Annotated in this window: 53 protein-coding genes (1 of these 53 only partly in view); 19 read left to right on the plus strand and 34 right to left on the minus strand. The window is 71.3% G+C overall.

The features are described from left to right. Nucleotides 1–673: 673 nt before the first annotated feature. Nucleotides 674–1,699, plus strand: coding sequence for a tryptophan--tRNA ligase (trpS, locus tag ACZ5DS_RS24580; RefSeq protein WP_468242197.1), 1,026 nt, complete (start codon nucleotides 674–676; stop codon nucleotides 1,697–1,699). Nucleotides 1,700–1,746: 47 nt separating this feature from the next. On the opposite strand, the gene proC is transcribed toward trpS, so the two are convergent. The 6 genes from proC to ACZ5DS_RS24610 all read right to left on the minus strand — a co-directional run bounded on the left by proC (nucleotide 1,747) and on the right by ACZ5DS_RS24610 (nucleotide 6,270). Then, complete coding sequence (gene proC, locus ACZ5DS_RS24585) at nucleotides 1,747–2,559, minus strand: pyrroline-5-carboxylate reductase (protein WP_468242199.1); 813 nt, start codon at nucleotides 2,557–2,559, stop codon at nucleotides 1,747–1,749. A gap of 78 nt (nucleotides 2,560–2,637) precedes the next feature. After that, on the minus strand, nucleotides 2,638–3,411 hold the full coding sequence (locus ACZ5DS_RS24590; protein WP_468242201.1) for an ABC transporter permease: 774 nt from the start codon (nucleotides 3,409–3,411) through the stop codon (nucleotides 2,638–2,640). Next, a complete protein-coding gene (locus ACZ5DS_RS24595) occupies nucleotides 3,408–4,205 on the minus strand; it encodes an ABC transporter ATP-binding protein (protein ID WP_468242203.1) in 798 nt (265 codons plus the stop codon). Before ACZ5DS_RS24595 ends, ACZ5DS_RS24590 begins: the two co-directional genes overlap by 4 nt. A gap of 114 nt (nucleotides 4,206–4,319) precedes the next feature. Then, nucleotides 4,320–5,117, minus strand: a complete 798-nt coding sequence (locus ACZ5DS_RS24600; RefSeq protein ID WP_468242205.1) for a class I SAM-dependent methyltransferase — start codon at nucleotides 5,115–5,117, stop codon at nucleotides 4,320–4,322. Between the two features lie 246 nt (nucleotides 5,118–5,363). Beyond that, nucleotides 5,364–5,885: an EamA/RhaT family transporter gene (locus ACZ5DS_RS24605; RefSeq protein WP_468242207.1), complete on the minus strand. Its 522-nt coding sequence runs from the start codon at nucleotides 5,883–5,885 to the stop codon at nucleotides 5,364–5,366. A 43-nt stretch (nucleotides 5,886–5,928) separates the two neighbouring features. Further along, nucleotides 5,929–6,270, minus strand: coding sequence for an SH3 domain-containing protein (locus tag ACZ5DS_RS24610; protein ID WP_468242209.1), 342 nt, complete (start codon nucleotides 6,268–6,270; stop codon nucleotides 5,929–5,931). 180 nt (nucleotides 6,271–6,450) lie between these two features. Here ACZ5DS_RS24610 and ACZ5DS_RS24615 point away from each other — a divergent pair, with 180 nt between their 5' ends. Continuing rightward, nucleotides 6,451–8,577, plus strand: coding sequence for a serine/threonine-protein kinase (locus ACZ5DS_RS24615; RefSeq protein WP_468242212.1), 2,127 nt, complete (start codon nucleotides 6,451–6,453; stop codon nucleotides 8,575–8,577). A 53-nt stretch (nucleotides 8,578–8,630) separates the two neighbouring features. Here ACZ5DS_RS24615 and ilvD read toward each other — a convergent pair whose 3' ends face one another. The 4 genes from ilvD to ACZ5DS_RS24635 form a co-directional block, all read right to left on the minus strand. Continuing rightward, nucleotides 8,631–10,484 carry a dihydroxy-acid dehydratase gene (gene ilvD, locus ACZ5DS_RS24620; RefSeq protein ID WP_468242214.1) on the minus strand — a complete coding sequence of 618 codons (1,854 nt, stop codon included), beginning with the start codon at nucleotides 10,482–10,484 and terminating at the stop codon, nucleotides 8,631–8,633. 137 nt (nucleotides 10,485–10,621) lie between these two features. Further along, on the minus strand, nucleotides 10,622–11,227 hold the full coding sequence (locus ACZ5DS_RS24625) for a TetR/AcrR family transcriptional regulator (RefSeq protein ID WP_468242216.1): 606 nt from the start codon (nucleotides 11,225–11,227) through the stop codon (nucleotides 10,622–10,624). Next, entirely contained in the window at nucleotides 11,224–12,045 is an 822-nt protein-coding gene (locus ACZ5DS_RS24630; RefSeq protein ID WP_468242219.1) for a sugar phosphate isomerase/epimerase family protein, read from the minus strand. Before ACZ5DS_RS24630 ends, ACZ5DS_RS24625 begins: the two co-directional genes overlap by 4 nt. Nucleotides 12,046–12,185: 140 nt before the next feature. Beyond that, on the minus strand, nucleotides 12,186–13,118 hold the full coding sequence (locus ACZ5DS_RS24635; RefSeq protein ID WP_468242221.1) for a Ppx/GppA family phosphatase: 933 nt from the start codon (nucleotides 13,116–13,118) through the stop codon (nucleotides 12,186–12,188). 71 nt (nucleotides 13,119–13,189) lie between these two features. On the opposite strand from ACZ5DS_RS24635, the gene ACZ5DS_RS24640 reads away from it, so the two are divergent. Then, nucleotides 13,190–14,038, plus strand: coding sequence for a DUF3109 family protein (locus ACZ5DS_RS24640; protein ID WP_468242223.1), 849 nt, complete (start codon nucleotides 13,190–13,192; stop codon nucleotides 14,036–14,038). A 66-nt stretch (nucleotides 14,039–14,104) separates the two neighbouring features. Here ACZ5DS_RS24640 and ACZ5DS_RS24645 read toward each other — a convergent pair whose 3' ends face one another. Continuing rightward, nucleotides 14,105–15,784 (minus strand): BACON domain-containing protein, encoded by a 1,680-nt coding sequence (locus tag ACZ5DS_RS24645; protein WP_468242226.1) that lies wholly within the window; start codon nucleotides 15,782–15,784, stop codon nucleotides 14,105–14,107. A 200-nt stretch (nucleotides 15,785–15,984) separates the two neighbouring features. Between ACZ5DS_RS24645 and radA the strand changes: the two genes are divergently transcribed. Both radA and disA read left to right on the plus strand, forming a co-directional pair. Then, complete coding sequence (gene radA / locus ACZ5DS_RS24650; protein WP_468242228.1) at nucleotides 15,985–17,394, plus strand: DNA repair protein RadA; 1,410 nt, start codon at nucleotides 15,985–15,987, stop codon at nucleotides 17,392–17,394. An 81-nt stretch (nucleotides 17,395–17,475) separates the two neighbouring features. Continuing rightward, nucleotides 17,476–18,600: a DNA integrity scanning diadenylate cyclase DisA gene (gene disA, locus ACZ5DS_RS24655; RefSeq protein ID WP_468242231.1), complete on the plus strand. Its 1,125-nt coding sequence runs from the start codon at nucleotides 17,476–17,478 to the stop codon at nucleotides 18,598–18,600. A gap of 151 nt (nucleotides 18,601–18,751) precedes the next feature. Here the strand turns inward: disA and ACZ5DS_RS24660 are convergent, their stop codons facing one another. Continuing rightward, nucleotides 18,752–19,558 (minus strand): hypothetical protein, encoded by an 807-nt coding sequence (locus ACZ5DS_RS24660; protein ID WP_468242233.1) that lies wholly within the window; start codon nucleotides 19,556–19,558, stop codon nucleotides 18,752–18,754. Between the two features lie 191 nt (nucleotides 19,559–19,749). On the opposite strand from ACZ5DS_RS24660, the gene ACZ5DS_RS24665 reads away from it, so the two are divergent. The 5 genes from ACZ5DS_RS24665 (at nucleotide 19,750) to cseC (ending at nucleotide 24,192) form a co-directional block, all read left to right on the plus strand. Then, nucleotides 19,750–20,625, plus strand: a complete 876-nt coding sequence (locus tag ACZ5DS_RS24665; protein WP_468242235.1) for an HhH-GPD family protein — start codon at nucleotides 19,750–19,752, stop codon at nucleotides 20,623–20,625. A 273-nt stretch (nucleotides 20,626–20,898) separates the two neighbouring features. Then, nucleotides 20,899–21,438: a SigE family RNA polymerase sigma factor gene (locus ACZ5DS_RS24670; protein ID WP_067006350.1), complete on the plus strand. Its 540-nt coding sequence runs from the start codon at nucleotides 20,899–20,901 to the stop codon at nucleotides 21,436–21,438. Then, entirely contained in the window at nucleotides 21,426–22,076 is a 651-nt protein-coding gene (locus tag ACZ5DS_RS24675; protein ID WP_468242239.1) for a hypothetical protein, read from the plus strand. The genes ACZ5DS_RS24670 and ACZ5DS_RS24675 overlap by 13 nt, the downstream gene beginning before the upstream one ends. Nucleotides 22,077–22,117: 41 nt before the next feature. After that, nucleotides 22,118–22,822 carry a two-component system response regulator CseB gene (gene cseB, locus ACZ5DS_RS24680; protein WP_468242241.1) on the plus strand — a complete coding sequence of 235 codons (705 nt, stop codon included), beginning with the start codon at nucleotides 22,118–22,120 and terminating at the stop codon, nucleotides 22,820–22,822. Nucleotides 22,823–22,833: 11 nt separating this feature from the next. Then, on the plus strand, nucleotides 22,834–24,192 hold the full coding sequence (gene cseC, locus ACZ5DS_RS24685; RefSeq protein WP_468242244.1) for a two-component system sensor histidine kinase CseC: 1,359 nt from the start codon (nucleotides 22,834–22,836) through the stop codon (nucleotides 24,190–24,192). Nucleotides 24,193–24,211: 19 nt separating this feature from the next. Here the strand turns inward: cseC and ACZ5DS_RS24690 are convergent, their stop codons facing one another. The 4 genes from ACZ5DS_RS24690 to ACZ5DS_RS24705 all read right to left on the minus strand — a co-directional run bounded on the left by ACZ5DS_RS24690 (nucleotide 24,212) and on the right by ACZ5DS_RS24705 (nucleotide 27,679). Continuing rightward, nucleotides 24,212–25,060, minus strand: coding sequence for a class I SAM-dependent methyltransferase (locus ACZ5DS_RS24690; protein WP_468242246.1), 849 nt, complete (start codon nucleotides 25,058–25,060; stop codon nucleotides 24,212–24,214). 23 nt (nucleotides 25,061–25,083) lie between these two features. Beyond that, nucleotides 25,084–25,518: a VOC family protein gene (locus ACZ5DS_RS24695; RefSeq protein WP_468242248.1), complete on the minus strand. Its 435-nt coding sequence runs from the start codon at nucleotides 25,516–25,518 to the stop codon at nucleotides 25,084–25,086. After that, entirely contained in the window at nucleotides 25,515–25,982 is a 468-nt protein-coding gene (locus tag ACZ5DS_RS24700) for a helix-turn-helix transcriptional regulator (protein ID WP_468242977.1), read from the minus strand. The genes ACZ5DS_RS24695 and ACZ5DS_RS24700 overlap by 4 nt, the downstream gene beginning before the upstream one ends. A 104-nt stretch (nucleotides 25,983–26,086) precedes the next feature. Beyond that, a complete protein-coding gene (locus tag ACZ5DS_RS24705; protein WP_468242251.1) occupies nucleotides 26,087–27,679 on the minus strand; it encodes an MDR family MFS transporter in 1,593 nt (530 codons plus the stop codon). Nucleotides 27,680–27,805: 126 nt separating this feature from the next. On the opposite strand from ACZ5DS_RS24705, the gene ACZ5DS_RS24710 reads away from it, so the two are divergent. After that, nucleotides 27,806–28,405 carry a TetR/AcrR family transcriptional regulator gene (locus tag ACZ5DS_RS24710; RefSeq protein WP_468242253.1) on the plus strand — a complete coding sequence of 200 codons (600 nt, stop codon included), beginning with the start codon at nucleotides 27,806–27,808 and terminating at the stop codon, nucleotides 28,403–28,405. Between the two features lies 1 nt (nucleotide 28,406). On the opposite strand, the gene ACZ5DS_RS24715 is transcribed toward ACZ5DS_RS24710, so the two are convergent. Next, nucleotides 28,407–28,958, minus strand: a complete 552-nt coding sequence (locus tag ACZ5DS_RS24715) for a M23 family metallopeptidase (protein ID WP_468242256.1) — start codon at nucleotides 28,956–28,958, stop codon at nucleotides 28,407–28,409. A 455-nt stretch (nucleotides 28,959–29,413) separates the two neighbouring features. Here ACZ5DS_RS24715 and ACZ5DS_RS24720 point away from each other — a divergent pair, with 455 nt between their 5' ends. Continuing rightward, nucleotides 29,414–30,040, plus strand: a complete 627-nt coding sequence (locus ACZ5DS_RS24720) for an HAD family acid phosphatase (RefSeq protein ID WP_468242258.1) — start codon at nucleotides 29,414–29,416, stop codon at nucleotides 30,038–30,040. Nucleotides 30,041–30,143: 103 nt separating this feature from the next. Here the strand turns inward: ACZ5DS_RS24720 and ACZ5DS_RS24725 are convergent, their stop codons facing one another. Continuing rightward, nucleotides 30,144–32,669: an ATP-dependent Clp protease ATP-binding subunit gene (locus ACZ5DS_RS24725; protein ID WP_468242261.1), complete on the minus strand. Its 2,526-nt coding sequence runs from the start codon at nucleotides 32,667–32,669 to the stop codon at nucleotides 30,144–30,146. A gap of 429 nt (nucleotides 32,670–33,098) precedes the next feature. Here ACZ5DS_RS24725 and ACZ5DS_RS24730 point away from each other — a divergent pair, with 429 nt between their 5' ends. After that, on the plus strand, nucleotides 33,099–33,773 hold the full coding sequence (locus tag ACZ5DS_RS24730; protein WP_468242263.1) for an SCO3374 family protein: 675 nt from the start codon (nucleotides 33,099–33,101) through the stop codon (nucleotides 33,771–33,773). Here the strand turns inward: ACZ5DS_RS24730 and ACZ5DS_RS24735 are convergent. The 10 genes from ACZ5DS_RS24735 to ACZ5DS_RS24780 all read right to left on the minus strand — a co-directional run bounded on the left by ACZ5DS_RS24735 (nucleotide 33,752) and on the right by ACZ5DS_RS24780 (nucleotide 41,983). Further along, nucleotides 33,752–34,087: a histone-like nucleoid-structuring protein Lsr2 gene (locus ACZ5DS_RS24735; protein ID WP_468242265.1), complete on the minus strand. Its 336-nt coding sequence runs from the start codon at nucleotides 34,085–34,087 to the stop codon at nucleotides 33,752–33,754. The genes ACZ5DS_RS24730 and ACZ5DS_RS24735 overlap by 22 nt on opposite strands. Nucleotides 34,088–34,289: 202 nt before the next feature. Next, nucleotides 34,290–34,823, minus strand: a complete 534-nt coding sequence (locus ACZ5DS_RS24740; protein ID WP_468242268.1) for an amino-acid N-acetyltransferase — start codon at nucleotides 34,821–34,823, stop codon at nucleotides 34,290–34,292. A 9-nt stretch (nucleotides 34,824–34,832) separates the two neighbouring features. Further along, nucleotides 34,833–35,228, minus strand: coding sequence for a BlaI/MecI/CopY family transcriptional regulator (locus tag ACZ5DS_RS24745; protein ID WP_468242270.1), 396 nt, complete (start codon nucleotides 35,226–35,228; stop codon nucleotides 34,833–34,835). Nucleotides 35,229–35,415: 187 nt separating this feature from the next. Further along, nucleotides 35,416–35,595, minus strand: a complete 180-nt coding sequence (locus ACZ5DS_RS24750) for a hypothetical protein (RefSeq protein WP_468242273.1) — start codon at nucleotides 35,593–35,595, stop codon at nucleotides 35,416–35,418. Nucleotides 35,596–35,653: 58 nt separating this feature from the next. Next, on the minus strand, nucleotides 35,654–36,325 hold the full coding sequence (locus ACZ5DS_RS24755) for a hypothetical protein (RefSeq protein ID WP_468242980.1): 672 nt from the start codon (nucleotides 36,323–36,325) through the stop codon (nucleotides 35,654–35,656). Between the two features lie 193 nt (nucleotides 36,326–36,518). Next, nucleotides 36,519–37,316 carry a type III pantothenate kinase gene (locus tag ACZ5DS_RS24760; RefSeq protein ID WP_468242275.1) on the minus strand — a complete coding sequence of 266 codons (798 nt, stop codon included), beginning with the start codon at nucleotides 37,314–37,316 and terminating at the stop codon, nucleotides 36,519–36,521. Nucleotides 37,317–37,321: 5 nt separating this feature from the next. After that, a complete protein-coding gene (nadC, locus tag ACZ5DS_RS24765; RefSeq protein WP_468242277.1) occupies nucleotides 37,322–38,299 on the minus strand; it encodes a carboxylating nicotinate-nucleotide diphosphorylase in 978 nt (325 codons plus the stop codon). Next, complete coding sequence (locus ACZ5DS_RS24770) at nucleotides 38,296–40,032, minus strand: L-aspartate oxidase (protein WP_468242279.1); 1,737 nt, start codon at nucleotides 40,030–40,032, stop codon at nucleotides 38,296–38,298. The genes nadC and ACZ5DS_RS24770 overlap by 4 nt, the downstream gene beginning before the upstream one ends. Then, complete coding sequence (panC, locus tag ACZ5DS_RS24775) at nucleotides 40,029–41,030, minus strand: pantoate--beta-alanine ligase (RefSeq protein ID WP_468242281.1); 1,002 nt, start codon at nucleotides 41,028–41,030, stop codon at nucleotides 40,029–40,031. The genes ACZ5DS_RS24770 and panC overlap by 4 nt, the downstream gene beginning before the upstream one ends. Further along, entirely contained in the window at nucleotides 41,030–41,983 is a 954-nt protein-coding gene (locus ACZ5DS_RS24780; RefSeq protein ID WP_468242284.1) for a Rossmann-like and DUF2520 domain-containing protein, read from the minus strand. Before ACZ5DS_RS24780 ends, panC begins: the two co-directional genes overlap by 1 nt. Nucleotides 41,984–42,158: 175 nt before the next feature. Here ACZ5DS_RS24780 and ACZ5DS_RS24785 point away from each other — a divergent pair, with 175 nt between their 5' ends. Beyond that, nucleotides 42,159–43,331 (plus strand): threonine aldolase family protein, encoded by a 1,173-nt coding sequence (locus ACZ5DS_RS24785; RefSeq protein ID WP_468242286.1) that lies wholly within the window; start codon nucleotides 42,159–42,161, stop codon nucleotides 43,329–43,331. A 5-nt stretch (nucleotides 43,332–43,336) separates the two neighbouring features. On the opposite strand, the gene ACZ5DS_RS24790 is transcribed toward ACZ5DS_RS24785, so the two are convergent. After that, nucleotides 43,337–43,543 carry a hypothetical protein gene (locus ACZ5DS_RS24790; RefSeq protein WP_468242288.1) on the minus strand — a complete coding sequence of 69 codons (207 nt, stop codon included), beginning with the start codon at nucleotides 43,541–43,543 and terminating at the stop codon, nucleotides 43,337–43,339. 162 nt (nucleotides 43,544–43,705) lie between these two features. On the opposite strand from ACZ5DS_RS24790, the gene ACZ5DS_RS24795 reads away from it, so the two are divergent. Further along, entirely contained in the window at nucleotides 43,706–44,812 is a 1,107-nt protein-coding gene (locus ACZ5DS_RS24795; protein ID WP_468242291.1) for a DUF5937 family protein, read from the plus strand. Nucleotides 44,813–44,815: 3 nt separating this feature from the next. Here the strand turns inward: ACZ5DS_RS24795 and ACZ5DS_RS24800 are convergent, their stop codons facing one another. Both ACZ5DS_RS24800 and ACZ5DS_RS24805 read right to left on the minus strand, forming a co-directional pair. Then, nucleotides 44,816–45,487 (minus strand): response regulator transcription factor, encoded by a 672-nt coding sequence (locus tag ACZ5DS_RS24800; RefSeq protein WP_468242293.1) that lies wholly within the window; start codon nucleotides 45,485–45,487, stop codon nucleotides 44,816–44,818. Between the two features lie 88 nt (nucleotides 45,488–45,575). After that, nucleotides 45,576–46,781 carry a sensor histidine kinase gene (locus tag ACZ5DS_RS24805; RefSeq protein ID WP_468242295.1) on the minus strand — a complete coding sequence of 402 codons (1,206 nt, stop codon included), beginning with the start codon at nucleotides 46,779–46,781 and terminating at the stop codon, nucleotides 45,576–45,578. Between the two features lie 118 nt (nucleotides 46,782–46,899). On the opposite strand from ACZ5DS_RS24805, the gene ACZ5DS_RS24810 reads away from it, so the two are divergent. Then, nucleotides 46,900–48,006, plus strand: coding sequence for an SAM-dependent methyltransferase (locus ACZ5DS_RS24810; RefSeq protein WP_468242297.1), 1,107 nt, complete (start codon nucleotides 46,900–46,902; stop codon nucleotides 48,004–48,006). Between the two features lie 39 nt (nucleotides 48,007–48,045). On the opposite strand, the gene ACZ5DS_RS24815 is transcribed toward ACZ5DS_RS24810, so the two are convergent. After that, the gene (locus ACZ5DS_RS24815) at nucleotides 48,046–49,194 is read right to left on the minus strand and encodes an NADH-quinone oxidoreductase subunit D (RefSeq protein ID WP_468242299.1); all 1,149 of its coding nucleotides are present in this window, start codon (nucleotides 49,192–49,194) and stop codon (nucleotides 48,046–48,048) included. Between the two features lie 31 nt (nucleotides 49,195–49,225). Here ACZ5DS_RS24815 and ACZ5DS_RS24820 point away from each other — a divergent pair, with 31 nt between their 5' ends. Further along, nucleotides 49,226–49,729 carry a PH domain-containing protein gene (locus tag ACZ5DS_RS24820; RefSeq protein WP_468242301.1) on the plus strand — a complete coding sequence of 168 codons (504 nt, stop codon included), beginning with the start codon at nucleotides 49,226–49,228 and terminating at the stop codon, nucleotides 49,727–49,729. Next, a complete protein-coding gene (locus ACZ5DS_RS24825; protein WP_468242303.1) occupies nucleotides 49,726–51,051 on the plus strand; it encodes a PH domain-containing protein in 1,326 nt (441 codons plus the stop codon). The genes ACZ5DS_RS24820 and ACZ5DS_RS24825 overlap by 4 nt, the downstream gene beginning before the upstream one ends. A gap of 56 nt (nucleotides 51,052–51,107) precedes the next feature. On the opposite strand, the gene ACZ5DS_RS24830 is transcribed toward ACZ5DS_RS24825, so the two are convergent. Both ACZ5DS_RS24830 and ACZ5DS_RS24835 read right to left on the minus strand, forming a co-directional pair. Then, nucleotides 51,108–52,316: a hypothetical protein gene (locus ACZ5DS_RS24830; protein WP_468242306.1), complete on the minus strand. Its 1,209-nt coding sequence runs from the start codon at nucleotides 52,314–52,316 to the stop codon at nucleotides 51,108–51,110. Nucleotides 52,317–52,413: 97 nt separating this feature from the next. Further along, nucleotides 52,414–53,541, minus strand: coding sequence for an alpha/beta hydrolase (locus tag ACZ5DS_RS24835; RefSeq protein ID WP_468242308.1), 1,128 nt, complete (start codon nucleotides 53,539–53,541; stop codon nucleotides 52,414–52,416). Between the two features lie 225 nt (nucleotides 53,542–53,766). On the opposite strand from ACZ5DS_RS24835, the gene ACZ5DS_RS24840 reads away from it, so the two are divergent. Next, on the plus strand, nucleotides 53,767–55,317 hold the 5' portion of the coding sequence (locus ACZ5DS_RS24840) for a phosphatidylglycerol lysyltransferase domain-containing protein (RefSeq protein WP_468242310.1). Its footprint extends 264 nt past the window's final position; only the first 1,551 of its 1,815 coding nucleotides appear in the window; the start codon lies at nucleotides 53,767–53,769; its stop codon lies beyond the right edge, outside the window.

Raw genomic sequence — 55,317 nt, forward strand, 5'->3', positions numbered from 1 at the left:
GTTGATTTTTGGCACGCTGTTGAGTTCTCAAGGAACGGTCGCTTCCTTTGTACTCACCCTCTCGGGCTTTCCTCCGGGCTTCCCTTCGGTGTTTCCGACTCTATCAGATCTTTTCTCGATCCGATTTCCTCGGTGCTTTCCAGGTTTCCGCTCTCGCGGTTTCCTTTCCGGCGGTTCCGACTCTATCAGATCCTTTCGGGCCTGACTCCCAGTCAGCGGGTTTGTCTTCCCGGCCGCTGGGCCGTTTCGACGAGTGAGACTTTAGCGGATTCCTGGCCCCCGAGCTAATCGGGGACTGCGTCCTTTCGAACGCGGATTCCTCATTTCGTAAATACGCATGCCAAAGCACACGGCGCCGTAGCGTCGGAGAGTGGCTGGTACTTGCGGAATGGCTGTCCGGGGACCGACCGGAGTCGGCGCTCACGTCGGACAACTCGGAGAACACTACGTATCGGTCCGGGGTGTGTCAACTCTCCTCCCCGGGGTCCCTCGTGTGCGTACTCTGGGGACGTGACTACGCGTACGTGTACCCAGCAGTGGTGGGCCGCCTGACGGCGGCCGTACACACGTATGCACTCAACGGCCGCCGCCTCGGCGGCCGTTCTCGTATCTCCTCCAGAACTCCGGGGGCCGGCCGACCGGGACGGCGGCCCGACCAGGAGGTGGAGTAGAGATGACGCGGGTCTTCAGCGGGATCAAGCCGACCGGGCACCTGACCCTCGGGAACTACCTGGGCGCCATGCGGCGCTGGGCCGAGGTGGACCAGCACCGGTCGCACGCGCTGTTCTGCATCGTCGATCTGCATGCGCTGACCGTGGACCACGATCCGGCGCGGGTGCGCAGGCTCAGCCGGCAGGCGACGACGCTGCTGCTGGCGTCGGGGCTCGACCCAGAGCTGTGCACGGTCTTCCTGCAGAGCCATGTCGACGAGCACACGCGGCTGTCGTACCTGCTGGAGTGCGTGGCGACCGACGGGGAGATGCGGCGGATGATCCAGTACAAGGAGAAGTCCGCGCGGGAGCGCGAGCGCGGCGGGAGCGTGCGGCTGTCGCTGCTGACGTATCCGGTGCTGATGGCGGCGGACATCCTCGCGTACGGGGCGGACGAGGTGCCGGTCGGGGACGACCAGACGCAGCACGTCGAGCTGACGCGGGATCTGGCGGTGCGGTTCAACCAGCGGTACGGGCACACGTTCGTGGTGCCGAAGGCCACCCGTCCGGAGGTCGCAGCTCGGGTGATGAACCTCCAGGACCCGACGGCGAAGATGGGGAAGTCGGACGACTCGGGACCGGGGATCGTCTATCTGCTGGACGAGCCGGACGTGGTGCGCAAGAAGGTCATGCGGGCCGTGACCGACAGCGGGCGGGACGTGGAGTACGACCGGGAGGGGCGGCCGGGGGTCGCGAATCTGCTGGAGATTCTCGCAGCGTGCACGGGCGGGAACCCTGAGTCACTGGCGAGCGTTTACGACTCGTACGGCACTTTGAAGAAGGACACCGCGGAGGCCGTGGTGGAGGTGCTCAGGCCTGTGCGGGCCAGGCACAGGGAGTTGTGCGCGGATCCTGTGTATGTGGAGGGGGTGCTGCGGGATGGTGCGGAGAAGGCCCGGGCGATGGCCCGGCCGACCGTCGATACCGCTTATCGGGCGATCGGGTTGCTGCCGCCGGTGTCGGAGCCTGCGTTGAGCGCCGCTCGCTAGCCCGCGGGGCGGCGGGGTGACCCGCCGCCTTCGGGGCGCCGTGGGCTTCAGTCCTTGTTCCCGGAGGCGAGTTCGCGGCTGCGGTCTCGGGCGGCCTCGAGGGCGGCGATGAGGGCGGCGCGTACGCCGTGGTTCTCCAGTTCGCGGATGGCGTTGATCGTCGTGCCGGCCGGGGAGGTGACGTTCTCGCGGAGCTTGACGGGGTGCTCGCCGCTGTCGCGGAGCATCACGGCGGCGCCGATGGCGGACTGGACGATGAGGTCGTGGGCCTTGTCGCGGGGCAGGCCGAGCAGGATGCCGGCATCGGTCATGGCCTCGACCAGGTAGAAGAAGTACGCCGGGCCGGAGCCGGACAGGGCGGTGCAGGCGTCCTGCTGGCTCTCGGGGACTCGGAGGGTCTTGCCGACGGCGCCGAAGATCTCCTCGGCGTGCGCGACATGTGCCTCGGTGGCGTGGCTGCCGGCGGAGATGACGGACATGGCCTCGTCGACGAGGGCGGGGGTGTTCGTCATGACGCGGACGACCGGGGTGCCTGCGGCGAGGCGCTCCTCGAAGAAGGAGGTGGGGATGCCGGCGGCTCCGCTGATGACCAGGCGGTCGGCGGGGACGTGCGGGGCGAGTTCGTCCAGGAGGGTGCCCATGTCCTGGGGCTTGACCGTGAGGATCAGGGTGTCGGCGGTCTTGGCGGCCTCGGGGTTGGTGACCGAAGCGACTCCGTAGCGGGATCGGAGTTCTTCGGCGCGTTCGGGGCGGCGGGCGGTGACCAGGAGGTCCGCCGGGGCCCAGCCGGCGCGGATCATTCCGCTGAGCAGGGCTTCGCCGATCTTGCCGGTGCCGAGGACTGCGACTTTCTGGCTCATGCGGTTCAGTTTCGCACCGGGGAAGAGGGGCGCGGGTGGGTTGTCCGGTGGGCGGACTCCCTGTGCCGCCGGGGGAGCTCATGCCGTCCGGCGCCGTAGCGTCGCTGCCCCCAGACCCAGCACCAGTACCGCGCACCCCGCCACGATCAGGACGTCGCGGATGAAGGTTGCGGTCATGTCCGTGTGATGGAGGACTTCGTTCATGCCGTCGACGGCGTACGACATCGGCAGGACGTCGGAGATGGCCTTGAGGACGGGGTGCATGTCGGAGCGGGGAGTGAAGAGGCCGCAGAGGAGGAGCTGGGGAAAGATCACCGCGGGCATGAACTGGACCGCCTGGAATTCCGAGGCCGCGAAGGCCGAGACGAAGAGACCGAGGGCCGTGCCGAGGAGGGCGTCGAGGAGGGCGACGAGGAGGAGCAGCCAGGGTGAGCCGGTGACGTCCAGGCCGAGGAGCCAGACGGCGAGTCCGGTGGCGAGGGCCGACTGGAGGATGGCGAGGGCGCCGAAGGCGAGGGCGTAGCCGGCGATGAGGTCGGCCTTGCCGAGGGGCATGGCGAGGAGGCGTTCGAGGGTGCCCGAGGTGCGTTCGCGCAGGGTGGCGATGGAGGTGACCAGGAACATCGTGATCAGCGGGAAGATGCCGAGCAGGGAGGCGCCGATGTTGTCGAAGGTGCGCGGGCTGGCGTCGAAGACGTAGCGCAGCAGGATCAGCATCAGGCAGGGGATGAGGATCAGCAGCGCGATGGTCCGCGGGTCGTGGCGGAGCTGGCGCAGGACGCGGGCCGCGGTGGCGGTGGTGCGGGCGGCGTTCAACACGCTGGTGGGGGCGGTGGGCGTGGTCGTGCTCATCGGGTTGTCTCCTTGCTGAGGTCCGCGGCGGCGGCTTCGTCCACGAGGCGGAGGAAGGCGGCCTCGACGGTGTCGGTGCCGGTGCGGGTGCGCAGGGCGTCCGAGGTGTCGTCGGCGAGGATCCGGCCGTCGCGCATGAGGAGGAGGCGGTGGCAGCGCTCGGCCTCGTCCATGACGTGGGAGGAGACGAGGAGGGTGGCGCCTCGTCCGGCGGCGAGCTCGTGGAAGAGGGTCCACAGGTCGCGGCGCAGGACGGGGTCGAGGCCGACCGTCGGTTCGTCGAGGACGAGGAGTTCGGGGGTGCCGAGAAGGGCGACGGCGAGGGAGACGCGGCTGCGCTGGCCGCCGGAGAGGTTGCCCGCGAGTGCGTCGGCGTGGCTGGTGAGGTCGACGTCGGTGAGGACGCGTTCGACGTCCTGGCGGCGTTCGGGGGTGGCACGGCCGGGGTCGAGGATCGCGGCGAAGTAGTCGAGGTTCTGGCGGACGGTCAGGTCGTCGTAGACGGAGGGGGCCTGGGTGACGTAACCGATGCGGCTGCGCAGGGTGGGGTGGCCGGCGGGGCGGCCGAGGACGTCGAGGGTGCCGGTGACCTTGGCCTGGGTGCCGACGATGGAGCGCATGAGGGTGGACTTGCCGCACCCGGAGGGGCCGAGCAGGCCGGTGATCTGGCCGCGGGGGACGGTGAAGCCGAGGTGGTGGAGGACGGTGCGGGGGCCGCGGACGACGGTGAGGTCCTCGGCGTGGACGGCGTCCGGTGGCGTGGGGTGGAGGGGGTCGGGCGCATAATTCATCATGCGATGAATAATCGGCTCGCGCAGCGGCGCCGTCAAGTGGCTGCGGTCGCTGCGCCGTACACGAAAACGGCGGCCCGGAAGGAACCGGGCCGCCGCTGTCGGAAGGATCGGGGGTCAGGAGTTGGTCGCCACGAGCAGGAGCACGTCGTAGGTCTCCTCGACGATGCCGTCCGGGAAGACCTCGAGCAGATGGGCGCGCTCTTCCTCCAGGAACGCGGTCCTGCGCGCCTCGGGGGTGACGAGGAAGGCCGAGTGGCTGCCGATGTTGGCGAGGTGGGTGTCGACGGGGACACGGCGGCTCCAGCGGACCTCGCGACGGGTGAAGCGGAGGCGGCCGCTGGGGTCGGCCAGATCCGTGCGGTCCGCGGCCTTGCGCTTCTCGGCGGGGATGTCCACACCGAAGAACCGGCCGGTGCGGTCGGCCGCCTCGGCGATCCACTCGACGTCGATGGCCTCGGTGTTCCACCACAGCGCCAGCGCCCCGCCCGGCCGCAGCACGCGCAGCGCCTCCGGCACCGAGTGGGCCGGGTCGGTCCAGTGCCAGGCCTGGGCGTAGGTGAGGAAGTCGGCGTGGGCGTCGGCGACGGGGAGGGCGTTGCCGTTGCCCCGCACGAGCGGGATGTGGGGCAGGGCGCGGCGGAACTCGTCGGCCATGCCCGCACCGGGCTCGACGGCGAGGACGTCGGCGCCGCGGGCGTGCAGCAGAGCGGTCGCGATACCGGTGCCGGCACCGACGTCCACGACCCGGGTGCCGGACAGCGACCGGCCGGCCAGCTCCTCCACCGCGTCGAAGAGGGCGGGCGGATAGGAGGGGCGGTTCGCGGCGTACTGCGCCGCCGCCGCGTTGAAGGAGTGGGCGCGCAGGGCGTGCGGCGGCGTGGACGGCTCCGAGGGGGCTGGGATCGCGGTCATGCCGCCATGGTGCGTGGAGGGGGGCGCGTGGGGACAGCGGGTAGGGGGGCGGGCGGCGGTTTTCGGGCAGCGGCCCTTGCGCCGGTCCTCTCATCGCGCCTCACGCAGGTCCCCTGGCCGGGGCTTGCCCTGGTTCCCTGCCCGCGGCTTGCCCTGGTTCCCTGCCCGCGGCTCGCTCCGGCCCCCTGCCCGCGGCTTGCTCCGGTCCCCTGCCGTGGTTTGCTCCGGCCCCTTGAGCTGCGTCGCTTACCGGCGCCGCTTCTTCTTCGACGGGTTGCCGGTGCGGCGCGTGGAGCGGCGGTCGTACTCCTCGCGGGCCTTGTCGTACTCCTCGCGGTGCAGTTTCTCGCCCGGAGCCTCGGTCAGGGAGCGGAAGAAGTAGGCGAGCAGGGAGCCGACGAAGCCGATGGCGAGCAGGCCGCGCAGGGAGGCCTGGCGCTGGGGGTCCTGGCGCTTGCCGAAGCCCTCCCAGGTGTTGCGGAAGGCGAGCGCGCTGCAGATCGCGAACATGGCGACGATCAGCACGGACACGAAGGCGCCGGTGTCGGCGATCCGGATGCCCTCGTAGGCGAAGTTCAGGACCAGGCAGGAGACGGCGGCCGTGGCGAGGGAGCCGACGGCCACGCCGGCGCGGCGGGCCCCGTAACCGTTGTCGTGGTTCACCCAGGACGTGCCGAAGAAACGCAGGGGTTCCGGACGGGGACCGCCCTGGGCCGCGCCGCCTGTGGAGCCCGCCGGGGTGTCCGGGGTGCCGGTTTCGTCGCTCACGGGACGATTATGGCTCCGGACGGGGGCGGGCTCCCGGGCGGGGTCAGCTGCAGCGCCCGGCGACGTAGCCGTCGGTGCCCGTCTGCACGTAGGCGTCCGACACGTACTCGCCGTTGCTGATGTTGTCCCAGATGTTCGAGGTGCCGTACGGGCCTGTGATGGTGGTGCCCGGTGACTGGCAGTAGATGTGGACCTTGGCTCCCTCGGGCAGGACGCGGACGAGGTTGTAGTTGGTGCCGGGCCCACTGCGGACGTTCAGGCGTACGCCCGGGGCGACCGAGTAGTACCGCAGTCCCTCCGTCGCGACCGCGGCCGTCGCAGCCGCTGCACCGCTGTTGTCGTCTGCTCCGACGTTGTCGTCTGTTCTGACGCGCTCGACAGACATCGAGTGCCTCCCCCCGTTGTCCCCATGACTGTCATGGGGCACGTTGATGCCCCTGAGACGAATTGCGAAACACCTGTGCGCAACTCGTATGCAGACGCTAGCAAGCCGCCTCTGTCTCGTACGAGTCATCGACTAGGCTCCGTGCGTCGCGCGCGCGGACGAACAGCACGGGGGTGGTCCATGACGCCACAGCGCAACACCGGAGCGGGCGCGGAAGCGGAACTTCCCGAGTACGCCGGTCAGTACCACCTGGAGTCCTGTCTGGGGTCCGGTGGCATGGGCGTGGTGCATCTGGCCCGCAGCACCTCGGGGCTGAAGCTCGCGGTGAAGGTCGTACATGCCGAGTTCGCAAGGGACCCCGAGTTCAGAGGCCGTTTCCGGCAGGAGGTGGCCGCGGCCCGGCGGGTGAGCGGTGCCTTCACCGCGCCGGTCGTGGACGCCGACCCGGAGGCCGAACGGCCCTGGATGGCCACGCTGTTCATTCCCGGTCCGACGCTCTCGGAGCATGTGAAGCGGAACGGGCCGATGCCGGCGGCGCAGTTGCGTCGGCTCATGGCCGGGCTCGCCGAGGCGCTGCGCGACATCCATCGGGTGGGGGTCGTGCACCGGGACCTCAAGCCGAGCAATGTGCTGCTCGCCGAGGACGGGCCGAAGGTGATCGACTTCGGCATCTCCCGTCCGAAGGACAGTGAACTGCGCACCGAGACCGGGAAGCTGATCGGAACGCCGCCTTTCATGGCGCCCGAGCAGTTCCGGCGCCCGCGGGAGGTGGGACCGGCGGCGGACATCTTCGCCCTCGGGTCGGTGTTGGTGCACGCGGCGACCGGGCGGGGGCCGTTCGACTCCGACAGCCCGTATGTCGTCGCGTATCAGGTGGTGCACGACGAGCCGGATCTGACCGGGGTGCCGGAGAGCCTCGCGCCGCTGGTGCTGCGGTGTCTCGCCAAGGAGCCCGAGGACCGGCCCACTCCCGACGAGCTGATGCGGGAGCTGCGGTCGCAGGCGGCCTCGTACGATACGCAGGCGTTCATACCGGCGCAGCGGACGGGTGAAGTCGACCGGGGGCAGCAGGCCGGTGCCGAGCGGGCCGTGGAGCGGGCCGTAGAGCAATCCGTGGAGCAGACCGGACCACGTCGGCGCCACAAGAAGCGGATGGCGGCTGTGGGCGCCGCAGTGCTCGGGCTTGCCGTGCTCGGCGCCCTGACCTCGGTACGGCTGTTCGACACCCCCCGGCACACGTCGCAGCACGGGAGCCCACGGACGGTGTCGACGGCCGCCGCGACCTGGGCGACCGAACCGGTCGGGCCGGGCAAGGACATGCCGCAATGCTCCTACGGAGCTGGGGAGTTGCTCTGCGCGCGACCCGGGGTGGTGTTCGCCGTGTCCCCCGCCGACGGCGCCCTGTTGTGGCGGCACTCCGTCGTCGAGCAGACCTTGAGTGAACCGCCCCTGGTCTCTGCCGGTCTCGTGCAGCCCTATACGAGCGGCGGGTCACGTCTGGCGGCTCTCGCCCCCGCCTCGGGCAAGGTGGTCTGGGAGCGACGCCTCTCTCCGGGCACGACGATTCATTACACGGGCGGCATGGCCCTGCTCACGCACGCCGACGGGACGGTCACCGGTGTGGACGCGGCGACCGGTGACACCAAGTGGCAGCGCCGGTTCCCCGGTCAGGGCACGCCGGCCTTTCTGTCGTTCCAGGGAGACTCCCAGGCCTACGCAGCCCGTACGTCCGTCGACGGCTCGAGCACGCGGGTGACCGCGGTGGATCCGGGCACGGGCCGTGTGCGATGGGACGTCCGGCTCGCCGGAGCACTGAGGTTGTTCGGTGCCCAGGGCGGCTCCGTGTTCTTCCTGTCCGTTGACAGCGTCTACGGACACACCGAGGAGATCGTTCGCTATACCCCCGCCTCGAAGGAGACGCACCGAGTGAGGCTGCCCGTCGCGCTCGACGACGCTCAGGCAACCGTGCGGGGGCACTTCGCCTATCTCCTGGCCACCGGTGGTTCCCTGCTGGCTGTCGATCTGGACGCGCAGAAGCAGCTGTGGCGCCTGGAGACCTCCGTGATCCGTGGGTCGGCACCTGTCACCGACGGCAAGAGGGTGTACTTCAGCTCGGGCGACGGGCGGCTTCTCGCCGCCGATGCGGCCGAGGGGAGGCTCGTGGGGCAGACCGAAGCCCGCCTCGGCAACCGCTCGGGGGTCGCGGGGGCACCGCCCGCGCCGGTCGTCGTCGGCGATCGAATCTTCGCCACAGCCCCCGACGGCACCGTCTTCGCCCTCGACGCCCGCAAGCCCTCAGCCTGGTGACATGCGAAAGGGGCCGCCCCACCGAGGGGCGGCCCCTGCCGTGAGCCGGCGGGTCAGCCCAGCTTGGTCACGTCCCGCACCGCGCCCTTGTCCGCGCTGGTCGCCATCGCCGCGTAGGCGCGCAGGGCGGCCGAGACCTTGCGGTCGCGGTTCTTCGGGGCGTACACGCCGGCCAGGGCCTCCTCGCGCCGGGCCAGCTCCGCCTCGTCGACGAGCAGCTCGATCGTGCGGTTCGGGATGTCGATGCGGATCCGGTCGCCGTCCTGGACCAGGGCGATCGTGCCGCCGGAGGCCGCCTCGGGGGACGCGTGGCCGATGGAGAGGCCGGAGGTGCCGCCGGAGAAGCGGCCGTCGGTGATCAGGGCGCAGCTCTTGCCGAGGCCGCGGCCCTTCAGGTACGAGGTCGGGTAGAGCATCTCCTGCATGCCGGGGCCGCCCTTGGGGCCCTCGTAGCGGATGACGACGACGTCGCCGTCCTTGACCTCATGGGTGAGGATCCGCTGGACGGCCTCCTCCTGGGACTCGCAGACGACGGCCGGGCCCTCGAAGGTCCAGATGGACTCGTCGACGCCGGCCGTCTTCACCACGCAGCCGTCGACGGCCAGGTTGCCCTTGAGGACGGCGAGGCCGCCGTCCTTGGAGTACGCGTGCTCGGTGCTGCGGATGCAGCCGCCCTCGGCGTCCTCGTCCAGGGCCTCCCAGCGCTCGGACTGGGAGAAGGCCTCGGCGGAGCGGACGCAGCCGGGGGCCGCGTGCCACAGCTCCACGGCCTCGGGGGACGGGGAGCCGCCGCGGACGTCCCAGGTCTTCAGCCAGTCGGAGAGGGAGGGGCTGTGGACCGCGTGCACGTCCTCGTTGAGGAGGCCGGCGCGGTGCAGTTCGCCGAGGAGGGCGGGGATGCCGCCGGCGCGGTGGACGTCCTCCATGTAGTACGTGCGGTTCTTCGCGACGTTGGGCGCGACCTTGGCCAGGCACGGGACGCGGCGGGAGACGGCGTCGATCTGCTCCAGGCCGAACGGGACGCCCGCCTCCTGGGCGGCGGCCAGCAGGTGCAGGATCGTGTTCGTGGAGCCGCCCATCGCGATGTCGAGCGCCATGGCGTTCTCGAAGGCCGCGAAGGTGGCGATGTTGAGCGGGAGGACGGACTCGTCGTCCCGCTCGTAGTAGCGGCGGGTGATGTCCATGACCGTGCGGGCCGCGTCGACGTAGAGCTGCCTGCGCGCGGTGTGGGTGGCGAGGACCGAGCCGTTGCCGGGGAGGGAGAGGCCGATGGCCTCGGTCAGGCAGTTCATCGAGTTGGCGGTGAACATGCCGGAACAGCTGCCGCAGGTCGGGCAGGCGTTCTCCTCGATCCGGAGGATGTCCTCGTCGGAGATCTTGTCGTTGACGGCGTCGGAGATCGCGTCGACGAGGTCGAGGGTGCGGACCGTGCCGTCGACCAGGGTGGCGCGGCCGGCCTCCATGGGGCCGCCGGAGACGAAGACCGTGGGGATGTTCAGGCGCAGGGCCGCCAGCAGCATGCCCGGGGTGATCTTGTCGCAGTTGGAGATGCAGACCAGGGCGTCGGCGCAGTGGGCCTCGACCATGTACTCCACCGAGTCCGCGATCAGGTCGCGGGAGGGGAGGCTGTACAGCATGCCGCCGTGGCCCATCGCGATGCCGTCGTCCACGGCGATCGTGTTGAACTCGCGCGGGATGCCGCCCGCCTCCTTGATCGCCTCGCTGACGATCCGGCCGACCGGCTGCAGGTGGGTGTGGCCCGGCACGAACTCCGTGAAGGAGTTCGCGACCGCGATGATCGGCTTCCGGCCGATGTCCGCACCGGGTACACCGGAGGCGCGCATCAGGGCGCGGGCGCCCGCCATGTTGCGGCCGTGGGTGACTGTGCGGGACCTCAGCTCGGGCATCGTCGCTCGCTCCTTCGAAGACCATCCGCCAGGGATTTCTGACAGAGAGTTCTGACTTCCTACGAGCGTACGCCGCCCCTCCAAGGGCTGGACAAGGTTGTCCGGAATGCGGGACACGTGTTTCACCGGGGCAGCTGTCAAGGCTGCGTCAGATGCCCCTGCACCACCGGCGCCACCCGCGCGACGATCTGCTCCAGATCCGCCGAGGCCAGCGGCTCCAGCTTGATCACGTAGCGCATCATCGCGGTGCCCACCAGCTGGGCGGCCGCCAGCTCGGCGCGCAGCTCCGGGTCCGGCAGGTCCACCTGGGCGGCGACGCGGCGCAGCAGCTGGGTGGCGACGAGCCGGCGGAAGACGGCGGCGGCGGTCTCGTTGTTCACGGCGGACCGGAGGATCGCGAGGAGGGGCGCCCGGGTCGTGGGGTTCTCCCAGACGCCGAGGACGAAGCGGGTCAGCCGCTCCCCCACCCCCTCCAGCGGGCCCTCGGCCACCGCGTTCGGGGCGCCGAGCGCGGGTGCGAAGGCGACCTCGACGGCGGCCTCGAAGACCTGCTCCTTGGTGCCGAAGTAGTGGTGGACGAGCGCGGAGTCGACCCCGGCGGCCTTGGCGATGCCGCGCACGGACGTCTTCTCGTACCCGCGTTCGGAGAACTCCTCGCGGGCCGCGCTGAGGATGCGGTCGCGGGTGTCGGCGGACTCGGCGCGCGGCGGCCGGCCCCTTCGGCGCGAGGTGGTCCCGGTCATCGCCGCGGCACCTCCACTGCGGAGGCCAGATGCTGGCGGGTGAAGGCCAGGGCCTCGGCGAGGTCGGCCTCGCGCTCGGCGCCGGACATCGCCCGGCGGGTGTTGACCTCGATGACGACATGGCCGTCGAAGCCGGTGCGCGCGAGGCGCTCCAGCAGCTCGGCGCAGGGCTGGGTGCCGCGGCCGGGGACCAGGTGCTCGTCCTTGGCCGAGCCGCGGCCGTCGGCGAGGTGGACGTGGGCGAGGCGGTCGCCCATGCGGTCGATCATGTGCAGCGCGTCCGTGCGGGCCGTGGCGGTGTGGCTCAGATCGACCGTGAAGTGCCGGTAGTCGTCCTTGGTGACGTCCCAGTCGGGCGCGTAGGCCAGCATCTCGCGGTCGCGGTAGCGCCACGGGTACATGTTCTCTACCGCGAACCGTACGTCCGTCTCGTGCGCCATCCGCCAGATCCCGGAGACGAAGTCGCGGGCGTACTGCCGCTGCCAGCGGAAGGGCGGGTGGACGACGACGGTGTCGGCGCCCAGCTTCTCGGCGGCCGCCCGGGCCCGCTGGAGCTTGGTCCAGGGGTCGGTGGACCAGACCCGCTGGGTGATCAGCAGACAGGGGGCGTGGACGGCCAGGATCGGGATGCCGTGGTAGTCGGACAGGCGGCGCAGGGCCTCGATGTCCTGGCTGACCGGGTCGGTCCACACCATGACCTCGACGCCGTCGTACCCGAGGCGCGCGGCGATCTCGAACGCCGTCGCCGTCGACTCCGGGTAGACGGAGGCGGTGGACAGCGCCACGCTCACGTCCGTTGGTTCAGCCACGTCCGTCACCTTAAGGGGTGGAGTGGCGAGGGGGTGGGGTGCCTGTTCGCCGTTGTGAGGTTCGCCATTCGCGGGTGCGGGTTCGCTTGGGTTGATCGCGCCCGCGCGGCGGAGCCGCATGGCGATACGGCCCCGCGCCCCTCAGGTGATCAGGCTGAATTCATGTGATCGAGGCGCCGCAGGATCACGCCCTCCCTCAGGGCCCACGGGCAGACCTCCAGGCTTTCCACGCCGAACAGGTCCATCGCGCCCTCGGCCACCAGGGCGCCCGCCAGGAGCTGGCCGGCCCTGCCCTCCGAGACTCCGGGGAGTTCGGAGCGCTGTTCCGCGGTCATGCCGGACAGGCGGGGGACCCAGGCCTCCAGGGACTCGCGCTTGAGGTCGCGCTGGACGTAGAGGCCCTCGGTGCTGCGGGCGGCGCCAGCGATGCGGGCCAGCTGTTTGAAGGTCTTGGAGGTGGCGACGACGTGGTCCGGGGCGCCGAAGCGGCTGAATTCGCCGACGGTCCGGGCGATCTGCGCGCGGACGTGGCGGCGCAGGGCGCGGACGGCCTCGGGGCTGGGCGGGTCGCCGGGCAGCCAGGCGGCGGTGAGGCGGCCGGCGCCGAGCGGCAGGGAGACGGCGGCGTCCGGCTCCTCGTCGATGCCGTAGGCGATCTCCAGGGAGCCGCCGCCGATGTCCAGGACCAGCAGTTTTCCGGCGGACCAGCCGAACCAGCGGCGGACGGCCAGGAAGGTGAGCCGGGCCTCCTCCTCGCCGGTGAGGACCTGGAGCCGTACGCCGGTCTCCCCCTCCACGCGCGCGAGGACGTCGTCGGCGTTGGTGGCCTCGCGGACCGCGGAGGTCGCGAACGGCAGCACGTCCTCCACGCCCTTGTCCTCGGCGGCCTGGAGCGCCTCGTGCACGACGGCGATCAGTTTCCGGACACCGTCGTCACCGATGGCACCGCTGTCGTCGAGCAGCTGGGCGAGCCGAAGTTCGGCCTTGTGCGAATGCGCGGGCAGCGGGCGCGCGCCGGGGTGAGCGTCCACCACCAGCAGATGCACCGTGTTCGAACCCACGTCCAGGACACCGAGTCTCATGTACGGAACGCTACTGCCAGAACCCCCGTCCTCGTTCCCCCGATCGGCCTCGGGCCACTTACTCTGGACGCGTGCCAAAGACGAAGAAGGCGAAACCCGACAAAGCTGCCAAGGCAGAAAAGGGTGCAAAATCCGCCAAGAGCCCCCGGAAGGCCCCGAAGCCGAGCGACGAGAAGGGGCTCGACTTCGCGCGCGCATGGGTGGAGTTTCCTGATCCGGCGGACGACGAGCAGGTCTTCCGCTGCGATCTGACCTGGCTGACCTCGCGCTGGAACTGCATCTTCGGCAGCGGCTGCCAGGGCATCCAGGCGGGCCGCGCCGACGACGGGTGCTGCACGCTGGGCGCCCACTTCTCCGACGAGGACGACGAGAAGCGGGTCGCCGAGCACGTGGCGAGGCTCACGCCGGAGATCTGGCAGCACTACGACGAGGGCACGCGGGGCGGCTGGGTCTCGAAGGACGAGGACGGATCCCGGCAGACCCGGCCCTTCCAGGGCTCGTGCATCTTCCAGAACCGTCCCGGGTTCGCCGGCGGCGCGGGCTGCTCGCTGCACATCCTGGCCCTGAAGGAGGGCCGGGAGCCGCTGGAGACCAAGCCGGACGTGTGCTGGCAGCTGCCGATCCGGCGGACGTACGACTGGATCGACCGGCCCGACGACACGCGCGTGCTCCAGGTGTCGATCGGCGAGTACGACCGCCGGGGCTGGGGTCCGGGCGGCCATGATCTGCACTGGTGGTGCACGTCGGCGACCTCGGCACACGGCGCGGGCGATCCGGTGTACGTCTCCTACCGGGCCGAGCTGACCGAGCTGATGGGCAAGGCCGGCTACGACCGCCTGGTCGAGCTGTGCGAGCAGCGTCTGGCGTCGCAGCTGCCGCTGGTGGCGCCGCATCCGGCGGACCCGGAGGACGTCCGCTAGTCAGGGGGACGCCCGCCGGCCCGGAGGCGACCTGCCGGCTGTCCGACGGGCAGTGACCGGCAGTCTCTAGCTCTCCGACGGGCTCGGGCTGCCGTCGTCGCTCGGGGACGGGGACGGGCTCGGCGGATCGGACGGGGTGGGGTCGCTGGGGCTGGGGCTCGGGTCGGTCGGGGACGGGGACTGGCTGGTGGGCGGGGCCGTGGGGGTCGAGGGCGTCGGGTCCGGGCTGGTCGGGGGCGAGGACGGGGTCGGGGTCGAGGGGCGGCTCGGGGCGGTGCCGTAGCCGTCGATGGTGACCACGGCGCCGGCCGGTGAGATCGCCACCCGGGCGCGCCAGTGGCCGGACGGCTCGCGCAGCTGGTCAACGTACACCTTGATCGTCAACGTCTCGCCGGGGTCGAGGGTTCCCGTGGACTGGCTGAAGTAGAGCCAGTCCGCCGAGGCGGACGCGGACCAGCGGACCGGGGCGGAACCGGAGGCGGTGAGGGTGATCAGCGTGGTGTCGCCGTCGTTGCCGGCGCTGACCGCGAGCCTTCCCGCGCCCTTGCGGTCGCCCCCGGAGACGCTGATGACCTCCACGGAGACGTCCGACGTGCCCTCCTTGCCCGGGCTGCCGCCGGGCTTCAGGCGGGCGTTTCCCGCGTTCTCGTAGCCGCCTGCGGTGTCGCTGCCGAGGGCGTCGGGGCCCTGTGCCCCGCGTGCGGTGGCCGCACGGCCTTCCTCGTCGGCGGTCGGCGTGCCCCGGTAGGCGGCCCACAGGGCGAGCACGGGGGCCGCGACGACGGTGGCGACGACGGTCGTGGTGACGGCACGCGCGCGGAGGCGGTCCCGGCGGGCGGCGTGGTCCTTGGGGTCCATCGGGAAGCCGCGCCGGTCGAAGCGGGGCACGGCGGCACCCCGCGCGCGCGAGTGGTGCGCGAGGGCGACGTGCAGGGCCGCGCGGGGCGCCTCCAGGACGGGCAGCTCGGCCGGGGTGACCGTGGCGCCGGGCCAGCGGCCGGGCACGGCGCGCTCGGCGGTACGGCGGCAGCGCGGGCAGTCGTCGACGTGCCGGACCAGCTCGCGGCGCAGGGCCGTGCTGAGGACCAGCCGACTGTCTCCGGTGAGGTGGGCCACGCTCGGACAGCCGCCGGTCTCCACCACGGCGAGCGCGGCGCGGGTGCGCTCGACCTCGCAGGCCGCGGAGGCCAGCAGCTCGCGCGCGGTGGCGGGCTCGATGCCGAGGACGGCGGCGACCTCGTGGGCGGCGAGGTGGTGGCGGACGGCGAGTTCGAGCGCCTCGCGCTGCTCGGGGGTGGTGCCGGCCGCCTCCGGCCAGGCGAGCAGGGCGAGTTCGCGGTGCCGCTGCTCCTGGACCTCCGGGGAGACGGGCGGATCGGGCATCTGTTTCGTGGCCGCGGGACGGCCCGCCGCATGAGTGGCCTGACGTTTCTGCTTGGCCTCGGCGAGCCCGCGCAGGCACGCCCAGCGGGCGAGCGCGTACAGCCAGGCCCTGCGGTCCGCGGCGGCCTCCGGGACGCGCTGCCCGCGCCGCTCCGCCAGCGCCAGGACGTCCCCGAGGGCGGTGGTGGCCGCGTCGTGGTCGCACAGCACCGACAGGCAGTAGGTGAACAGACCGTCCACGTACGGCTCGTAGCGCGCCGGCGGCCGCTGGGCGAGCGTGCGCGCGGCGGCTCGGTCGCGCACCTCGCGGTGCGCCCGGTGCGCGGCGACGGTGCGGGACGTGGTCTGAGGACTGCTGCTCATCACCCGTGCGACCGTAGGCGGCGGTGGAGTGCCCCTTCTTGCACCTTGAGCACTTTTAATCCATACGGGTGAAACGATCCCTCATAAGGGGACAGGAATCCCTCGTTCCGCGGCTCGAATCCGATGGACCGTGGCCGGTACCGGGCCACCCACAGGCGCCCCGGACGGGCGCTGTCAGTGCCGCGGGCTACGGTTTCCGCATGGCTGCCCGTACCAAGACCACCAAGGACCGACCGTCCTACCGCTGCACCGAGTGCGGCTGGCAGACGGCCAAGTGGCTCGGCCGCTGCCCCGAGTGCCAGGCCTGGGGGACGGTCGAGGAGTACGGCGCACCCGCGGTCCGTACGACGGCTCCGGGCCGCGTCACCAGCTCCGCGCTGCCCATCGGCCAGGTCGACGGCCGCCAGGCCACCGCCCGCTCGACCGGCGTGCCGGAGCTGGACCGGGTGCTCGGCGGCGGTCTGGTCCCCGGCGCGGTGGTGCTGCTCGCGGGCGAGCCCGGGGTCGGCAAGTCCACCCTGCTGCTGGACGTGGCGGCCAAGTCCGCGAGCGAGGAGCACCGGACCCTCTATGTGACCGGCGAGGAGTCGGCGAGCCAGGTGCGGCTGCGCGCCGACCGCATCGGCGCCCTCGACGACCACCTGTATCTGGCCGCCGAGACCGATCTGTCGGCCGTCCTCGGCCACTTGGACGCGGTGAAGCCGTCCCTGCTGATCCTGGACTCGGTGCAGACGGTGGCCTCTCCGGAGATCGACGGCGCCCCCGGCGGCATGGCCCAGGTCCGCGAGGTGGCCGGCGCCCTGATCCGCGCCTCCAAGGAGCGTGGCATGTCCACCCTGCTGGTGGGCCACGTCACCAAGGACGGCGCGATCGCCGGCCCCCGGCTGCTGGAGCACCTGGTGGACGTGGTGCTGCACTTCGAGGGCGACCGGCACGCGCGCCTGCGCCTGGTGCGCGGGGTGAAGAACCGCTACGGCGCCACGGACGAGGTCGGCTGCTTCGAACTGCACGACGAGGGCATTACGGGACTTGCCGACCCAAGCGGACTTTTCCTGACCCGTCGTGACGAACCGGTCCCGGGCACCTGCCTGACCGTCACCCTGGAGGGCCGCCGCCCGCTGGTGGCGGAGGTGCAGGCGCTGACCGTGGACTCGCAGATCCCCTCCCCGCGCCGGACCACCTCGGGCCTGGAGACCTCCCGGGTGTCGATGATGCTCGCGGTGCTGGAGCAGCGCGGCCGGATCAGCGCGCTCGGCAAGCGGGACATCTACTCGGCGACGGTGGGCGGTGTGAAGCTGTCGGAACCGGCCGCCGACCTGGCGATCGCCCTCGCCCTCGCCTCGGCCGCCAGCGACACCCCCCTCCCGAAGAACCTCGTCGCGATCGGCGAGGTGGGTCTGGCGGGCGAGGTCAGACGGGTCACCGGCGTGCAGCGCAGGCTCACCGAGGCCCACCGGCTGGGCTTCACGCACGCGCTCGTGCCGGGCGATCCGGGCAAGGTCCCGCCCGGGATGAAGGTCCTGGAAGTCGCCGACATGGGGGACGCACTCAGGGTCCTGCCGCGCTCCCGTCGCCGAGAGGCCCCACAGGAGGCGGAGGACCGCCGGTAGACTTTGCCCTGGTCTCGCCCGTCCGTACGAACCCAGTGCGCACGAAGGCAGCGCCCCAGAACCTGCGACCGGAGGAGTGCAGTGGCAGCCAACGACCGGGCAGCAGCTCCCGGAAAGTCCGGTGGGAGTGCCGGTTCCGATGGCCTGATGCGCGCCTCACTGAGCGCCGTGGCTCCGGGCACGCCCCTGCGTGACGGCCTGGAGCGGGTCCTCCGCGGCAACACCGGCGGGCTCATCGTCCTCGGCTCCGACAAGACCGTCGAGGCGATGTGCACGGGCGGTTTCGTCCTGGACGTCGAGTTCACCGCCACCCGGCTGCGGGAGCTGTGCAAGCTCGACGGCGGCATCGTGCTCTCCTCCGACCTGTCGAAGATCCTCCGCGCCGGCGTCCAGCTGGTGCCGGACCCGACGATCCCCACGGAGGAGACGGGCACACGGCACCGCACGGCGGACCGGGTCTCGAAGCAGGTCGGCTTCCCGGTGGTCTCCGTCTCCCAGTCGATGCGGCTGATCGCCCTGTACGTGGACGGCCAGCGGCGCGTGCTCGAAGACTCCGCGGCGATCCTCTCCCGCGCGAACCAGGCGCTGGCCACCCTGGAGCGGTACAAGCTCCGCCTGGACGAGGTCGCGGGCACGCTGTCGGCGCTGGAGATCGAGGACCTGGTGACGGTCCGGGACGTGTCGGCGGTCGCCCAGCGTCTTGAGATGGTCCGACGCATTGCCACCGAAATCGCCGAATATGTGGTCGAACTGGGCACGGACGGTCGTCTTCTGGCACTCCAGCTGGAGGAGTTGATCGCCGGGGTCGAGCCCGACCGCGAGCTGGTCGTCCGGGACTACGTCCCCGAGCCCACGGCGAAGCGCTCCCGCACGGTCGAGGAGGCGCTCGCCGAGCTGGACGCCCTCAGCCACGCGGAACTGCTGGAACTGGGCACGGTGGCGCGTGCGCTGGGTTACACGGGCTCCCCCGAGACCCTCGACTCGGCGGTGTCCCCGCGGGGCTTCCGCCTCCTGGCGAAGGTGCCGAGATTGCCGGGCGCGATCATCGACCGTCTGGTGGAACACTTCGGCGGCCTGCAGAAGCTGCTCGCTGCCAGCGTGGATGACCTGCAGACGGTGGACGGCGTCGGAGAAGCCCGGGCGAGGAGTGTGCGCGAAGGTCTGTCCCGCCTGGCGGAGTCCTCCATCCTCGAGCGGTACGTCTGACCTCGGGCTGTCGGGTCCGTCGTGGGCTGCGGGTCCGTCGTGGCTGATCGCGCCCACGCGGCGGGGCCGCACATCGATACAGCCCCGTGCCCCTGGGGGTTGCGGCGCCGTCCGCCGCAATCGCACCGTCCGTAGCAGCCGACAGCAGCCGCTAATCCGCCGACAGCACGAACGACGTCTGGCCCTTGGCGAACCCCGGCGCCTCGGCCTCCAGCAGATACGTCCCGGGCTTCGCCGACCCCGCCGGAGGCGTCGCGCACTGCGGGGCACTCGGCTTGCGGTCCCACTGCACGGTGTACGTGATGCTCTGCCCCGCAGGCACCCGGAACACCAGGCTCGCAGCGCCCTTCGGGCAGTCGGCCGAGGACCAGAAGGGGTCACTGCTGTCGGCCGGGGTGATGGTCAACACCGCCTTCTTCGGCCCGAGATCGACCTTGCAGTCCGCGGACGACGTGTTCTTCGCGGTGAGTTCGAACGCCGGCGCCTGGTCCGGCGAGTACGCGTTGTGCCGGCTGCGCAGGGTCAACGTGACCGCTCCGGGGGTGCAGTTGGGCAGCGAGGAGGACGCCGGCAGCGTGTCGCCCGTACCGACCTGGCCGCCACCGGACCCCGAACCGCCGCCGTCGGACCCCGCCGAGCCGGAGCCGCCCTTGTCGTCCGAACCGGAGCCGTCGCCCGACCCGGAACCGCTCCCACCGGAGTCCCCGCCGCCCGACTCGTCGCGCCCGCCCGGATGTTGGCTGATCGCGGGCCCCGGGGAGGAGGGCCCCGGCGTGATCGTGGAGGCGGGATTCTTGCCGCTGGACCCCGCGTTGTTCTTCTTGCCGCCCCCGCCGCCGGCGGTGACGATCCAGGTGATCAGCAGCGCCAACAGGGCGACCACGGACAGCAGTACGACCCTCCGTCGCCAGTAGATGGTGGAGGGAAGCGGCCCGACCGGATTGCGCAGAGATCCCACGGCGCAAACTGTACGAGAGATCGGCGCGCTTGCTTGCCCCACCCGCCGCCCCAGCCTCAACTTTTCCGGATCATCATCCCGGCAACTGCCGCGGGAGAAAGGGTCCTTCACACACGGCAACCCGACGCAACGCTCCGCAACCGTGCTGTCACCGGCTCTGTCCGCCCGACCCGTGGCAGGATCAGAAGGCCATGACTGAGAAGCTTCACGCCCCCGTGATCGCCTGGTTCGACATCCACGCCCGCGACCTCCCCTGGCGCCGCCCGGAGGCGGGCCCGTGGGGCGTGATGGTCAGCGAGTTCATGCTCCAGCAGACCCCGGTGAGCCGGGTCCAGCCGGTCTACGAGCAGTGGCTGGCCCGCTGGCCGCGCCCCGCCGACCTCGCCGAGGAGGCCCCCGGAGAGGCCGTGCGCGCCTGGGGCCGGCTCGGCTATCCGCGCCGCGCCCTGCGTCTGCACGGCGCCGCGGTCGCCATAACGGAACGGCACGGCGGGGACGTACCGACGGATCACGCGCAGCTGCTGGCGCTGCCCGGGGTCGGCGAGTACACGGCCGCGGCGGTGGCCTCCTTCGCCTACGGGCAGCGGCACGCGGTGCTGGACACGAACGTGCGCCGGGTTTTCGCCCGGGCGGTGACCGGGGTGCAGTACCCGCCGAACGCCACCACGGCCGCCGAGCGCCGGCTGGCCCGTGAGCTGCTGCCCGAGGACGAGAAGACCGCCGCCCGCTGGGCCGCCGCGTCCATGGAGCTGGGCGCGCTCGTGTGCACAGCGAAGAACGAGGGGTGCCAGCGGTGCCCGATCGCCACGCAGTGCGCCTGGCGGCTCGCGGGCAAGCCGGAGCACGAGGGGCCGCCGCGGCGCGGGCAGACGTACGCCGGTACGGACCGGCAGGTGCGCGGCAAGCTGCTCGCCGTGCTGCGGGAGGCGCACGCGCCGGTGCCACAGGTGGCGTTGGACCGGGTGTGGCACGAGCCGGTGCAGCGTGCCCGCGCTCTCGACGGGCTCGTCACGGACGGTCTGGTGGAGCCGCTGCCCGGCGGTCTGTACCGGCTTCCGCTGAGCTGACGCACAGCCACATCACAGCGTCAGGGCCCTCGTTACGCACCACTCAGCCCCACAAAGCGCCCCATAAAGGGACATAAGGGCCACCCTTCATACCCCGAACCTGCTTCCGTTACACAACCGACGGACAGCCGATTGCTAGCCGCAGGCTGCTTCGCACAGCCCCGTGACAAGAGGTCCGTAGTTTCTTGCTCGTGCCCGGCAGACCACGGGACAGCGGTACAGCGGGACTTCAGGCACAGGCCGGGAGTACACGGGGAACGGAGGCGGTTGATCATGGCGCAGGGCGAGGTGCTCGAGTTCGAGGAATACGTCCGCACCCGGCAGGACGCGCTGCTGCGCAGCGCCCGCCGGCTCGTCCCGGACCCGGTCGACGCCCAGGACCTGCTGCAGACCGCGCTGGTGCGGACGTACGGCCGCTGGGAGGGCATCGCCGACAAGCGGCTCGCGGACGCCTACCTGCGCCGGGTGATGATCAACACCCGTACCGAGTGGTGGCGTGCGCGCAAGCTGGAGGAGGTCCCGACCGAGCAGCTGCCGGACGCCTCCGTCGACGACTCCACCGAGCAGCACGCCGACCGGGCGCTCCTCATGGACATCATGAAGGTTCTCGCTCCGAAGCAGCGCAGTGTCGTGGTGCTGCGACACTGGGAGCAGATGTCCACGGAGGAGACGGCCGCGGCCCTCGGCATGTCGGCCGGTACGGTCAAGAGCACGCTGCACCGGGCGCTCGCCCGGCTCCGCGAGGAGCTGGAGGCCCGCGATCTGGACGCACGCGCGCTGGAGCGTGAGGAGCGGGAGCGTTGCGCGGCCTGACCGAGGCCGGGCCCAGCGAGGCCCGAGTTGGTTCTCTGGCGGTGATCACGGCTGTGGCCTCGATCGCCGCCCTCGCCCTTTTCACCGCCTCGTGCAGCAGCGGCGGCGAGGGGGCCCGGGACGAGGGCCCGGCGCACGCGTCCGCCATGGCGGGCGCCGTCGCCTCGCCGTCGCCCAGCCCCTCCGATTCCTACCGGCACGTGGACGCCGTGGACCTGCTCAAGAACGACCCCGCGGTCTCGGCGTCCGTCAAGCGGGACCTGAAGCCGTGCGACGGCGACGATGATCCGGTCGACGTCACCTACGGCGATCTGACCGGCGGCTCCGTGGACGACCTTCTGATCAACGTGTCGACATGCAGTGACTGGGTGGGCATCGGCACGTACGTGTACCGGGACGTCAAAGGCACGTACAAGAATGTGTTCAAGGCGGAGGACTCGCCGGTCGTCGGGGAGATCGACGGCACCGGCCTGACCGTGACCAAGCAGGTGTACGACACGGACGATCAGATGTCGAACCCGTCCAGGGAGACCGTGATCACCTACAGGTGGCAGGCGGACCGGTTCACCGAGCGGTACAGGCACGACACCGAATACAGCAGAACCGGCGGCGACGCGGCGTCCGCGTCGGACGGCTGAACCCCCCACGCACGCACATCACAAGGACTGAGAGCACCGGGATGGCAGACCAGACCCACGTCCTGTTCGTCGAGGACGACGACGTCATCCGCGAGGCCACGCAGCTCGCCCTGGAGCGGGACGGCTTCGCGGTCACCGCGATGCCCGACGGCCTGTCGGGCCTGGACGCGTTCCGGGCGAACCGGCCGGACATCGCGCTGCTGGACGTCATGGTTCCGGGCCTGGACGGCGTCAGCCTGTGCCGTCGTATCCGGGACGAGTCGACCGTGCCGGTGATCATGCTCTCGGCGCGGGCCGACTCCATCGACGTCGTCCTCGGCCTGGAGGCAGGCGCCGACGACTATGTGACCAAGCCGTTCGACGGCGCCGTCCTGGTCGCCCGGATCCGCGCGGTGCTGCGCCGCTTCGGACACGCCGGCGGGGCCGCGTCGGCCGAGGAGTCCCCCTCGCACGTGAACGCGGGCCCGCTGACCTTCGGTGACCTGGAGATCGACACCGAGGGCATGGAGGTGCGCCGGGCCGGGCAGCCGGTGGCGCTCACCCCGACCGAGATGCGGCTGCTGCTGGAGTTCTCCTCCGCGCCCGGGACGGTTCTTTCCCGCGACAAGCTCCTTGAGCGGGTGTGGGACTACGGCTGGGGCGGGGACACCCGGGTCGTCGACGTCCATGTGCAGCGGCTGCGCCAGAAGATCGGCCAGGACCGGATCGAGACGGTCCGCGGCTTCGGCTACAAGTTGAAGGCCTGAGCGAGGCGGTCATGCGGGGGATCATTCGGCGCCCGGTGGGGTGGGCGGAGCGTGCGGGCCTCAAGACGGGGCTCAGATGGAAGCTCAGCGCGGCGATCGCGCTGGTCGCCGGGCTGGTGGCGATCGTGCTGAGCCTGGTCGTGCACAACGCGGCCCGGGTCTCGATGCTGGACAACGCGCGCGACCTGGCCAACGAGCGCGTCCAGATCGCCCAGGGCAACTACGAGCGGTACGGGCGGCCGAACTTCCCCAACATCAAGATCGACGACGCCGCGCTGCCTCCCGCGCTGCGCGAGGGGGTCGAGGGGGGCCGCCGGGTCAGCGACGTCTCGGACCACGGCGGAGGGCCACCGGACATCTGGGCGGCCGTACCCGCCAAGGACGGGCATGTGCTGTCCCTGCACACCCACTTCCCGGACCGTTCCACGAACGTGATGAAGGACCTCGACCGGGCCTTGTTCATCGGGTCCATCGCGGTCGTGTTCGGCGGCAGCGCGCTCGGCGTGCTGATCGGCGGGCAGCTGTCGCGGCGGCTGCGCAAGGCGGCGGCCGCGGCGGGCCAGGTCGCCAAGGGCGAGACGGACGTACGGGTGCGGGAGGCCATCGGCGGCGTCGTACGGGACGAGACCGACGATCTCGCGCGCGCGGTGGACGCCATGGCGGACGCGCTGCGGCAGCGTCTGGAGGCCGAGCGGCGGGTCACCGCCGACATCGCGCACGAGCTGCGCACCCCGGTGACCGGGCTGCTCACCGCCGCCGAACTGCTGCCGCCCGGCCGCCCCACCGAACTGGTCCTGGACCGCGCGAAGGCCATGCGCACCCTCGTCGAGGACGTCCTGGAGGTGGCCCGCCTGGACAGCGCCTCCGAGCGGGCCGAGTTGCAGGACATCATGCTGGGCGAGTTCGTGACCCGGCGCGTGGCCGCCAAGGACCCGGACGTCGCCGTACGGGTGGTGCACGAGTCGGAGGTCACCACCGATCCGCGCCGCCTGGAGCGGGTGCTGTTCAACCTGCTCGCCAACGCCGCCCGGCACGGCAAGCCGCCGATCGAGGTCACCGTCGAGGGCCGGGTCATCCGGGTCCGTGACCACGGCCCCGGCTTCCCCGAGGCGCTGCTCGCCGAGGGCCCGAGCCGCTTCCGCACCGGCAGCATGGACCGGGCGGGCACGGGTCACGGCCTCGGCCTGACCATCGCGGCCGGCCAGGCCCGGGTGCTGGGTGCCCGCCTGACCTTCCGCAACGTTCGGCCTGCCGGCGCGCCCGACCACATCCCGGCGGAGGGCGCGGTCGCCGTCCTCTGGCTTCCGGAACACGCCCCGACGAACACCGGCAGCCATCCGATGCTGCCGCTGTCCGGGGGCGCCGGCTGAGCACGCCCGGCAGGTGCACTCAGGTGGTCGCCACGAGGAGTTCTTCCCCGCGCGAGGGCCGCAGGCCGTCCGCCCGGTCGGCGAAGTAGCGCGCGGTGAGGTCCTCGGCCGTGACATGGCGGACCTCACGGAATCCGGCCGCCCGGGCCAGGTCCAGGATCTGCGGCGGCGTGAAGAAGCTGAGGAAGGGTGTTCCGGAGGCGCGGGCGCCGGTCACGGCCGCCTGGAGCTGCGGACGCTGGTCCGGCTCGACGTCCTCCAGCGGCCGCAGGAAGGTCGTGACCAGCGTGGAGCCCGCGGCGAGCGTGGCGACGAGGCGGAACATGGCCTCGACCGCGTCCCTGGTGAGATACATCGTGACGCCGGTGGCGGCGACCACCGCCGGCCGGCCGGGATCCAGCCCGGCCGTGACCAGCTGCTCCCACCAGTCCCCCTCGAAGTCGACGGGCACCAGCCGCAGCCACTCGGGGACGCCGTACCCGAGCTCGGCCAGGCGCTGTCTCTTCCAGGCCTGCGGTCCTGGCCGGTCGACCTCGAACACCCGCAGCGCGGAGGCGATTTCCGGCCGCCGCTGGGCGAAGGTGTCCAGTCCGGCGCCCAGCAGGACGTACTGGTCGACGCCCCGGGCGGCCTGGTCCGCGACGAGATCCTCCACGAAGCGGGCACGTGCCGCGATGGAGGCGCGGGTGCGCCGTGTGGCCCGGGCATCCATGTCGGGGCGGCCGCGCCAGCCCTCGTCCGGGGCCGCGAGCCGCAGCCCGATCTCGTCCTCGATCACATGCGGCGGCGGATCGGCCCGGACGTGCAGGGCCCGCCACAGGGCGACCCGCACGGCCGTGTGGTCCGCCGCGACCGTCTCCTCGCGCATGCCGTGTCCTCCCGGCCGTCCGGTCAGCCGAAGTCCTTCGAGAAGTCCAGCTCCTCGCTGCGCTCGGTCAGCGAGTACCAGTTGCCGTTGTCGTCCCGGAAGATCGCCTCGATGCCGTACGGCCGCTCCTGCGGCTCCTGGAGGAACTCCACGCCCCGCGCCTTGAACCGCTCGTAGTCCCCGCGGCAGTCGTCCGTACGGAACGCCCCGGCCCCCAGCACCCCCTTGGCGACCAGTTTCTTCAGCGCCTCGGCGGACTCGGGGTCCAGGCCCGGGCCGTCCAGGCTCATCAGGGCCAGCTCCACACCGGGCTGGTCCTTGGCCCCGACGGTGACCCAGTGCATGTCGCCCATGGCGAGGTCGCTGCGCACCTCGAAGTCCAGCTTCTCGGTGAAGAAGGCCTTCGTGCGCTGCTGGTCGAAGGTCCATACGGTGGTGATGCCCAGGCCCTTGATCATGGCTCCGCTCTCCTGTCGGCAGGCTGCTGTTCCTGCTCGTCACCGTAGGCAGGGGCGGGCTCGGCGTGCTTCCTCAAAGTTGCGGTGTTGAAGCCGCCCGCCCAGAGCATGGCGTAGCAGCCCGGTATGAGGGAGGCGCCGCGGCCCACGTGCTTCGTGCGGAACTCGCTCGGGGTGAGCCCGGTGCGGGCCTTGAAGCTGGTGGAGAAGGTGCCGAGGCTGCTGAAGCCGACGAGGGTGCAGATCTCGGTCACCGTGAGGTTGGCACTGCGCAGCATCTCCTCGGCCCGCTCGATCCGCCGGTGGGTCAGATACTGCCCCGGCGTCTCGCCGTACGCGTCCTTGAAGGCGCGCAGGAAGTGATACCGCGAGTACCCGGCATGCGCGGCCACCGCGTGCAGATCCAGCCCGGGGTCGGCCCAGTCACGGTCCATGGCGTCCTTGGCGAGACGCAGCCGGCGCATCTTGTCCATGAGGCCGATGGTGACACGGGGGACTGACAGTGGCTGGGCATGGCGAAGGCCCCCGGGGCGGACACCAACCGGGGGCCTTCAGCTCAAGGACTTGCTCAGACCGCCTCGATCACCGGCGCCGGAGCAGCCTCGGCGCTGTCACCCGAGGCCTTCTGGGGCCCGCCCTTCAGCGGCACCTCCTTCACGAACAGCGCCACGATCAGCACGATCACCGCGATCGCCGCGCCCAGCAGGAACGCCGCGTGCGTACCGGCGGACACCGCGTACTGGTACGCCTCCCGGATCGGGGCCGGCAGCATCTTGAGGTGCTTCGCGTCCAGCGCGGCGGACTTCTCGGTCATGTGCTTGCCCAGCGCGCCGCCCCGCTCGGCCATGACGTCCTGGACCCTGTGGTTGAACAGGGCGCCCATGATGGCGACACCGAAGGAGGAGCCGAGCGTACGGAACAGGGTCGAGGACGAGGAGGCCACGCCCATGTCCTTCATCTGCACGCTGTTCTGCGCCACCAGCATGGTGATCTGCATCAGGCAGCCCATGCCGAGGCCCAGCACGGCCATGTAGATGCCGGAGGTCAGCCGGGTCGTACCGGTGTCCATGAGCGACAGCAGGTACAGGCCGACGATCATCAGCGCACCACCGATGATCGGGAAGGCCTTGTAGCGGCCGGTGTTGGTGGTGATCCGTCCGGCGATCATCGAGGTCACGAGCATCGCGCCGAGCATCGGCAGGAGCAGCAGACCCGAGTTGGTCGCGGAGGCACCCTGCACCGACTGCTGGTACAGCGGCAGGTAGAGCGTCGCGCCGAACATCACGAAGCCGGTGATGAAGCCGATGAGGGACATCAGCGTGAAGTTGCGGCTGCGGAAGATGTGCAGCGGCAGCACCGGCTCGGCGGCCTTGGTCTGCCAGAACACGAACCCGATCAGCGTGGCCACGCCGATGCCGATCAGCTCCATGATCCGCGCGGACGTCCACGCGTACTCGCTGCCGCCCCAGGTGGTGACCAGCACGATCGAGGTGATGCCGACGGTCAGCAGCGCGACGCCCAGGTAGTCGATGCGTGCCTGCGCCCGCTTCTTCGGCAGCTGCAGCACGGCGGTGACCAGGACGAGCGCGACCGCGCCGAGCGGCAGGTTGATGTAGAAGGACCAGCGCCAGCCCCAGTTGTCGGTGATCGTGCCGCCGACCAGCGGGCCGCCGATCATCGCCAGTGCCATGACACCGGCCATCATGCCCGTGTACTTGCCGCGCTCCCGCGGCGGGATCAGGTCGCCGATGATCGCCATGACGCCGACCATCAGACCGCCGGCGCCGAGTCCCTGCACGGCCCGGAACCCGATGAGCTGGCCCATGTCCTGGGCCATGCCGCTCAGCGCGGAGCCGATCAGGAAGATCACGATCGAGCTGAGGAAGGCGCCCTTGCGGCCGTACATGTCGCCGATCTTGCCCCAGACCGGCGTCGAGGCCGCGGTCGCCAGGGTGTACCCGGTCACCACCCAGGACAGGTGCTCCAGGCCGCCCAGATCACCCACGATCGTCGGCATCGCCGTGCCCACGATCATGTTGTCGAGCATCGCGAGCATCATCGCGATCATGAGCGCGAGCAGGACCACCCGCACGCTCTTCGGCTGTTTCTCCGGCTGGTCCGGCATCCCCTGGGCCGCCACGGCCGCCTCCGTGTCCGCCATCTCTCCTACTCCCCCTCGGGGCTGCTACTTACTTGCCGCCCGGCTAGTTCTCACTACACTGGGAAGGTAGACCTGTCACTAGCCGGGCGTCAAGTAAGTTTCCGCGGGAGCGCGAGGAGTACGAGGATGGGCGGCACCATGGACGGCACCAAGCAGCAGCGCCGCGGCAACACCCGCCAGCGCATCCAGGACGTCGCGCTCGAACTCTTCGCCGAGCAGGGCTACGAGAAGACCTCGCTCCGCGAGATCGCCGAGCGTCTCGACGTCACGAAGGCGGCCCTGTACTACCACTTCAAGACGAAGGAAGAGATCATCGTCAGCCTCTACGAGGACCTGACGCAACCGATCGAGGACCTGATCGAGTGGGGCCGACAGCAGCCGCAGACACTGGAGACCAAGCACGAGATCGTACGGCGCTACAGCGACGCACTGGCCGGCGCGGCACCGCTGTTCCGCTTCATGCAGGAGAACCAGGCGACGGTACGGGAACTGCGCATCGGCGAGACCTTCAAGGACCGGATGCGTCTCCTCAGGGACATCATCATCGACCCCGAGTCCCCCCTGGTCGACCAGGTCCGCTGCGTCAGCGCGCTCTTCACGCTGCACGCCGGGATGTTCCTGATGCAGGACCTGGAAGGCGACCCCGAGAAGAAGCGCAAGGCCATTCTCGAGGTCGCCGTGGACCTGGTCACGCAGGCACATGAGGGCGCCCGCAGGGAGGGCTAGCTCAGACCGTGACGCCCTGGGCGCGCAGGAAGGTGACCGGGTTGATCGCGGAGCCGTAGTTCGGGGTCGTCCGGATCTCGAAGTGCAGGTGCGGGCCGGTCGAGTTGCCGGTGCTGCCCGAGAGGGCGATGTGCTGGCCGGTCTTCACGACCTGGCCGATCTTGACGTCGATCCGGGACAGGTGCGCGTACTGCGAGTAGGTGCTGTCGCCATGCTTGATGACGACGGCGTTGCCGTACGCGGGGCCGTCACCGGCGCCGTTGGGGCCGGCCTTGACGACGGTGCCGCCGTGCGCGGCGAGAACCTCGGTACCGGTCGGCACGGCGAAGTCCTGACCGCTGTGCTTGGCGACCCAGTGGCTGCCGGACTGCATGAAGCTGGCCGAGAGCGTGTACTTCTTCACCGGGTCCACCCAGGAGGTCGCGGACGGATCGGCGGCGCTCGCCACCCCGGTCCCCAGCACGGCCGTGGCGCCCACTCCGGCGGCCAGGACGGTCACGCGGGTACGGAGCGAGGACGTACGGGAAGAGCGGGACATGAAGCGCTGGAACATGTGGACCTCGTGGGCTCGGGGACAGAATCACCACCCAGCGCACTGACGTCCGCCGGACGGGCCAGTCATTGGTAACCCGAGGTCCCATTCCCGCTCAATGCCCGCTATCTACGGCGTCACGTAGTAGATGAACCAAAAATCACCCAATCCTTGACAGACACTAACTCCTTGGACATCAACCCCAACGACGTCGGCTTTTCAGGCATGATTCCGGGGTGAACGTCCCTTTTTGCCTGATATCGGATCCCACTATCTCGGCTAGTAACGGACATTTCGCCTGTGCGCCATATCACCGGCTCGATAAACCGTCGGCCTGAGAAATGTGACGCACACCTCTAGGCACCTACCCATCGGTAACCTTACGGTTCCCCTCGCGCCACCCTCGCCACAGATCATGCCCCTGACAGTTCACCGTTCAGGCCGTGCAGCGTACGGACGTGAGAGGACCCCCACCGATGACCAGACGCCCCTGGGCGCACCGGATTGCCGCCACCGCCGTCTCCGTGGCCGCGCTCACCGCGCTGGCGGCTCCGGCCGAGGCCGCGAACGCGACCGCGAGCAGCACCTCCGCCACGGCCACCGCCGCCAAGGTCGACTACGCCACCTGGCAGAAGGACTGCCAGGCGGTGATGGGCCAGGCCCTGCCGTACCTGAAGGACCGCATCGCCGCCGCCAAGCCCGGTGAGAAGCAGGCGATCGTCTTCGACATCGACAACACCACGCTGGAGACCGACTTCGGCTTCAGCTACCCGCAGCCGGCCAACAAGCCGGTGCTGGACGTCGCCAAGTACGCCCAGGAGCACGGCGTCTCGCTGTTCTTCGTCACCGCCCGTCCGGGCATCATCTACTGGCCGACCGAGTACAACCTCGAGTACGACGGCTACGACGTCTCCGGCCTCTACGTGCGCGGCCTGTTCGACCTCTTCAAGGACGTCGCCGCCTACAAGACCGCGCAGCGCGTCGACATCGAGAACAAGGGCTACACGATCATCGCGAACGTCGGCAACAGCGCCACCGACCTGTCGGGCGGCCACGCCGAGAAGACGTTCAAACTGCCGGACTACAACGGGCAGTTGTCGTAACCCTTCGGGAATTCGGCGCTCGCGCGCGATGCGGCCGCGAGTGTGCATGCGAAAAGGGGCCGGTGCTCGAAAGCACCGGCCCCTTTTCACTCGACCGTGACGCTTACGCGTCCTTGCTCAGGTTCGGCCCGGCACCGCCGGCCGCCTGCTCGATCGGCGGGACGTCCGGCAGAGCCGACTTCTCCTCACCCCGGAAGGTGAAGGTCTGGGACTCGCCCTCGCCCTCGGTGTCCACGACCACGATGTGACCGGGGCGCAGCTCGCCGAAGAGGATCTTCTCCGAGAGCGTGTCCTCGATCTCGCGCTGGATGGTGCGACGCAGCGGACGCGCGCCCAGCACCGGGTCGTAACCCTTCTTGGACAGCAGCTCCTTGGCGGACTGGGAGAGCTCGATGCCCATGTCCCGGTCCTTCAGGCGCTCGTCCACCTTGCTGATCATCAGGTCGACGATCCGCAGGATGTCCGCCTGCGTCAGCTGCGGGAAGACGACCACGTCGTCGACGCGGTTGAGGAACTCGGGCCGGAAGTGCTGCTTGAGCTCGTCCTGGACCTTGTTCTTCATGCGCTCGTAGTTGGTCTTCGTGTCACCCGAGGCCGCGAAGCCCAGGTTGAAGCCCTTGGAGATGTCCCGGGTGCCGAGGTTGGTCGTCATGATGATGACCGTGTTCTTGAAGTCCACGACCCGGCCCTGGGAGTCGGTCAGGCGACCGTCCTCCAGGATCTGCAGCAGCGAGTTGAAGATGTCCGGGTGGGCCTTCTCGACCTCGTCGAAGAGGACGACGGAGAACGGCTTGCGGCGGACCTTCTCGGTCAGCTGGCCGCCCTCTTCGTAGCCCACGTAGCCGGGGGGCGAACCGAAGAGACGCGACACCGTGTGCTTCTCGCTGAACTCCGACATGTCGAGGGAGATCAGCGCGTCCTCGTCACCGAAGAGGAACTCGGCGAGCGCCTTGGACAGCTCGGTCTTACCGACACCGGAGGGGCCGGCGAAGATGAACGAACCACCCGGACGCTTCGGGTCCTTCAGACCCGCACGCGTACGGCGGATCGCCTTCGACAGCGCCTTGACGGCGTCGTTCTGGCCGATGACCCGCTTGTGCAGCTCCTCCTCCATGCGGAGCAGGCGGCTGGACTCCTCCTCGGTCAGCTTGAAGACCGGGATGCCGGTGGCCGTGGCGAGGACCTCGGCGATCAGCTCGCCGTCGACCTCCGCGACGACGTCCATGTCGCCGGCCTTCCACTCCTTCTCCCGCTTGGCCTTGGCGGCCAGGAGCTGCTTCTCCTTGTCACGCAGGGAGGCGGCCTTCTCGAAGTCCTGCGAGTCGATCGCGGACTCCTTGTCCCGGCGGACGGCGGCGATCTTCTCGTCGAACTCGCGCAGGTCCGGCGGAGCGGTCATCCGGCGGATGCGCATCCGGGAACCGGCCTCGTCGATCAGGTCGATCGCCTTGTCCGGCAGGAAGCGGTCCGAGATGTAGCGGTCGGCCAGGGTGGCGGCCTGGACCAGGGCCTCGTCCGTGATGGAGACGCGGTGGTGGGCCTCGTACCGGTCGCGCAGACCCTTGAGGATCTCGATCGTGTGCGGCAGGGAGGGCTCGGCGACCTGGATGGGCTGGAAGCGGCGCTCCAGGGCCGCGTCCTTCTCCAGGTGCTTGCGGTACTCGTCCAGCGTGGTCGCACCGATGGTCTGCAGCTCACCGCGGGCCAGCATCGGCTTCAGGATCGAAGCGGCGTCGATGGCGCCCTCGGCGGCACCCGCACCGACCAGCGTGTGCAGCTCGTCGATGAACAGGATGATGTCGCCGCGGGTGCGGATCTCCTTGAGCACCTTCTTCAGGCGCTCCTCGAAGTCACCGCGGTAGCGGGAGCCGGCGACCAGGGCGCCGAGGTCCAGCGTGTACAGGTGCTTGTCCTTGAGCGTCTCGGGCACCTCGCCCTTGACGATGGCCTGGGCGAGGCCCTCGACGACGGCGGTCTTGCCGACGCCGGGCTCACCGATCAGCACCGGGTTGTTCTTGGTACGGCGGGACAGCACCTGCATGACCCGCTCGATCTCCTTCTCGCGCCCGATGACCGGGTCGAGCTTGGACTCACGAGCGGCCTGGGTGAGGTTCCGGCCGAACTGGTCCAGGACGAGGGAGGTCGAGGGGGTGCCCTCGGCCGGGCCGCCGGCGGTGGCGGTCTCCTTGCCCTGGTAACCGGAGAGCAGCTGGATCACCTGCTGCCGCACCCGGTTGAGGTCTGCGCCCAGCTTGACCAGGACCTGGGCGGCGACGCCCTCGCCCTCACGAATCAGGCCGAGCAGGATGTGCTCCGTGCCGATGTAGTTGTGGCCCAGCTGAAGGGCCTCGCGGAGCGACAGCTCCAGGACCTTCTTGGCACGGGGGGTGAAGGGGATGTGGCCGGACGGGGCCTGCTGGCCCTGGCCGATGATCTCCTCCACCTGCTGGCGGACCGCCTCAAGCGAAATGCCGAGGCTCTCCAGGGCCTTAGCGGCGACACCTTCGCCCTCGTGGATGAGACCCAGGAGGATGTGCTCGGTGCCGATGTAGTTGTGGTTGAGCATCCGGGCTTCTTCCTGAGCCAGGACGACAACCCGCCGCGCGCGGTCGGTGAACCTCTCGAACATCGTTAATCGCTCCTCAGAGCGGTCAGGCAGTGGGGGGAACTTCCCCTCCCTGTCCTTCCGCAGCTTAGTCCCGCAAGCGGGGACCGCTCATTCCAACTGCCGACACCGTCGATGGCCTCCTGACCCCGAACGCCGACATCTGCTCCAACCCGATGGTGCGAGACGATGTTCCCGCAGGCCAGGCAGTTACCCCACTCGCCACTACGCCGATGGCGAACGTGAGACGGCCCGTCCTGCGCGTCGCCCCCTCCCACTAGGCATCTCTTACCCGCAGGGACTGACACTCCATGCCGCGCGCGCCGGTCCCCTCCGCTATGGGCGAACAACCTTGCGCCTCCCCGAACCCCCGCGCGCCCCCTGCCGGGCACTCTGCGCAATCATCAGAACACCCAGCGTAACCCGCGCTTCGGTTCGGCTGTTTCACTTGGCATGGCTGGCTCGGTCCCGACCTCCACTGTCCCCCTTCCTCGCCGTCCCTTCGACCCGAAGGTCCCCAGACCCTCGAACGGCCGGGACGGTCAGCACGCCCGGGCCCGGGACTGGTACGAGAACGATCTGGGGTGGCCGACGGTGCCCGGATGCCCCTTGCGCCTGGTCACGGGGGTGCGGTTCGACGTCCTGGACGTGCCGGCCGAGGCGGGCGCCGCGGCGCTCAGGCATCTCGCGCCGGGCTCTCCGGTGGCCCTGCGGGGTGACCGGATGCGGCTGCTGGTGGCCGCGGGCAGCGCGGAGGAACTGCCGGAGCTGCTGGACTGGCTGGAATGGGGGCCGCTGGCGCTGGACCTGCGGGCCCTGGGTGCGGGCGGCCTGATGGAGGCGCCTACTCCGCCCGAGCGGGCCTGCGGCGGGACGCGGCCGCTGCGCGGCGACCGGCCGGCCGCCGTTCCCGTGCAGGGGGCCGCCGTGTGGCTGCGGCCCCCCGGGCCGGGGGGCGAGGTCGAGGCCTCGCTGCCGGCGTTGCCGGCCATGGGGGGCCTGGACGGCGCCCCCGATCTCGTACGACTGGTGGACACGGTGGCAGCGCAGTGCCACCGGATCCGGCTGCGGCGCGCGAGCGCCCGGCCGCCCGCCTGCCGGCGAAATCAGCCGTTGGCCTTCTCGTAGGCCTCGCGAATGGACGCGGGAACACGGCCGCGGTCGTTGACCTCGAAGCCGTTTTCCTTCGCCCAGGCACGGATCTGGGCGGTGTCCTGGCTGCCGCCGGAAGCGACCCGCGCCTTTCCACGTCCGCCCGAGGCGCGGCCTCCGGTACGACGACCACCCTTCAGATAGGGGTCGAGAAGGCCACGCAGCTTGTCCGCATTGGCGGTCGTGAGATCGATCTCGTACGTCTTGCCGTCCAACGCGAACGTCACGGTCTCGTCCGCCTCGCCGCCGTCGAGGTCGTCGACAAGAAGGACCTGAACCTTCTGTGCCACCGGATTTCCTTTCATCGATAACGTGAGGGCCAGGGGGTGTGCGGCGTCCGCCGTTTCGCCGCCCCTGTTATATGCAGTACTGCAGTACGTCGGAAAGCAAACCGCTTTTGCCGGAAAAACACAAACCCTCGGGAGAGGCCCGAGGCCCGCTCCCGTCCGGAAACATGCGCGTTTCGGACATAGGGAACCGGGGCAATGACGATCACAGATGCAGAAGCATCCGGCTGTTGCCCAAGGTGTTCGGTTTCACTCGTTCGAGACCGAGGAACTCAGCGACACCCTCGTCATAGGAACGCAACAGCTCCGCGTACACATCGGTGTCGACCGGTGTCTCCCCGATCTCCACGAACCCGTGCTTCCCGAAGAAGTCCACTTCGAAGGTCAGACAGAAAACGCGGCGAACGCCGAGCCAGCGCGCGGTCTCCAGCAACTTCTCCAGCAACTGATGCCCCACGCCCGCGCCCTTGAGGCCGGGCTTCACCGCGAGAGTGCGGACTTCCGCGAGGTCTTCCCACATGACGTGCAGCGCGCCGCAGCCGACCACCTCGGCGTTGTCGTCGCGTTCCACGACCCAGAACTCCTGGATGTCCTCGTAAAGGGTGACCGTGGCTTTGTCGAGCAGGATGCGGTCACGGACGTAGGCGTCGAGGAGGCGGCGTACGGCCGGGACATCGCTGGTCCGGGCCCGCCGGACGGTGATGGCTTTCGGGGTCACTTCGGGACGCTCTGCTGACATGAGCGGACGCTATCGCCCGGCGGCCTCCCCCGCCGCGCCGGGGTTCTCCTCTTGCGCGGCTTGCGGGGCTTCCTGGGTTTCCGGTCCCTGGACGATGCGTACGGCGTCCCTGAGGGCCTGGCGCTGTTCCTCGCTCATCATCCCGAAGAAGGCGACGAGAGCGGCGGCCGGGTTGTCGCTCTGCGACCAGGCGTCGTTCATCAGGGCGGCTGCGTACGCGGCCCGTGTCGAGACGGCCTCATATCGATAGGCACGTCCTTCGGCCTCTCGGCGCACCCAGCCCTTCTGATGGAGATTGTCCAAAACGGTCATCACGGTGGTGTACGCGATGGACCGTTCCTGCTGCAGGTCTTCCAGGACTTCTCGAACGGTCACCGGGCGGTTCCACTTCCACACCCGCGTCATGACCGCGTCTTCGAGTTCTCCCAATGGGCGAGGCACAGCTCAGAACAATAGTGGGAGATCCCGGCAATGGCGTGCCGGACGTGCACTTAGGCTACAAACGCGAACAAAAAGGGCGTACGACTCGGAAAGCACTGGGACAGAAGGGGCCCCTGGGTGTGCAGAGTCGTACGCCCGGAGTTCGTACGGTTCAGGCGTCGCCGCCGGCGGAGGTCCGGCGTGCGCCCTCCGTGCGCGCGAGGGCGGCGTCCACGGCCGCGTCCTCCTTGGCCTTGGCGGCCCCGCCCTGGGTCTTCACGATCACCCTGACCACACCGATGAAGAACACGGCCATGACGACCGGGGGCACGAGTGCGGAGACGTAGTCCATGGCTCCAGGGTAGCCACGCGGGCCGGGGCGAATCGGGCGGGGTGGGCGAACCGGCCCTTCAGCCGGCGGCGAGCTGCCGCGACTTGGCCGGCCCCGTGGGGGCGGCGGGCGGCTGGGGCGGCTTGCGCCGTGGGAAGACCTCGCCGGGTGTGGGGATGGGGCGCTTCGGGGCGGCCGGTTCGGTGGCCGGGCGCTCGGCGGGACGTCCGGGAGGGGCCTGACCGGGCTTCGGAGCGGGCTTCTCGGCGGGTTTCTCCGGGTCGTCGGACTGAGCGGCCGGGATCTCGCCCGCACCGCCGGGAAGGGCCATCAGGCGCGTCCTGGAGGGGGGTACGGCGGGGGCGGGGACCTTGCGGGCGCCCTGGGCGAAGCGTGCCCGTACGTCCTGCTCGGCTAGCGCCTGGCAGCGGTCCAGCAGGGCGGCCGCGACGGGGTTGCCGCGCAGCGCCCGGAGCGCGGCGAGGTCGTCCGGCGTCGGCCGGTGCCCGGCGCCCAGCGCCTCCTCGAGGAGCGCGAGGTAGCCGGCGGCGGTGCCCGGCAGGGCGGTGCGGTACCGGCCGAGGTCCGCCACCAGGAAGGCGCGCAGCCTGGCACCCTCGTGCATCGCCTCGTCGAGGGTCTCGGCGAGGAGGAAGCAGTCCTTGACGTCCTCGGCGGACGCTCGGCCGGGGTGAAGGGCGAGGGCGAGAGCGCGGCGGAGCACACGCAGCTCCTCCGCGCCGAACGCCATGCCGCCGCGGGATCCGTATGGCGTGGGCATGCGGCGACGCTACCGCTAATCGGACAAAAGTGACGAATCGGAATGCTGTGTCGTCGCGTGTCGTTACGAGGTTCCCCCGACCGGGGTCACACGCGCGCGTGGAGCGTGAAAACCGGCGTCGTGTAGAGCGCGAGAACCGGCGCCCGCTGCGGGCGCCGGACTCTCACATCCGCGACACGTTCCGTTCGTACACCAGGCGCAGACCGATCAGGGTCAGCCACGGCTGGTGCTCGTCGATCACCGAGGACTCGCCCAGCACCATCGGCGCGAGGCCGCCCGTGGCGATCACCGTGACGTCGTCGGGGTCGTCGGCCAGCTCCCGGGCCATCCGGCCCACCACTCCGTCGACCTGCCCGGCGAAGCCGTACACGATGCCCGACTGCATGGCCTCGACGGTGTTCTTGCCGATCACGTTCCGCGGCCGGGCCACCTCGATCTTCCGCAGCTGCGCGGCCTTGACCCCGAGGGCCTCCACCGAGATCTCGATGCCGGGGGCGATCACCCCGCCGACGTACTCCCCGCGCGCGGAGATCGCGTCGAAGGTTGTCGCCGTACCGAAGTCGACGACGATCGCCGGTCCGCCGTACAGCTCGTTCGCCGCGACCGCGTTGATGATGCGGTCGGCGCCGACCTCCTTGGGGTTGTCGAACTGGATCGGCACGCCCGTCTTCACGCCCGGCTCGACCAGCACCGCGGGCACGTCGCCGTAGTAACGCCGGGTGACCTCGCGCAGCTCGTGCAGCACGGACGGCACGGTCGCGCAGATCGCGATGCCGTCGATGCCGTCGCCCAGCTCCTCGCCGAGCAGCGGGTGCATGCCCATCAGGCCCTGGAGCAGCACCGCCAGCTCGTCCGCCGTGCGGCGCGCGTCCGTGGAGATCCGCCAGTGCTCGACGATGTCCTCGCCGTCGAACAGGCCGAGCACGGTGTGCGTGTTACCGACGTCGATCGTGAGCAGCATGGCCGTTACTCCGCCTCGCGCAGGTCCAGGCCGATGTCGAGGATCGGCGAGGAGTGGGTGAGGGCGCCGACGGCCAGGAAGTCCACACCGGTGTCGGCGTACATGCGCGCGGTGTCGAGCGTGAGCCGGCCGGAGGCCTCCAGCAGCGCCCGCCCGCGGACGATCCCGACGGCCTCCGCGCACTCCTCGGGCGTGAAGTTGTCCAGCAGGATCAGGTCGGCGCCCGCCTCGACGACCTCGCGCAGCTGGTGCAGGGTGTCGACCTCGACCTCGATCGGCACCTCCGGAAAGGCCTCCCGTACGGCCTTGAAGGCCTGCGCGACGCCCCCGGCGGCCACCACGTGGTTGTCCTTCACCAGGGCCGCGTCGGAGAGCGACATGCGGTGGTTGACGCCCCCGCCGCAGCGCACCGCGAACTTCTCCAGCGAGCGCAGCCCCGGCGTGGTCTTGCGGGTGTCCCGCACGCGCGCCTGGGTGCCCTCCAGCACGTCCGCCCACGCGCGCGTGGCGGTCGCGATGCCGGACAGACGGCACAGGAGGTTGAGGGCGCTGCGCTCGGCCGTGAGCAGGTCACGCGTGCGCGTGGTGACCGACAGCAGCTTCTGCCCGGCCTCGACGCGGTCGCCGTCCTCGACGTGCCGCTCGACCTCGAACTCGTCCGTGCAGACCACGGAGAGCACGGCCTCGGCGACCCGGAGGCCCGCCACCACGCCGGCCTCACGCGCGGTGAAGTCGGCGGTGGCCACCGCGTCCTCGGGGATGGTCGAGACGGTCGTCACGTCCACGCCGCCGGCCAGATCCTCCTGGATGGCGACGTTGGCGATGTCCTCGACCTCGATGGGGTCGAGCCCGGCAGCGGCCAGCAGCTCGGCGAGCGCGGGGTCGAGCCCGCTCTCCAGGTACTCCTCGTCGCCCTCGGCGCCGCAGGCGCAGCCGTCACCGCAGCCGCCGGTCGGGGCGAGGGGAAGGTCGTCGGTGCTCACTTGTTCTGCTCCTGGGGACGCTGGTGGTGCCGGGTGGGCCGGGTCGGGGGGAAGTCTGCGGTGTCCGTGGTGCGTACGGCCAGCGACCGGTCGGGATTGAGCCGTACGACGATGTGGCGCCGCCAGTTCGTGTCGTCGCGCTCGGCGCGGTCCTCGCGCCAGTGGCAGCCGCGGGTCTCCTCGCGCAGCCGGGCGGCGGCGACCAGGACGCGGGCCACGCACAGGAGGTTGGTGGCCTCCCAGGTGTCGACGCCCGGCTCGGCGGTCTTGCCGTTCTCCTCCAGGGCGTCGCGGGCCTCGCTGTGCAGCCGCTGGAGCTGGTCCGCGGCCTTGTCCAGGGAGTCCGCCGAACGGAGTACGCCCGCTCCCTCGGTCATGATCCGCTGGATGGCGAACCGGGCCTCGGGGGCGAGCAGCGGGTACTCGGGCTTCTCGGGGTCCGGGACCGGTGCGGGCACGCGCGCGTGGAGGCCTTCCGCGGCGTGGGCCGCCGCGATGTCGGCGGCAATGCGCTCGGCGTAGACGAGGCCTTCGAGGAGGGAGTTGGAGGCGAGCCGGTTGGCGCCGTGCACGCCGGTGCAGGCGACCTCGCCGCACGCGTACAGGCCGGGGACGGTCGTACGCCCCTGTGCGTCGGTGCGGATGCCTCCGGAGGCGTAGTGGGCGGCCGGGGCGATCGGGATGGTCTCGGTGACCGGGTCGATGCCGTTGGCGCGGCAGGCGGCCAGGATGGTCGGGAAGCGGTGTTCCCACATGTCGGCGCCGAAGTGCCGGGCGTCGAGGAACATGTGCTCGGCGTCCTGCTCCTGCATCCGCCGCATGATGCCCTTGGCGACGATGTCCCGGGGCGCCAGCTCGGCCAGCTCGTGCTGCCCGACCATGAAGCGCACGCCGTTCCCGTCGACCAGGTGGGCGCCCTCGCCGCGCACCGCCTCGGAGACGAGCGGCTGCTGGCCCTCGGCGTCCGCGCCGAGGAAGAGCACGGTCGGGTGGAACTGCACGAACTCCAGGTCGCTGATCTCCGCGCCCGCGCGCAGCGCCAGCGCCACGCCGTCGCCGGTCGACACGGACGGGTTGGTGGTCGCGGAGAACACCTGGCCCATGCCGCCGGTGGCGAGGACGACCGCGGGGGCGTGCACGGCACCCACGCCGTCGTGCTGCCCCTCGCCCATCACGTGCAGGGTGACGCCCGCGGTACGGCCGTCGGTGTCCGTGAGCAGGTCCAGGACCAGCGCGTTCTCGATCATGCGCACCCCACGCGCGCGTGCGGCCTCCACGAGCGCGCGGGAGATCTCCGCGCCGGTCGCGTCCCCGCCCGCGTGCGCGATGCGGCGGCGGTGGTGGCCGCCCTCGCGGGTGAGCTGGATGTCGCCCTCGTCGTCGGTGTCGAAGTGGGCGCCGGTGGAGATCAGCCGCCGTACCGCGTCCGGTCCCTCGGTGACGAGGATCCGTACCGCGTCCTCGTCGCACAGGCCCGCGCCCGCCACCAGGGTGTCCTCGAGGTGCTGCTCGGGGGTGTCGCCCTCGCCGAGGGCGGCGGCGATGCCGCCCTGCGCCCAGCGCGTGGAGCCGTCGTCCAGGCGGGCCTTGGTGACGACGACCGTCGTCAGGCCCGCGGCCTCGCAGCGCAGGGCGGCGGTCAGGCCGGCCACTCCGGAGCCGACGACGACCACGTCCGCGGAGATGGACCACCCGGGGGCGGGCGCGTGCAGTCGTATGCCTGTGCTGGTCACGAGGCGGCTCCGAGGGATCCGAAGGTGAGAGGGAGGTTGTCGATCAGCCGGGTGGTGCCCACCCGGGCGGCCACGGCGAGGACGGCCTCGCCGGTGAAGTCGTCACCGATCTCGGTGAAGTCCGACGGGTCCACCAGGGCGAGGTAGTCCAGCCGGAGCGGCGGGTCGAGGCGCGCGGCCTCGTCCAGGACCTGGCGGGCAGCCGCGCGGACGGCCGCCGGGCCGCCGGGCGCGGCGGTGGCCACGGCGTGCGCGTCGGCCGCCGCGCGGGACTCTCCTATGGCGCTCAGCGCCTCGGCACGCGCGTGCGTGGAGGGCACTTCGCGGGCCCGCGCGCGCAGCGCCTCCTGCGCGGCGTGCCGGTCCCGGCCGGCGAACAGGGCGCGGGACAGGGTGAGGGCGGTACGGCGCTCGTCGGGCGAGAGGTAGCGGTTGCGGCTGGACAGCGCGAGCCCGTCGTCCTCACGCACGGTCGGTACGGCGACGATCTCGACGCCGAAGTTCAGGTCCCGCACCATGCGCCGGATCAGGGCCAGCTGCTGGGCGTCCTTCTGCCCGAACAGGGCCACGTCGGGGCGGGTGAGGTGCAGCAGCTTGGCGACGACGGTGAGCACGCCGTCGAAGTGCCCGGGCCGCGAGGCGCCCTCCAGGCGCTCGCCCATGGGGCCCGCGGAGATGCGCACCTGGGGTTCGCCGCCCGGGTACACCTCGTCCGCGGCGGGCGCGAACACGGCGTCGGCGCCCGCCTGTTCGGCGAGCTTCAGGTCGGCTTCGAGGGTGCGCGGGTAGCGGTCCAGGTCCTCGCCGGCGCCGAACTGCAGCGGGTTGACGAAGACGGTGACGACGACCTCGCCGCCTGGGCCGGCGATCTCGCGCGCGGTACGGATCAGCGTGGCGTGGCCCTCGTGCAGGGCGCCCATGGTCATCACGACGGCACGGCGGCCGTGGCGCACGCGCGCGTGCAGCTCGTCGGCGGTGCTCAGCAGGGCGGTGGTCATCAGGCGTTCCCCTCGGTGCCGTTCGTGCCGTTGATGCCGTTCGTGCCGGTGGATCCGTCGGCCAGCACGCCGAGCAGGTCCTCGGCGAGTTCCGGCTTCAGCAGGCCGTGGGCGAGAGCCCGGTCGGCGGTCGCGCGGGCCATCGCCAGATAGCCGGCGACGGTCTGCGGGGCGTGCCTGCGCAGTTCGGTGACATGCGCGGCGACCGTGCCGGCGTCCCCGCGCGCGACCGGCCCGGTGAGCGCCGCGTCGCCGGAGCGCAGCGCGTTGTCCAGGGCGGCGCCGAGCAGCGGGCCGAGCATCCGGTCGGGGGCCTCGACGCCGGCCGTGCGCAGCAGCTCCATGGACTGGGCGACCAGGGTCACCAGGTGGTTGGCGCCGAGGGCGAGGGCCGCGTGGTAGAGCGGGCGGTTCTCCTCGCTGATCCACTCGGGCTCGCCGCCCATCTCGATGACCAGGGCCTCGGCGGCCAGGCGCAGCTCCTCGGGCGCGGTGACGCCGAAGGAGCAGCCCGCCAGACGCTGGACGTCCACGGGGGTGCCGGTGAAGGTCATCGCCGGGTGCAGCGCCAGCGGCAGCGCCCCCGCGCGCGTGGCGGGGTCGAGCACCTTCGCGCCGTACCGCCCGGAGGTGTGCACGAGCAGCTGCCCCGGCCGTACGGCGCCGGTCTCGGCGAGGCCGGCGACCAGGCCGGGCAGGGCGTCGTCGGGGACGGTGAGCAGGACGAGGTCGGCGCGCTGCAGGACTTCGGCGGGCGGCACCAGCGGCACGTCGGGCAGCATCGCCTCGGCGCGCCTGCGGGAGGCGTCCGAGACTCCGGAGACGGCCACCGGACGGTGCCCGGCGAGCTGGAGGGACGCGGCCAGGGCGGGGCCCACGCGTCCGGCGCCGACGACGCCGACCGTGAGCCGCGCGGGGCGGTCCTTGAGATCTGGCTGGTGGACTGTACTCACGCGACAGCGGCCTTCCCGTTCCAGTCCGCTCTGGGTACCGGACGATTTCTCGTCATGTTAACGCTATCGGGTCGGGCGGCGGCCGGTTGTCCACAGGCTGTGGGTTTCGCCACGCCCCGGGGCCACCGGGAAATCCCGCTGCCGCACGCCGGTCTGCCGGGGCATCATCCACGGCATGACTGAAACGGCTGAGCAGGGCGAAGAGCGGTCGGCGGAGGAACTGCTGCGGCAGCGGCGCAGGACCGCCCAACTGGAGGCGCGGCGGGTCCTGTCGCGCGCAGGCTGGCGGGGCACGATCCGCGAACGGCTCGCGCTGCTCCAGGAGGCGGCCCCCGAGGTGTACGACCTGGACGAGCCGACGGACGTCTACGGCGACCGGATCGTGGCCGCCCTGGAGGAACGCGTCGCGGCGCTGCTCGGCACGGAGGCCGCCGCGTTCTTCCCGACGGGCACGATGGCGCAGCAGGTGGCCCTGCGCTGCTGGGCCGCCCGCACCGGCAACCCCACGGTGGCCCTGCACGCCCTGGCCCACCCCGAGGTGCACGAGCGGCATGCGCTCAGCCAGGTCAGCGGTCTGCGTCCGGTCCGGGTGACCGGTGAGCCGCGGCTGCCCACGGCCGACGAGATACGCGACTTCCCGGAGCCCTTCGGGGCGCTGATGCTGGAGCTGCCCCTGAGGGACGCCGGTTTCGTGCTGCCCACCTGGGAGGAGCTGACCGAGGTCGTGGAGGCGGCGCGGGAGCGCGACGCGGTGGTGCACTTCGACGGCGCGCGCCTGTGGGAGTGCACCGTCCACTTCGAGCGCCCCCTGGAGGAGATCGCGGGCCTGGCGGACAGCGTCTACGTGTCGTTCTACAAGTCCCTAGGCGGCTTCGGCGGCGCCGCCCTGGCCGGCCCGAGGACGCTGATCGAGGAGGCGAGGACCTGGCGGCACCGCTACGGCGGCATGATCTTCCAGCAGTTCCCGACCGTGCTGTCGGCACTCGTCGGCCTGGAGCGGGAGCTGCCCCGGCTGCCCGATTACGTGCGCCACGCGCGCGTGGTCGCCGCCGCGCTGCGCGAGGGGTTCGCCGAGGCCGGACTGCCGTGGGCGCGCGTGCACCCCGAGGTGCCGCACACCCAGGAGTTCCAGGTCTGGCTGCCGTACGACGCCGACGTGGTGGCCAAGGCGGCGGTGCAGCAGGCCGAGGAGACCTCGGTGATGCTCTTCGCGAGCGGCTGGGACAGCCCTGCGCCCGGCCTGGCGTACACCGAGGTCGGCATCCGCTCCGCAGGCCTGGAGTGGACGGCCGCGGACGTCCGGGCGGCCGCCGCGGAGTTCGTGAGCCGGCTGCCCGGGAGGGCATAGAGCCCCTAGAGGGCGCGGGGGTGCAACCAGCGGGTCAGGGTCTGGCAGAGCCGCCCGCGCGCGGGGCGCCCGGCGACAACCGCGCGAAAGCGGCGGTAGTCGCGCAGCTCGCGCAGCACATCGGCATCGTGCCGGCCCGGCGCGGGCGGTTCGGGCTCGCCGTGCAGGCGGGCGCGGTAGGTGTCGAGGAGGTACTGCTGGGTGATGCTCATGACGGATCGCCTTCTCGGGACGTGGCTGATCGGTGACTGATCGGGCTCCGCGGCTGCCCCGGTGAGCCCAGGTTGCGCCGGTCCGGGCGGGAAAGTCGCGTCGATTGACGTCCACCGTCAATCGGCGACCTGGTTGTCGGTGGCTCCGGGCACCATGGGGTCATGAGCGTGCACATCGACATCGCGGGGCTGCGCCCGGAGAGGGTTGCCGTCGTCCCCTCGCCGTTGGGCGAGCTGGGCATGGCCCTGCACGCGCTGTCGGAGCCGGGCCATCACCCGGGGCTGCGGGGCTGGGCGACCGGCGTGACGGCCCAGCTGGACCCGCACCTGGCCGACCGGATGTGCGAGGCGGATTTCCTGTGGCGCTCGACCTTCTCGGACCTGTTCCTGCCGTTCGCCGGCATCGAGGGCCTGAGCACGCTGCCCGGTGCCACCCTGGCCGAGGAACTGGACCTCCTGGACAAGCTGACGGACGAGCAGTTCGTGGACGCGGCCATGGAGTTCACCTGCGCGGCGCCGTACTGCTCGCGCGGCCCCTCCGCGCTCTCCGACGCCACGGTGCGTCGGCGGGCGCTGGAGCTGGCCGCCTCGCGTGGGCGCCGGCAAGTCCGGTTCACCGAGCGGCTGCTGGCCGACCCGCCGAGGATCCGGGCCTGGCTGCGGCAGTTCCTGGCGGACTGTGACGAGGCGTTCTTCGCCGAGACCTGGTCCAGGCTGCGTCACCAGCTCGCGGCGGACGCGCGCCACAAGACGGATCTCCTGCGGCGCAGGGGCCTGGCGGAAGCACTGGCCGCGGTGTCCCCCACGGTCGCGCTCGACGAAGAGGCCGCTCTGATCACGGTCGACAAACTGGGCACCGGCCATTCGGCCACCGCGGACGGCGGTCTCCTGCTCGTCCCGACGAGCCTGGGCTGGCCGCATCTGAGCGTTCTGCACCGGTACGGCTGGCAGCCGGTGCTGCACTATCCGGTCGGCTCACCCGAACTGGCGGCCCCGCCCTCGGTGGACCAGCTCGCACTGCGGATGACCGCCCTGTCCCACCCGGTGCGGTTGCGTATGTGCCGCCACCTGGCGCGCAGCGCCTACACCACCAGCGAACTGGCTCAGATCCACGGGATGACGGCGCCCGAGATATCCCGGCACCTGAGCGTGCTGAAGAAGGCGGGGCTGCTCACCACCCGCCGCCGCGGCCGGTACGTGCTGCATCAACTGGACGTCACCATCGTCGCCCGGCTGGGCAGCGACTTCCTGGAGGGGATACTCCGGTAGCCGTCAGCCGTGGCCGCCCGCGCGCACCAGGCCGGTCTCGTAGGCCAGCACCACGACCTGTACCCGGTCGCGCAGGCCGAGCTTGGTCAGGATGCGGCCCACGTGGGTCTTCACCGTCGCCTCGGACAGCACCAGCCGGGCCGCGATCTCGCCGTTCGACAGGCCCTGCGCGACCAGCACCATGACCTCGCGTTCCCGGTCGGTGAGCCGCTCCAGCTCCTTGTGCTGGGGCTCCTTGCCGGCGGAGGGCAGCATCGGCGCGAACCGGTCCAGCAGGCGCCGTGTGGTGGAGGGCGCCACCACCGCGTCGCCGCTGTGCACGGCGCGGATGGCCGCCAGCAGCTCGCCGGGCGGCACGTCCTTGAGCATGAAGCCGGAGGCGCCCGCCTTCAGTCCGGAGAAGGCGTACTCGTCCAGGTCGAAGGTGGTCAGGATCAGCACCTTCGGCGGGTTCGGCTCCTGGCAGATGCGGCGCGTGGCCTCCACGCCGTCCAGCTTCGGCATGCGGACGTCCATCAGGACGACGTCGACAGCGGTGGAACGCACCACCTGAAGGGCCTCGACGCCGTCGCCCGCCTCCGCGACGACTTCCATGTCCGGCTGGGCGGCGAGCACCATCCGGAACCCGGTGCGCAGCAGCACCTGGTCGTCGACGAGCATCACGCGGATCGCCATCGGGTCCTCTTCCGTCTCTTCGGTTGCGTTTTCTGCCGTCTTCGGGTGGCAGGGGGTGTTACAGGTGTCAACAGGGGGCGCGCAGCCGTCAGTGTGCCGGTTTCAGCGGGAGCAGCACGCTGATGCGGAATCCTCCGCCCGGGCGCGGGCCCGCGTCCAGAGTGCCGCCGACCATGCCGACCCGCTCGCGCATGCCGATCAGGCCGTGCCCCTGGCCGTCGGCGCCGCCCTCCTCGTACAGCTCGTGCGGGGCGCCCTTGCCGTCGTCCTCGATGAGCAGGCCGAGCCCGTCGTCGAAGTAGACCAGCCGCACGCTCGCGCCCGCGTTGGGCCCGCCGTGCTTGCGGGTGTTGGTGAGCGCCTCCTGCACGATGCGGTACGCGGTCAGCTCCACGCCGCTGGGCAGCGGGCGCGGGGTGCCCTCGACCTTGAAGTCGACGGGCAGGCCGGAGCTGCGGCACTGCTCGATGAGCTCGTCGATCTGCTCGACGTCCGGCTGCGGGACGTACTCGCCGCTCTCCTGGTGTTCGCCGGTGCGCAGCACGCCCAGCAGGCGGCGCATCTCGGCGAGGGCCTGGCGGCCGGTGGAGGAGATCGTCTCCAGGGCCTTCTTCGCCTGGTCGGGGGCGGCGTCGAGGACGTAGGCGGCGCCGTCGGCCTGGACCACCATCACCGACACGTTGTGCGCGACGACGTCGTGCAGCTCGCGCGCGATCCGGGCGCGCTCGGCGGCGACCGCCACCTTGGCCTGCGCCTCGCGCTCCTTCTCCAGGCGGGCGGCGCGCTCCTCCAGCTCGGCGAAGTAGGCACGGCGGGTGCGCATGGAGTCGCCGAGCACCCAGGCGAGGGCGAAGGGCACCGTCTGGAACACCGCGATCGCCACCTGGCCCAGGAAACTCGTCTGGGTCTGCGGCCAGCGCAGCTGTGACAGGGTCGCCGCGCCCAGGCTCACCGCGAGCGCCAGCCGCGACGCCCAGCGCGCGCCGGTCATGGCGACCGTGTACGTGATCACCAGCATGGCGAAGTCGGCGACGGTCGTCTCGATGTTCAGCACCAGCTGGGCCAGCCCGGTCGCGAGGGCCAGCAGCAGCATCGGCTCCGGGAAACGGCGGCGCAGCGCGACGACGACGCACAGGACGACGGACACCGCCAGCCCCCCGCCGAGCGTCATGTGGTGGCCGGGCGTCCTCTCGAGACTCACCACGCTCACGCTGGAGAGCCCGAAGAGGACGACGGCCCAGAAGCTGTCGACCCACGTCGGGTGCCTGCGGAGGAAGTCATAGAGGCGCTGCACGTAACCCAGAGTAGGGAAACGAGATGCGTGCAGGGGTCAACCGGAGGGCCGATCCGTACCCGGCATGTGTACTCCCCAAGGTGGAGGCAGTGATCACCTGTGCGCCTAGTCTGTCCCGGTGACGGATGAGGCGACGGCGGAGAACGTCCGCGAGGGACGGGGCTGGCGGGAGGCGACCGAGGAGGCGCTCTACGGCCCGGACGGCTTCTACCGGCGGCCCGAGGGCCCGGCCGGACACTTCCGTACGTCCGTGCACGCGTCCCCGCTGTTCGCACAGGCCGTGGCCCGGCTGCTGTGCCGGGTCGACGAGGCGCTCGGGCGTCCCCCGGCGCTGGACTTCGTCGACATGGGCGCCGGACGCGGGGAACTCGTCTCCGACGTGCTCACCGCCCTGCCGGCGGACGTGGCCGCCCGCGCGCGCGGGTACGCCGTCGAGATCGCCGACCGTCCGTCGGACCTGGACGACCGGATCACCTGGCTGCACGAGCCCCCGGACGCGGTCACCGGGCTTCTCTTCGCCAACGAGTGGCTGGACAACGTGCCCGTGGACGTCGCCGAAGTCGACCCGGCGGGCGTGCCCCGGCTGGTGCTGGTCGCGCCGGACGGCACCGAGCGGCTCGGAGAGCCGGTGACGGGCGCGGACGCGGACTGGCTGGCGCGGTGGTGGCCGCTGCCGGCCGAGGAGGGGGTGCGCGCGGAGATCGGGCGGCCCAGGGACCTGGCGTGGGCGGCGGCGGTGGACCGGGTCGCGCGCGGACTCGCGGTGGCCGTGGACTACGCGCACACCGCGCAGGCGCGCCCCCCGTTCGGGACGCTCACCGGATTCCGGGAAGGGCGCGAGACGGCGCCCGTGCCGGACGGGTCGTGCGACATCACGGCACACGTCGCGCTGGACGCGTGCGCGGCGGCGCCCACGGCGGACCGCACGGCGCACACGGCCCCGGACACGGCGCACACATCCCTGAGCGCGGCGCGTACACCCACCGATCCGGCGCGCACGCTCTCCGCCGCACGCCTGCTCACGCAACGCGCCGCCCTACGCGCCCTGGACCTCACCGGCGCACGCCCCCCGCTCACGCTGGCCTCCACGGACCCCTCGGCCTATGTACGTGCCCTCGCGAGCGCCGGCGAGGCCGCCGAACTCACCGCTCCGGGCGGCCTCGGCGACTTCGGCTGGCTGCTCCAGCCGGTGGGAATTGCGGACCCGCTCCGGCCGGACGCCTAGCGCCTGTCCGGCGGACCAGGCAGCAGGGCCGGTGAGCGTCTACTTGTCGATGTCACCGACCACGAAGAACATCGACCCCAGGATCGCCACCATGTCCGCCACCAGTGTCCCCGGCAGCAGCTCGGTCAGCGCCTGGATGTTGTTGTACGACGCCGAGCGCAGCTTCAGCCGGTACGGGGTCTTCTCGCCCTTGCTGACCAGGTAGTAGCCGTTGATGCCGAGCGGGTTCTCGGTCCACGCGTACGTGTGCCCCTCGGGTGCCTTCAGCACCTTGGGCAGCCGCTGGTTGATCGGCCCGGGCGGCAGCTCGGCGAGCCGGTCCAGGCAGGCGTCGGCGAGGTCCAGCGCGTTGTGGGTCTGTTCCAGCAGGCACTCGAAGCGGGCGAGACAGTCGCCCTCGCTGCGGGTGACGACCTTCAGCGTGTCCTGGAGGTCGCCGTAGGCCAGGTACGGCTCGTCGCGGCGCAGGTCGAAGTCGACACCCGAGGCGCGCGCGATGGGCCCGCTCACGCCGTACGCGTGCACGGTCTCCGGCGTGAGCGCGCCCACGCCCCGCGTGCGCCCCCGGAAGATCTCGTTGCCGAGCACCAGGTCGTCGAACCGGTCCATGCGCGAGCGCACGTCGGCCACGGCGGCACGCGCGCGTGCGGTCCATCCGGCCGGCAGGTCCTCCTTCAGGCCTCCGACGCGGTTGAACATGTAGTGCATGCGCCCGCCGGAGACCTCCTCCATGACGTGCTGGAGCTCCTCGCGCTCCCGGAACGCGTAGAAGATCGGAGTGATGCCGCCCAGCTCCAGCGGGTACGACCCGAGGAACATCAGGTGGTTCAGAACCCGGTTCAGCTCGGCGAGCAGCGTGCGGGTCCACACCGCGCGCTCGGGGACCTCCATGCCGAGCATCCGCTCCACGGCGAGGACGACGCCCAGCTCGTTCGAGAACGCCGACAGCCAGTCGTGCCGGTTGGCGAGCATGATGATCTGGCGGTAGTCGCGCGCCTCGAAGAGCTTCTCCGCGCCCCGGTGCATGTAGCCGATCACCGGCTCCGCGTGCACGATGCGCTCCCCGTCCAGCACGAGCCTGAGCCGCAGCACGCCGTGCGTGGACGGATGCTGGGGCCCGATGTTGAGCACCATGTCGGTGCTCTCGGCGCCGCCGCCGATGCCGACCGTGGTCTCCGTCGCAGTCATGCACCCAGTTTCCCCTACGTACGCTGGCTCCATGGAAACGGGGATACCGGAGCAGGCCGGGGTGGCGGGGGACGAGCCGGTGTGGCGGGGGCTGCCGTCCGGCCTGCTGCGCATGCGCCGGCTGCTGCTGGTGGTGTGGATGGGCGTGCTCGCCCTCGCGGCGGGGCTGCTGCCCGGCCTGCTCGCGGGACCGGCCTGGGCCGCCTTCGCACTCCTCCCGCTCGCCCTGGCCGCGTGGGGCTGGCGGCTGCTGGGCCGCAACTGGCGCTCCTGGCGGTACGCCGAGCGCGCCGACGACCTGCTGATCAGCCGCGGTGTCCTGTGGCGCGAGGAGACCGTGGTGCCGTACGGGCGGATGCAGCTGGTGGAGGTCACCTCGGGGCCCGTGGAGCGCTGGTTCGGGCTGGCCAGCGTGCAGCTGCACACCGCGGCCGCGGCGACCGACGCGACCATCCCGGGCCTGGACCCGGCCGAGGCGGAGAGGCTGCGCGACCGGCTCACCGAGCTGGGCGAGGCCCGATCGGCGGGCCTGTGACCACGCCGGGCCTCGGCGAGGCGACGGCTCGCCCGCCCGTCGCCGAACGGCGGCTGCACCCCGTCACGCCCTTCCGGCGCGCGTGGGCGCCGGTCGCCGTGCTCGCCGGATGGGCCGCGCACGACCCGAACGGCGCGCAGGAGCAGCTGCAGAGGCTGACCTCCACGATGCTTCTCCTCGGGCTCGCCGTACTGGTCCCGGCGGCCGGCCTCTACGGCTTCCTGTCCTGGTGGTTCACGCACTTCGCGGTCACCGACAGCGAACTGCGCATACGGACCGGGCTGCTGTTCCGGCGCACGGCGCACATCCGTCTGGAGCGCATCCAGGCGGTCGATGTCACGCGTCCGCTCCTCGCGCGCGTGGCGGGTGTCGCCAAGCTGCGGATAGACGCGGTCGGGGCGGACAAGAAGGACGAACTCGCCTTCCTGGGTGAGCAGGAGGCGCGCGCCCTGCGTGCGGAGCTGCTCGCGCGCGCGGCGGGTTTCGCGCCCGAGACGGCGCACGAAGTAGGCGAGGCACCGGCGCACGAGCTGCTGCGCGTGCCCCCGCGCGAGCTGGCGCTCTCCCTCGTGCTGACGGGCGCCACCTGGGGCTCCCTGACCGCCGCCCTCGTCGTGCCGCCCGTGCTGTGGCTCGTCACCCACAGCGTGTGGACGGTCCTCGCCGCCGCCCTGCCGCTGCTCGGCACGGCGGGCGCGAGCAGCGCCGGGCGGTTCGTCGCCGAGTACGACTGGACGGTGGGCGAGTCCCCGGACGGGCTGCGCATCGACCACGGACTGCTCGACCGCGCGCACGAGACGGTGCCGCCGGGCCGGGTGCAGACCGTGCGGATCGTGGAGCCGCTGCTGTGGCGGCGGCGCAGCTGGGTGCGGGTGGAACTGGACGTGGCCGGATCCGACAACTCCGTGCTCGTGCCGGTCGCCCCGCGCGCGGTCGCCGAGGCGGTCATAGCGCGCGTGCTGCCCGGCGTGACCGTACCGGCGTCGTCGGCGCGGCCGCCGCGGCGGGCCGGGTGGTGTGTGCCGGTGTGGTGGCGCGGGCACGGCCTCGCGGTCACCGACACGGTGTTCGCCGCCCGGCACGGGCTGCTGCGCCGCAGCCTGTCGCTGGTCCCGCACGCCAAGGTGCAGAGCGTGCGGCTCACCCAGGGGCCCTGGGAGCGCCTGTGGCGGCTCGCGGACGTCCACGTGGACACCGGGGCCGACAAGACCGTCACCGCCCGTCTGCGGGACGCCGAGGAGGCGGCGCGGCTGCTGCGCGCCCAGGCGGAGCGGTCCCGCACCGGCCGCAGGGACGCCCGCCCGGACCGCTGGATGGCGTGAGCCCGGTCCACCCCTCGGGGGTGAACCGGGCCCGGTGCCTGGTGCCTGGTGACGCCTCAGGAAGCCGCGGAACGCAGCCCCTGGAGGTCGATCTGCTCCGTCTCGTCGTGCGCGGTCAGGTCGATCACCTGGCCGGCACCGCGCGACTCCGGGTCGGCGGGCTTGAACTCGGCCTCGGCCTCGGCCTTGTGCAGCGCGAGGGCCTCCTGGCCGACGACGTCCGCGAGGTCCTCGTTCTGCACGGACTCCAGCGCGGCGGACGACGTGTCCTTCTGGGTGCCGAAGAAGTCGAACCCGCCCTCGACCGCCGGACGCCGCACGGGCGTGGCCGGTACGACGGCCACCGCGGTGGGCACCGTGAAGTGACCGGAGGGCTGCTGCGCGGGCTTGGCGGGCTGTTCCGGCGCGGTGGAGGCGGCGGCCGCGTGCGTGTGCTCCCCGGCCGCCTCGGACTTCCCCTGCGCCTCGCCCTCCTGTTCGGCCTCCTGTGCCTGGGCAGCCTCCCGAGCGGGCTGCCTCTCCGGAGCGCCGGCCGAAGCCTCGACCGACGTCTCCGTGGCGCCCTCGGGCTTGACGGCCTGAGGCGTTACGGCCTCGTGCCCGACCTTGACTGACGCCCCGTCACGGTCGAGCCGGGCCAGCGCCACCGCGGCCTTCAGGAACAGCTGAGCACCCTCGGCGGAGAACACCGGACCGGCCTTCGGCTTCTCCTCGGCCTGCTCGGCGGTCCCGGCAGCCTTGGCAGTCGTCTCGGCGTCCTCGGACCCGGCGCTGCGCGCGGGCGGCAGTGCGGGCGCACCCGCCGGCTCGGCCGCCTCGATCTCCAGCAGCCGGCGCCCCTCCAGGGCACTCGCGCGCTCGGTCTCCGCCGTGGCATAGCGGCGCAGCAGGGCCGCGTGCTCGTTGCGCAGCCCGGCCAGCTCGGCGCGCTTGGCGCGCAGCCGCTGCTCCAGCTTGGTGCGCAGTTCGCGCGACTCCTCCAGGTCGGTCTCCAGTTCGGCGACCCGTTCGTCGAAGCGCCACTCGTCGCTGGCACGCGCGCGCGTGAGGTCGGCGACCTGCTTGCCGGCCTGGGAGTCCCAGCGGCGCATCACGACCGCGCCGACGACGGCTGTCGCCGCGGCGGCCGCGGCCAGCGTGCGCAACACCGTGCCCTCGGAGAACACCCAGGGACCCAGCGCGCAGACGGCGGAGACGCCGGCGATCGCCGACGGAGGCAACAGCCGGTGCAGAGGTGGTGAATGGCGGTGGCGTCCACGTGGCATGGCCAGAAACTTACCGCGCGTAGGCGAATCGTGGACCCCCGCCCAGTAAAAACACGGCCACACCGAAGGCTTCACCGGGCATCGGGCACCCGCGGCGTCAGCGGTCGGTCAGCCGTCCGCTGATCCACTGCAGCGTCGGCGGGATCTCCCGGCGCCAGGTGTTGAAGTTGTGCCCGCCGCTGTCGAGGATGATCGACGAGATCCGGGTCAGGTTCGTCGCCCGCACACGCTCTATGAACTTGAGCGTGTCCTTGTAGTTGCGCTCGCCGATCTTGCTGCTGGTGACGAGCAGCGAAGTGTCGGGCGCGGGCTGGTGCTTGAGGAACCACCACAGGTCGGCACGATTCTTCAGGTTCTTGTCACCGTGGAAGAGGTCACCGGTCGTGGGGTCGATCGGCGCCTTGTAGTACGCCGACAGACCGGCGCCGGCCGCGTAGACGTTGGGGTGGTGCATGGCGATCTTCAGCGCGCAGTAGCCGCCGGTCGAGTCGCCGATGATGCCCCAGCTGCCGGGCCGCTTGCCCACCCGGTAGTGCGCGAGTACGGCCTCGGGCAGGTCCTTGGCGAAGAAGGTCTCGGCCTGCGGCCCGCCCGGGACGTCCACGCACTCGGTGTCGCGCGGCGGCGCCACGGTCGGCCGGAGCATCACCAGGATCATCGGCTGCATCCGCCCGTCCTTGGCCAGCTCCTGCGCCGTACGCGGGTAGTCAAGTTTGTCCACCAGTGCCTTGGCCGTACCGGGATAGCCGGTCAGGACGACAGCTGCCGGGAACGTGCGCGTGCGGTACTGCGGCTGGAAGTACTCGGGCGGCAGGTAGACGTACGCCGGCACGGCGACGTGGGACGTGCGGCCCACTATGTCGACCTTCTGGACCTGCCCGGCCGTCTGCGGCCGCGAGCTGTGCACACCCGGCACCCGTGAGGTGGAGAGCACCTGCAGCGGGCCGCCCGTGCCGCCGCCCAGCGAGTGGTCGACGACGACGCCCTGGTCGGTCTCCTTGCCGAACAGGTCCGCCCAGCTGGCGTAGAAGCCGAAGGCCTGGTTGGCGGCGACCCCCAGGGAGGAGAAGAGGGCCAACTGGGTGGCAAGGAGCAGGCCGACCCGCCCGCTGACGGCCCGCCAGCTCTGCCGGGCGAGCCGCGGCCACAGCCACACCGTTGCGACGAACAGCACCAGGGCGAACATGATCGCCAGCGCCAACACCTTGTTGCTCGTGAGACCCATGGGCTGCTTTGCCTGCGCTTTCCGCCCGTGACCGCCCACGCATCGTCGCGCGGGCTTGCCCGGGGCTTTCCTTGGCCTTTGACCCGACTTTCCGGAGGGGAGTGAACCTCTCTCCCCGAGACACCGTCCTAGAGGGCGCAATGTCGCCGGATGCCCCGCTCGGCACCGGGTTCAAGGTCTCTCGCAGAACTACGGGATGCGATGTCTGTCAGGATAGATGGGGAAATGTCGGGCGAGGTTCCGAGTCGATCAAGCCGGGCACGGCGCATATTGCGCGGCCCGCGCCCCGAGGCCGTTCCCGCTCTGGTCGGCAGGGCGTGCGCCCTCGTGGGCACAGTGGACATTGCGGCGGGCGTGTTCCCGCGCTTCCGTCACAGCCGTATGCACGCCATCGCCGAGGTACTGCCCGGCTCCTTCGGGCCCTTCGCGGCGGCGCTCTCACTCAGCGCCGGTGTGCTCCTGCTCCTGCTCGCGCACGGGCTCAAACGGCGCAAGCGCCGGGCGTGGCGCGCGGCGGTCGCGCTCCTGCCGGCCGGCGCCGTCGCCGAGTTCGTGTACCGGCACTCGCTCATCGGGATGCTGATCTCGTTGGCGCTGCTCGTACCGCTGCTGCGCCACCGTGACGAGTTCGCGGCCCTGCCCGACCCGCGCAGCCGCTGGCGCGCGCTCGCCAACTTCGTCCTGATGGCCGCCGGTTCGATCGCCCTCGGACTGGTCATCGTCAGCGTCCACCCCAACCGCATGGTCGGCGACCCGAGCCTGGCCGACCGGCTGACGCACGTCGTCTACGGCCTGTTCGGCTTCGAGGGCCCCCTGGACTACGACGGCAACACCTCCTGGACGGTCGCCTTCTCCCTCGGCGCCCTCGGCTGGCTGACCGCGGTCACCACCATCTACTTCGCCTTCCGCCCCGAACACCCGGCCGCCCGCCTCACCGAGGAGGACGAGGTCCGCCTGCGCGCCCTGCTGGACAAGCACGGCCGCCGCGACTCCCTCGGCCACTTCGCGCTGCGCCGCGACAAGGCGGTCGTCTTCTCGCCCAGCGGCAAGGCGGCGGTCACCTACCGCGTCGTCTCCGGCGTGATGCTCGCGAGCGGCGACCCGATCGGCGACGTCGAGGCCTGGCCCGGCGCCATCGAACGCTTCATGGACGAGGCCAAGGCGCACTCCTGGACCCCGGCGGTCATGGGCTGCTCGGAGACGGGCGGCGAGGTGTGGACCCGCGAGACCGGCCTGGACGCCCTGGAACTGGGCGACGAGGCGGTGGTCGACGTGGCGGATTTCTCGCTCGCCGGACGCGCGATGCGCAACGTGCGCCAGATGGTCAAGCGCATCGAGCGAGCCGGCTACGAAACCCGGGTACGGCGTATCCGTGACCTCGGTGAGGCCGAGCTGGAGCGCATCCGCCGGGCCGCGGAGGACTGGCGCGGCACCGACACCGAGCGTGGCTTCTCCATGGCCCTCGGCCGCATCGGCGACGTCACCGACGGCGACTGCCTGATCGCCACCGCCCACAAGCAGGACGACGAGCCCGGGGAGTACGGCGACCTGAAGGCGATCCTGCACTTCGTGCCCTGGGGGAAGGACGGCGCCTCCCTGGACCTCATGCGCCGCGACCGCAGTGCCGACCCCGGCATGAACGAACTGCTCATCGTCGCCGCCCTGCAGGCCGCCCCGAAGTTCGGCATCACCCGGGTCTCGCTGAACTTCGCGATGTTCCGCTCCGCCCTCGCGCGCGGGGAGAAGATCGGCGCAGGGCCGGTGCTGCGCGCCTGG

The sequence above is a fragment of the Streptomyces sp. NPDC031100 genome, assembly GCF_055570785.1.

Coding starts and splice junctions, on each gene's coding strand:
- ACZ5DS_RS24750 (WP_468242273.1), bottom strand. CDS start 35,595: ATGGACTACGTCTCCGCACTCGTGCCCCCGGTCGTCATGGCCGTGTTC.
- ACZ5DS_RS24795 (WP_468242291.1), top strand. CDS start 43,706: ATGAGCGTGCACATCGACATCGCGGGGCTGCGCCCGGAGAGGGTTGCC.
- ACZ5DS_RS24705 (WP_468242251.1), bottom strand. CDS start 27,679: ATGGCGGACACGGAGGCGGCCGTGGCGGCCCAGGGGATGCCGGACCAG.
- ACZ5DS_RS24830 (WP_468242306.1), bottom strand. CDS start 52,316: ATGCCACGTGGACGCCACCGCCATTCACCACCTCTGCACCGGCTGTTG.
- ACZ5DS_RS24700 (WP_468242977.1), bottom strand. CDS start 25,982: ATGCGCCGGCTGCGTCTCGCCAAGGACGCCATGGACCGTGACTGGGCC.
- ACZ5DS_RS24610 (WP_468242209.1), bottom strand. CDS start 6,270: ATGTCTGTCGAGCGCGTCAGAACAGACGACAACGTCGGAGCAGACGAC.
- ACZ5DS_RS24790 (WP_468242288.1), bottom strand. CDS start 43,543: ATGAGCATCACCCAGCAGTACCTCCTCGACACCTACCGCGCCCGCCTG.
- ACZ5DS_RS24835 (WP_468242308.1), bottom strand. CDS start 53,541: ATGGGTCTCACGAGCAACAAGGTGTTGGCGCTGGCGATCATGTTCGCC.
- ACZ5DS_RS24740 (WP_468242268.1), bottom strand. CDS start 34,823: ATGTCAGCAGAGCGTCCCGAAGTGACCCCGAAAGCCATCACCGTCCGG.
- ACZ5DS_RS24720 (WP_468242258.1), top strand. CDS start 29,414: ATGACCAGACGCCCCTGGGCGCACCGGATTGCCGCCACCGCCGTCTCC.
- ACZ5DS_RS24760 (WP_468242275.1), bottom strand. CDS start 37,316: ATGCTGCTCACGATCGACGTCGGTAACACGCACACCGTGCTCGGCCTG.
- ACZ5DS_RS24725 (WP_468242261.1), bottom strand. CDS start 32,669: ATGTTCGAGAGGTTCACCGACCGCGCGCGGCGGGTTGTCGTCCTGGCT.
- ACZ5DS_RS24645 (WP_468242226.1), bottom strand. CDS start 15,784: ATGAGCAGCAGTCCTCAGACCACGTCCCGCACCGTCGCCGCGCACCGG.
- panC (WP_468242281.1), bottom strand. CDS start 41,030: ATGACCACCGCCCTGCTGAGCACCGCCGACGAGCTGCACGCGCGCGTG.
- cseC (WP_468242244.1), top strand. CDS start 22,834: ATGCGGGGGATCATTCGGCGCCCGGTGGGGTGGGCGGAGCGTGCGGGC.
- ACZ5DS_RS24590 (WP_468242201.1), bottom strand. CDS start 3,411: ATGAGCACGACCACGCCCACCGCCCCCACCAGCGTGTTGAACGCCGCC.
- radA (WP_468242228.1), top strand. CDS start 15,985: ATGGCTGCCCGTACCAAGACCACCAAGGACCGACCGTCCTACCGCTGC.
- ACZ5DS_RS24730 (WP_468242263.1), top strand. CDS start 33,099: ATGGCTGGCTCGGTCCCGACCTCCACTGTCCCCCTTCCTCGCCGTCCC.
- ACZ5DS_RS24670 (WP_067006350.1), top strand. CDS start 20,899: ATGGCGCAGGGCGAGGTGCTCGAGTTCGAGGAATACGTCCGCACCCGG.
- ACZ5DS_RS24615 (WP_468242212.1), top strand. CDS start 6,451: ATGACGCCACAGCGCAACACCGGAGCGGGCGCGGAAGCGGAACTTCCC.
- ACZ5DS_RS24820 (WP_468242301.1), top strand. CDS start 49,226: ATGGAAACGGGGATACCGGAGCAGGCCGGGGTGGCGGGGGACGAGCCG.
- ACZ5DS_RS24715 (WP_468242256.1), bottom strand. CDS start 28,958: ATGTTCCAGCGCTTCATGTCCCGCTCTTCCCGTACGTCCTCGCTCCGT.
- ACZ5DS_RS24755 (WP_468242980.1), bottom strand. CDS start 36,325: ATGGCGTTCGGCGCGGAGGAGCTGCGTGTGCTCCGCCGCGCTCTCGCC.
- proC (WP_468242199.1), bottom strand. CDS start 2,559: ATGAGCCAGAAAGTCGCAGTCCTCGGCACCGGCAAGATCGGCGAAGCC.
- ACZ5DS_RS24800 (WP_468242293.1), bottom strand. CDS start 45,487: ATGGCGATCCGCGTGATGCTCGTCGACGACCAGGTGCTGCTGCGCACC.
- ACZ5DS_RS24745 (WP_468242270.1), bottom strand. CDS start 35,228: ATGACGCGGGTGTGGAAGTGGAACCGCCCGGTGACCGTTCGAGAAGTC.
- ACZ5DS_RS24665 (WP_468242235.1), top strand. CDS start 19,750: ATGACTGAGAAGCTTCACGCCCCCGTGATCGCCTGGTTCGACATCCAC.
- ACZ5DS_RS24635 (WP_468242221.1), bottom strand. CDS start 13,118: ATGAGACTCGGTGTCCTGGACGTGGGTTCGAACACGGTGCATCTGCTG.
- ACZ5DS_RS24815 (WP_468242299.1), bottom strand. CDS start 49,194: ATGACTGCGACGGAGACCACGGTCGGCATCGGCGGCGGCGCCGAGAGC.
- ilvD (WP_468242214.1), bottom strand. CDS start 10,484: ATGCCCGAGCTGAGGTCCCGCACAGTCACCCACGGCCGCAACATGGCG.
- ACZ5DS_RS24690 (WP_468242246.1), bottom strand. CDS start 25,060: ATGCGCGAGGAGACGGTCGCGGCGGACCACACGGCCGTGCGGGTCGCC.
- ACZ5DS_RS24625 (WP_468242216.1), bottom strand. CDS start 11,227: ATGACCGGGACCACCTCGCGCCGAAGGGGCCGGCCGCCGCGCGCCGAG.
- ACZ5DS_RS24695 (WP_468242248.1), bottom strand. CDS start 25,518: ATGATCAAGGGCCTGGGCATCACCACCGTATGGACCTTCGACCAGCAG.
- ACZ5DS_RS24710 (WP_468242253.1), top strand. CDS start 27,806: ATGGGCGGCACCATGGACGGCACCAAGCAGCAGCGCCGCGGCAACACC.
- ACZ5DS_RS24595 (WP_468242203.1), bottom strand. CDS start 4,205: ATGATGAATTATGCGCCCGACCCCCTCCACCCCACGCCACCGGACGCC.
- ACZ5DS_RS24785 (WP_468242286.1), top strand. CDS start 42,159: ATGACTGAAACGGCTGAGCAGGGCGAAGAGCGGTCGGCGGAGGAACTG.
- trpS (WP_468242197.1), top strand. CDS start 674: ATGACGCGGGTCTTCAGCGGGATCAAGCCGACCGGGCACCTGACCCTC.
- ACZ5DS_RS24600 (WP_468242205.1), bottom strand. CDS start 5,117: ATGACCGCGATCCCAGCCCCCTCGGAGCCGTCCACGCCGCCGCACGCC.
- cseB (WP_468242241.1), top strand. CDS start 22,118: ATGGCAGACCAGACCCACGTCCTGTTCGTCGAGGACGACGACGTCATC.